At 67.7% G+C, this 40593-nt stretch carries 37 protein-coding genes, 2 tRNA genes and 1 pseudogene (1 of these 40 running past the window's edge); 22 read left to right on the top strand and 18 right to left on the bottom strand.

Annotated elements, in window-relative coordinates:
- Both ACYVKR_RS15205 and ACYVKR_RS15210 read right to left on the bottom strand, forming a co-directional pair.
- A protein-coding gene (locus ACYVKR_RS15205) for a sensor histidine kinase (RefSeq protein WP_460481774.1) crosses the window boundary here: on the bottom strand, positions 1 to 1384 show its 5' portion. Its footprint begins 488 nt before the window's first position; only the first 1384 of its 1872 coding nucleotides appear in the window; the start codon lies at positions 1382 to 1384; its stop codon lies off the left edge, out of view.
- A gap of 26 nt (positions 1385 to 1410) precedes the next feature.
- Complete coding sequence (locus tag ACYVKR_RS15210) at positions 1411 to 2100, bottom strand: response regulator transcription factor (protein WP_460481775.1); 690 nt, start codon at positions 2098 to 2100, stop codon at positions 1411 to 1413.
- A gap of 498 nt (positions 2101 to 2598) precedes the next feature.
- Between ACYVKR_RS15210 and ACYVKR_RS15215 the strand changes: the two genes are divergently transcribed.
- From ACYVKR_RS15215 to ACYVKR_RS15250, 8 genes are all read left to right on the top strand, one after another.
- Positions 2599 to 3078, top strand: a complete 480-nt coding sequence (locus tag ACYVKR_RS15215; protein ID WP_460481776.1) for a hypothetical protein — start codon at positions 2599 to 2601, stop codon at positions 3076 to 3078.
- Between the two features lie 42 nt (positions 3079 to 3120).
- Positions 3121 to 4212 (top strand): collagen-like domain-containing protein, encoded by a 1092-nt coding sequence (locus ACYVKR_RS15220; protein ID WP_460481777.1) that lies wholly within the window; start codon positions 3121 to 3123, stop codon positions 4210 to 4212.
- Positions 4213 to 4246: 34 nt separating this feature from the next.
- Positions 4247 to 4888 carry a phage tail protein gene (locus ACYVKR_RS15225; RefSeq protein ID WP_460481778.1) on the top strand — a complete coding sequence of 214 codons (642 nt, stop codon included), beginning with the start codon at positions 4247 to 4249 and terminating at the stop codon, positions 4886 to 4888.
- 86 nt (positions 4889 to 4974) lie between these two features.
- The gene (locus ACYVKR_RS15230; protein WP_460481779.1) at positions 4975 to 5634 is read left to right on the top strand and encodes an NUDIX hydrolase; all 660 of its coding nucleotides are present in this window, start codon (positions 4975 to 4977) and stop codon (positions 5632 to 5634) included.
- Between the two features lie 134 nt (positions 5635 to 5768).
- Positions 5769 to 6873, top strand: a protein-coding gene (prfB, locus tag ACYVKR_RS15235; RefSeq protein ID WP_460481780.1) for a peptide chain release factor 2 whose coding sequence is annotated in 2 segments (ribosomal slippage) — positions 5769 to 5849 and positions 5851 to 6873 — 1104 coding nt in all. Because the reading frame shifts where the segments join, the coding sequence is not laid out codon by codon here.
- 77 nt (positions 6874 to 6950) lie between these two features.
- Positions 6951 to 9665 carry an aminopeptidase N gene (gene pepN / locus ACYVKR_RS15240; RefSeq protein WP_460481817.1) on the top strand — a complete coding sequence of 905 codons (2715 nt, stop codon included), beginning with the start codon at positions 6951 to 6953 and terminating at the stop codon, positions 9663 to 9665.
- 29 nt (positions 9666 to 9694) lie between these two features.
- Positions 9695 to 10696, top strand: a complete 1002-nt coding sequence (locus ACYVKR_RS15245; protein WP_460481781.1) for a class 1 fructose-bisphosphatase — start codon at positions 9695 to 9697, stop codon at positions 10694 to 10696.
- Positions 10697 to 10714: 18 nt separating this feature from the next.
- A tRNA-Thr gene (locus ACYVKR_RS15250) sits at positions 10715 to 10790 on the top strand.
- A 301-nt stretch (positions 10791 to 11091) separates the two neighbouring features.
- On the opposite strand, the gene ACYVKR_RS15255 is transcribed toward ACYVKR_RS15250, so the two are convergent.
- From ACYVKR_RS15255 to fabF, 4 genes are all read right to left on the bottom strand, one after another.
- Positions 11092 to 12621 carry a hypothetical protein gene (locus ACYVKR_RS15255; RefSeq protein ID WP_460481782.1) on the bottom strand — a complete coding sequence of 510 codons (1530 nt, stop codon included), beginning with the start codon at positions 12619 to 12621 and terminating at the stop codon, positions 11092 to 11094.
- A 377-nt stretch (positions 12622 to 12998) separates the two neighbouring features.
- Positions 12999 to 13463, bottom strand: coding sequence for a carboxypeptidase-like regulatory domain-containing protein (locus ACYVKR_RS15260; RefSeq protein WP_460481783.1), 465 nt, complete (start codon positions 13461 to 13463; stop codon positions 12999 to 13001).
- Positions 13464 to 13487: 24 nt separating this feature from the next.
- Positions 13488 to 15023: a DegQ family serine endoprotease gene (locus ACYVKR_RS15265; protein WP_460481784.1), complete on the bottom strand. Its 1536-nt coding sequence runs from the start codon at positions 15021 to 15023 to the stop codon at positions 13488 to 13490.
- 88 nt (positions 15024 to 15111) lie between these two features.
- On the bottom strand, positions 15112 to 16383 hold the full coding sequence (gene fabF, locus ACYVKR_RS15270; protein ID WP_460481785.1) for a beta-ketoacyl-[acyl-carrier-protein] synthase II: 1272 nt from the start codon (positions 16381 to 16383) through the stop codon (positions 15112 to 15114).
- Between the two features lie 147 nt (positions 16384 to 16530).
- Here fabF and ACYVKR_RS15275 point away from each other — a divergent pair, with 147 nt between their 5' ends.
- Positions 16531 to 17199 carry a TetR/AcrR family transcriptional regulator gene (locus tag ACYVKR_RS15275; protein ID WP_460481786.1) on the top strand — a complete coding sequence of 223 codons (669 nt, stop codon included), beginning with the start codon at positions 16531 to 16533 and terminating at the stop codon, positions 17197 to 17199.
- A gap of 90 nt (positions 17200 to 17289) precedes the next feature.
- Here ACYVKR_RS15275 and ACYVKR_RS15280 read toward each other — a convergent pair whose 3' ends face one another.
- Both ACYVKR_RS15280 and ACYVKR_RS15285 read right to left on the bottom strand, forming a co-directional pair.
- Complete coding sequence (locus ACYVKR_RS15280) at positions 17290 to 18627, bottom strand: ATP-binding protein (RefSeq protein ID WP_460481787.1); 1338 nt, start codon at positions 18625 to 18627, stop codon at positions 17290 to 17292.
- Positions 18624 to 19322: a response regulator gene (locus ACYVKR_RS15285; RefSeq protein WP_460481788.1), complete on the bottom strand. Its 699-nt coding sequence runs from the start codon at positions 19320 to 19322 to the stop codon at positions 18624 to 18626. The genes ACYVKR_RS15280 and ACYVKR_RS15285 overlap by 4 nt, the downstream gene beginning before the upstream one ends.
- A 331-nt stretch (positions 19323 to 19653) precedes the next feature.
- On the opposite strand from ACYVKR_RS15285, the gene hpnD reads away from it, so the two are divergent.
- Both hpnD and hpnE read left to right on the top strand, forming a co-directional pair.
- Positions 19654 to 20496: a phytoene/squalene synthase family protein gene (gene hpnD, locus ACYVKR_RS15290; protein WP_460481789.1), complete on the top strand. Its 843-nt coding sequence runs from the start codon at positions 19654 to 19656 to the stop codon at positions 20494 to 20496.
- Between the two features lie 5 nt (positions 20497 to 20501).
- Positions 20502 to 21782: a hydroxysqualene dehydroxylase gene (gene hpnE, locus ACYVKR_RS15295; RefSeq protein ID WP_460481790.1), complete on the top strand. Its 1281-nt coding sequence runs from the start codon at positions 20502 to 20504 to the stop codon at positions 21780 to 21782.
- A 43-nt stretch (positions 21783 to 21825) separates the two neighbouring features.
- On the opposite strand, the gene ACYVKR_RS15300 is transcribed toward hpnE, so the two are convergent.
- Positions 21826 to 22566 carry an HAD family hydrolase gene (locus tag ACYVKR_RS15300; protein WP_460481791.1) on the bottom strand — a complete coding sequence of 247 codons (741 nt, stop codon included), beginning with the start codon at positions 22564 to 22566 and terminating at the stop codon, positions 21826 to 21828.
- 55 nt (positions 22567 to 22621) lie between these two features.
- Here ACYVKR_RS15300 and hemH point away from each other — a divergent pair, with 55 nt between their 5' ends.
- The 3 genes from hemH to ACYVKR_RS15315 all read left to right on the top strand — a co-directional run bounded on the left by hemH (position 22622) and on the right by ACYVKR_RS15315 (position 26866).
- Positions 22622 to 23656, top strand: a complete 1035-nt coding sequence (hemH, locus tag ACYVKR_RS15305; RefSeq protein ID WP_460481792.1) for a ferrochelatase — start codon at positions 22622 to 22624, stop codon at positions 23654 to 23656.
- A gap of 22 nt (positions 23657 to 23678) precedes the next feature.
- Positions 23679 to 26381 (top strand): AAA family ATPase, encoded by a 2703-nt coding sequence (locus tag ACYVKR_RS15310; RefSeq protein WP_460481793.1) that lies wholly within the window; start codon positions 23679 to 23681, stop codon positions 26379 to 26381.
- Between the two features lie 170 nt (positions 26382 to 26551).
- Positions 26552 to 26866 (top strand): hypothetical protein, encoded by a 315-nt coding sequence (locus ACYVKR_RS15315; RefSeq protein ID WP_460481794.1) that lies wholly within the window; start codon positions 26552 to 26554, stop codon positions 26864 to 26866.
- A 100-nt stretch (positions 26867 to 26966) separates the two neighbouring features.
- Here ACYVKR_RS15315 and ACYVKR_RS15320 read toward each other — a convergent pair whose 3' ends face one another.
- Positions 26967 to 27860: a plasmid replication/partition related protein gene (locus ACYVKR_RS15320; protein WP_460481795.1), complete on the bottom strand. Its 894-nt coding sequence runs from the start codon at positions 27858 to 27860 to the stop codon at positions 26967 to 26969.
- 121 nt (positions 27861 to 27981) lie between these two features.
- Between ACYVKR_RS15320 and ACYVKR_RS15325 the strand changes: the two genes are divergently transcribed.
- From ACYVKR_RS15325 to ACYVKR_RS15335, 3 genes are all read left to right on the top strand, one after another.
- A complete protein-coding gene (locus ACYVKR_RS15325) occupies positions 27982 to 28929 on the top strand; it encodes a sulfurtransferase (RefSeq protein WP_460481796.1) in 948 nt (315 codons plus the stop codon).
- Positions 28930 to 29010: 81 nt separating this feature from the next.
- Complete coding sequence (locus ACYVKR_RS15330) at positions 29011 to 30099, top strand: YeeE/YedE thiosulfate transporter family protein (RefSeq protein ID WP_460481797.1); 1089 nt, start codon at positions 29011 to 29013, stop codon at positions 30097 to 30099.
- 16 nt (positions 30100 to 30115) lie between these two features.
- A complete protein-coding gene (locus tag ACYVKR_RS15335; protein ID WP_460481798.1) occupies positions 30116 to 30283 on the top strand; it encodes a hypothetical protein in 168 nt (55 codons plus the stop codon).
- On the opposite strand, the gene ACYVKR_RS15340 is transcribed toward ACYVKR_RS15335, so the two are convergent.
- On the bottom strand, positions 30280 to 31236 hold the full coding sequence (locus tag ACYVKR_RS15340; protein WP_460481799.1) for a rhodanese-like domain-containing protein: 957 nt from the start codon (positions 31234 to 31236) through the stop codon (positions 30280 to 30282). The two genes, ACYVKR_RS15335 and ACYVKR_RS15340, sit on opposite strands and share 4 nt — an antisense overlap.
- Before the next feature lie 153 nt (positions 31237 to 31389).
- Here ACYVKR_RS15340 and ACYVKR_RS15345 point away from each other — a divergent pair, with 153 nt between their 5' ends.
- Positions 31390 to 32196 carry an ATP-dependent DNA ligase gene (locus ACYVKR_RS15345; RefSeq protein ID WP_460481800.1) on the top strand — a complete coding sequence of 269 codons (807 nt, stop codon included), beginning with the start codon at positions 31390 to 31392 and terminating at the stop codon, positions 32194 to 32196.
- 13 nt (positions 32197 to 32209) lie between these two features.
- Here the strand turns inward: ACYVKR_RS15345 and ACYVKR_RS15350 are convergent, their stop codons facing one another.
- On the bottom strand, positions 32210 to 34762 hold the full coding sequence (locus ACYVKR_RS15350) for an Orn/Lys/Arg family decarboxylase (protein WP_460481801.1): 2553 nt from the start codon (positions 34760 to 34762) through the stop codon (positions 32210 to 32212).
- 158 nt (positions 34763 to 34920) lie between these two features.
- Here ACYVKR_RS15350 and ACYVKR_RS15355 point away from each other — a divergent pair, with 158 nt between their 5' ends.
- The 3 genes from ACYVKR_RS15355 (at position 34921) to ACYVKR_RS15365 (ending at position 36459) form a co-directional block, all read left to right on the top strand.
- On the top strand, positions 34921 to 35364 hold the full coding sequence (locus tag ACYVKR_RS15355; protein WP_460481802.1) for an NfeD family protein: 444 nt from the start codon (positions 34921 to 34923) through the stop codon (positions 35362 to 35364).
- A gap of 26 nt (positions 35365 to 35390) precedes the next feature.
- The gene (locus ACYVKR_RS15360; protein ID WP_460481803.1) at positions 35391 to 36305 is read left to right on the top strand and encodes an SPFH domain-containing protein; all 915 of its coding nucleotides are present in this window, start codon (positions 35391 to 35393) and stop codon (positions 36303 to 36305) included.
- Positions 36306 to 36368: 63 nt separating this feature from the next.
- Positions 36369 to 36459, top strand: a tRNA-Ser gene (locus tag ACYVKR_RS15365).
- Positions 36460 to 36565: 106 nt separating this feature from the next.
- Here the strand turns inward: ACYVKR_RS15365 and ACYVKR_RS15370 are convergent.
- From ACYVKR_RS15370 to ACYVKR_RS15385, 4 genes are all read right to left on the bottom strand, one after another.
- Positions 36566 to 37030, bottom strand: a complete 465-nt coding sequence (locus ACYVKR_RS15370) for a hypothetical protein (protein ID WP_460481804.1) — start codon at positions 37028 to 37030, stop codon at positions 36566 to 36568.
- Between the two features lie 132 nt (positions 37031 to 37162).
- Entirely contained in the window at positions 37163 to 37486 is a 324-nt protein-coding gene (locus ACYVKR_RS15375) for a hypothetical protein (RefSeq protein WP_460481805.1), read from the bottom strand.
- Positions 37487 to 37584: 98 nt separating this feature from the next.
- Positions 37585 to 38229, bottom strand: a complete 645-nt coding sequence (locus tag ACYVKR_RS15380) for a hypothetical protein (RefSeq protein ID WP_460481806.1) — start codon at positions 38227 to 38229, stop codon at positions 37585 to 37587.
- 223 nt (positions 38230 to 38452) lie between these two features.
- On the bottom strand, positions 38453 to 39019 hold the full coding sequence (locus ACYVKR_RS15385) for a DUF4339 domain-containing protein (RefSeq protein ID WP_460481807.1): 567 nt from the start codon (positions 39017 to 39019) through the stop codon (positions 38453 to 38455).
- Between the two features lie 253 nt (positions 39020 to 39272).
- On the opposite strand from ACYVKR_RS15385, the gene ACYVKR_RS15390 reads away from it, so the two are divergent.
- The gene (locus ACYVKR_RS15390; protein ID WP_460481808.1) at positions 39273 to 39545 is read left to right on the top strand and encodes a helix-turn-helix domain-containing protein; all 273 of its coding nucleotides are present in this window, start codon (positions 39273 to 39275) and stop codon (positions 39543 to 39545) included.
- Here the strand turns inward: ACYVKR_RS15390 and ACYVKR_RS15395 are convergent.
- Both ACYVKR_RS15395 and ACYVKR_RS15400 read right to left on the bottom strand, forming a co-directional pair.
- Positions 39510 to 40223 carry a hypothetical protein gene (locus ACYVKR_RS15395; protein WP_460481809.1) on the bottom strand — a complete coding sequence of 238 codons (714 nt, stop codon included), beginning with the start codon at positions 40221 to 40223 and terminating at the stop codon, positions 39510 to 39512. The genes ACYVKR_RS15390 and ACYVKR_RS15395 overlap by 36 nt on opposite strands.
- A pseudogene (locus tag ACYVKR_RS15400) lies at positions 40201 to 40593 on the bottom strand (hypothetical protein); the annotation flags it as partial. The pseudogene ACYVKR_RS15400 and the gene ACYVKR_RS15395, both read right to left, overlap by 23 nt.

Here is a 40593-nt window from a genome sequence, read left to right on the forward strand (position 1 = left end):
TGAGCAGCGACAGCACCCGCTCGTTGGGCAGCGCCTCCCTGGCCTGCTCGACCAGCGCCATGCCGCGCACCAGGCTGCCGCCCAGGCCGTCGTGCAGGTCGTGGGCGATGCGCATGCGCTCCTGCAGCTTGGCGTGCTCCAGCGCCTGCGCATGCTCGCGCGCCTGCGCCTGGGCCAGCTGCTCCCGCGCATCGGCCACGCGCTCGGCCAGCGTGTGGTTGAAGCGCTCCATGTTGCGCATCTGCTGCACCAGCTGGCCGCCCAGCAGCAGCATCACCAGCACGATCACCAGCAGCCCGCTCATCGCCGCCCAGTCGCGCGCCACCTGCCAGCGGTCCAGCACCGAGAACAGGTTGTTCAGCGCCACCACCACGAACACCAGCCAGCACAGCGCCAGCAGCATGTGCCGCATCTTGCGGCCCCCGGGCCGGGGGCGCCAGGCGTGCCACTGGAACTGCAGGCCGTTCAGCAGGAACACCGCCATCGCCCCCTGCCACACCATGCCGAACCACGCGCCGGCCGCCTCGCGCGGCGCCAGCACCGCGGCCCCGGCGCCCAGGGCCGCCAGCCCCCACAGCACGCGCTCCACGCGCGGCAGCTGCTGCCCGCCAAAGCGCAGCGTGAACATGCACACGCACAGCACATAGCCCACCAGCGCCACCAGGCTGAAGCGGCTGCGGGCCAGCGAATCGGGCCAGGGCCACGGGGTTTCGGCCAGGTAGGTGGTGAGGTAGGCCAGCCAGGCCAGCGCCATCAGTCCAAACCAGCCGTAGGCGCGCTCCTGCCGGTGCAGCAGCCAGACCAGCAGGAACAGCGCCCCCGCCATGGCGCACAGTACGGCGTTGGCGAAATACACCGTGCGCTGGCGCCACAGGCTGTGGCCATACTGCTCGGCCACCGTGGCCGCATCGCCCAGCCGCAGCGCGCCCATGCCGGGCGACAGCGCCGGCATGCCCACGGCGCGCACCCAGATGCTGTTCGTGCCCGCGTGCAGGCTCGAAGCCGGCAGCAGCCACCAGCGCGGCACATTCCAGCTGCGCGACAGCGGCTCGACCAGCGAGGCGTCGCGCCACAGCAGGTCGCCGTTGCTGAACACCTCGCCCGCGATGCTGAGGCCGTCTATGCCCAATGCCACCGGCGCCGCCGGCTCCGCGCCGCCCGTGCAGCCCCGCTTCCAGTCGATGCGGTACCACACCGAGCCCTCATGCTGCGGCCAGCGGCGCGTCCAGACATCGGGCAGCTCCACCGGCGCCCAGCCCTGCGTAGGCCGGGCACTGCCGTCACCCTGCGCGCGCGCGGCCTGCACCGCCAGCACCTCGGGCGCGCAGGCGTCCGCCGGCTGGGCCCAGACCGGCAGCCACACCATGACCAGCAGCACGAGCATCAGCATGCTCCAGACCAGCCAGCGCTTCACCCGATCACCCCCCGCTCGCGCGCCGCGCGCACGGCCCCCGTGCGCGAGGACACGGCCAGCTTGCGGTAGATGCGCTTCACATGGCTTTCCACCGTGTAGCGCGACAGGAAGAGCTGCTCGGCGATCTCGCGGTTGGAGAGCCCGTCGGCCACCAGCCGCAGGATCTGGCCTTCGCGCTCGCTCAGCACCGCCTCGCCCGCGGGCGCCGCCGGGCCGGCCGGGGCCGGCGGGGGGAGCAGCTCCAGGATGCGCCGGGCGATGAACGGGTCGATGGGCGCACCGCCGCGCAGCACGCTGCGGATGGACAGCAGTACCTCGAAGTCGTCGCGCTCCTTGAGCACATAGCCCGTCGCGCCCGCGCGCAGCGCGCCCAGGATGGACTCCTCCGAACTCCAAGCCGACACCACCAGGATGCCCAGGCCCGGATCGTCGGCGCGCAGCTGCTCGATCAGCTCGCGCCCGTTGCCGTCGGGCAGGTGCAGGTCCACCAGCGCCAGCGCCACCGGCTGCGCCGCCAGGCAGGCCTGGGCCTCGGCCAGCGACGCGGCGAACAGCAGCGCATCCGCCGCATAGCCCAGCTGGCGCAGCACGCCGCGCAGGCGCTGCTGCAGCAAGGGTTCGTCCTCCACCACCAGCACGGGGACGGGCAGGGCCAGCTCGGCGGGAAAGATGGCGGGATCGGTCATGGTAGTTACAGCAAGAAACCAGCCCATGGTAGCCAGCGCCCCCGCCCTGGACATCACTGAAATTGGGTAATTTGCCCCCTGCGAACCCGTATGCCTACCGTTTTTCTGGATTTAATCCAATAAAAAACTATAAAAACATCTGGAAATCAAATAAAAAATCCATAAGCAACTGCATGCCGCATGCAATCCGCAGGCGGCGCCTCGGCGCGGGGTGCAGGGCTGTCAAAAAAGTAAGCTGCTCGCGCTCACTCTTCTTTGAGTTCACGCATAAAACACATCAAATCTCTTTTACATCAAGCGCTAAAAGCTATTAAAAATATAGCTACACACGACAGCTAAGGCGCACAGACGCGGCCGTTGCGGTGCAACCACAATGGTCTCCTCTGCACATCGCATCAGTACAATGGTTTGCAATTAAAACAAGTGGAAGCATCCGCCTGGCGGGCGCTGACCACCACAAAGACCGCGAATCAACCGCGTCAAACAGAGAGAGGGTCCATGCATCGCTTCAGATATCCCCTGGCCGCAGCTGCGCTGTGCCTGGCCGCCGCATCGGCGCGCGCCGACTGGGTGCTGCCCGCCGGCAGCACGGCCGACCTGGGCGGCGGCACGGCCAGCCTGGGCTGCGTCGATCTGCTCGACAGCGGCACGCTGGCCCTGAGTGGCGGCTCCGTGGTGACCGTGCAGGACGTAACCGTCTCTGCCGGCGCCCAGCTGCAGATTGACAGCGGCCAGATCGAGCTGGCCCAGCAATGGGACAACCAGGGCGGCGCCAGCGCCACCACCGGCCGGGTCACCCGCGTGGCCAGTGCCGGCTGCCCGCTGGTGGGCGCGGCCGGGCCGGTGTCGCTGCGCAGCGAACCATCGGCGCCGACACCCGTGCCGGCCACCGGCCCCGCCGCACTGGGCCTGCTGGCTCTGGCGCTGGCCCTGCTGGGCAGGCGCCGCCTGCTCCGCTGGCACCGCCGAGTGGCCTGAATCCCCTTCCCCCAAAAATTTCCGCCTCCACAGGAGCTTCTCATGCCCCGCCTTCTTCGCACCACGGCCGTGGCCGGCGCCGCCGCCCTGCTGGCCGGCCTGGCCAGCGCCGCTGACATGACCCTCACCCCCGCCAGTGGCAGCGGCGTGGTCATCTACTCGGCCCCCAACACCCCCGCCGTGCACGTGCAGCCCACGGGCGAAGTGCAGTTGCCCGGCCTGCCCGGCACCGCGGCCACCGGCACCAGCGCCGTCTGCCACGCGGCTGATGGCACCCTGCAGCGCTGCGACCCGGCAGCGCTCACCGGACCGCAAGGCCCCGTGGGACCGATCGGCCCGCAAGGGCCCCAGGGCGTGCAAGGCGTGCAGGGGCCGGCCGGCACGGGCCAGAACGGCACCGATGGCCACAACGCGCTCATCACCCTCAGCCTCGAGGCCGCCGGCGCCAACTGCGCCACCGGCGGGCAAAAGCTGGAAACCGGCGTGGACGCCAACGGCAACGGCACGCTCGACGCCAGCGAAATCGATGCGGCGCAGACCCGCTATGTGTGCAACGGTGCCCAGGGCGTCAAAGGCGATCCGGGCGCCAAGGGCGACACCGGCCTGACCGGGCCCACCGGAACGGCGGGCACGAACGGCACCAACGGTACGAATGGCACGAACGGAACCAATGGCAGCAGCGCAGTGCTGGCGCTGTCGGCGGAGCCGGCCGGCGCCAACTGCGCCAATGGCGGCCAGCGCGTGTCCTACGGCGTGGGCGTTGCCACGCAGACCAGCTACCTGTGCAACGGCGTGAATGGCATCAACGGCAGCCTGAGCCAGGTAGTACACGGCTGCTTTGTCGACGCCAACCCACTGGCCGCCGGCACGCCCGTCATCACCAGCGGTGCCGGGCTGTATGGAGTGAACAAGGCCGTCGGCGGCCCCGCGCCGCTCTACACCATCAACTTCGCCACCCCCTTCGCCGATGCCGCCTACACCGTGCTGCTCGACGGCCGCACCGCCACGGGCCGCGCACTGGCTCTGCCCGCCACGGGCAAGACGGTCTCCGGCCTGCAGTTGGCGCAAGGCTGGCTGGACCAGGGCAGCGAAGCCGGACAGTCGCTGTCCGTCTGCTTCATGCTCAACCGCTGAACCGCTTTTTCCCGCCCTTTCACTGGAGCCCACCATGCGCCCGTCCTCCAACCTCCTCGCCCGCTGGCGCCATTGCGCGCTGGCCGCCGCCTTGCTGGGCGCTGCAGCACCGGCTGCCCATGCGCAATCCGAGCCCTTTCTCGGCCAGTTGATGCTCTTCGGCGGCAATTTCTGCCCGCGGGGCTGGGCCAACGCGAGCGGCCAGATTCTGTCGATCGCCCAGAACACCGCCCTGTTCTCGCTGCTGGGCACCACCTATGGCGGCAATGGACAGACCACTTTTGCCCTGCCGGACCTCCGTGGGCGCGCCCCCATCAGCGACGGCCAAGGTCCGGGGCTCTCTTACTTCGATCTGGGACAGGTCGGCGGCACGGAGTCCACGACACTGACCATCAACAACATGCCTATGCATACGCACCAGGCAACCTATACCGCCACGCCCAATGCCAGCACCGCGCCGGCCACCAATGCCACCCCGGCAGCCGGCCAGGTGCTGGCCCAGACACAGAACGCCGGGGCCTATGCCAACGCCACCGCCGACACCACACTGGGCGGCAGTACCGGCACGGTGACAGTTGGGGTTACAGGCGGCAACCAACCGTTTTCGATACAGATGCCCTACCTGAGCCTGCGCTGGTGCATCGCGCTCGAAGGGGTCTTCCCCTCCCGCCCCTGAGGCGAAGCCCGTTGCGGGACATACCAGGCGGCCGGGCCTTCGCCTGCGCTGCCTAGAATGGGGCAGCCATACGCCCCTGTCCCGCCATGCGCCTCAACCCCGAACTCCAAGCCACCATCCAGTCCGCGCTGCGCAGCTTTGACGTGCACAGCCTGCACGACAACGCCCCGGCCCGCGCCGCCGTCGCTTTGGCGCTGGTCGAGGAAGGCCCCGGCGCCGCGCTGGACGGCATAGCTGATCCCACCGGCTGGAGCAACGAAGCCGCGCTGCTGCTGACCCGCCGCTCGAGCCAGCTGCGCCAGCACGCCGGCCAGTGGGCCCTGCCCGGCGGGCGCATGGACGCCGGCGAAACGCCCGAAGAGGCCGCGCTGCGCGAGCTGCACGAAGAGGTCGGCCTGCGCCTGCCGCCCGCGCAGGTACTGGGCCGGCTGGACGACTACGCCACCCGCTCGGGCTTTGTCATCACGCCGGTGGTGGTGTGGGCCGGCGCGGCGCGCGAGCTGGTGCCCAACCCCGGCGAGGTGGCCAGCATCCACCGCATCCCGCTCACCGAATTCCTGCGCGGGGACGCCCCCATCCTCGACCGCACCGAGCACTCGCCCCACCCGGTGCTGCGCATGCCGGTGGGCACGCGCTGGATCGCCGCGCCCACGGCGGCGTTCCTCTACCAGTTCCGCGAGGTCTGCCTGCGGGGCCGCGCCACGCGCGTGGCGCACTTCGACCAGCCGCAGTTTGCCTGGAAATAGCAAAAACCATAGCTGCTTGCGCTTATCGTATAAGCACCAGAGCCCGATTTCGCTTAAAAACCTGCCCCGCCGGCCTGCCCCCGGCGCCATGCGAAAATAGCCAGCTTGATTGAAAAAAGACAGGACACATGACCATGGACGCAGAACACATCAACCAGATCGGCAACACCCTCGAGGACCTGGGCGCACGCACCCAGGACCTACGGAGGTATCTTTGACTTCGATGCCAAGTACGAACGCCTGCGCACGGTAAACGCATCGCTGGAAGACCCGAACGTCTGGAACGACCCCAAGAAGGCCCAGGAGCTGGGCAAGGAAAAGAAGCTGCTCGACGGCGTGGTGCTGACGCTGGACAAGCTCACCCGCGAGCTGGCCGACAACACCGAGCTGTATGAGATGAGCAAGGAGGAAGGCGACGAGGCCGGCCTCATGACCATCGAGGCCGAGGCCGACAAGCTGCGTCCGCTGATCGAGGAGCTGGAGTTCCGCCGCATGTTCAGCCAGGAGGCCGATCCGCTGAACTGCTTCGTCGACATCCAAGCCGGCGCCGGCGGCACCGAGGCCTGCGACTGGGCCAGCATGCTGCTGCGCCAGTACCTGAAGTACGCCGAGCGCAAGGGCTTCAAGGCCACGGTCGAGGAAGAAACCCCCGGCGACGTGGCCGGCATCAAGAGCGCCACGATCAAGATCGAGGGCGAGTACGCCTACGGCCTGCTGCGCACCGAGACCGGCGTGCACCGCCTGGTGCGCAAGAGCCCGTTCGACTCGTCGGGCGGCCGCCACACCAGCTTCTCGTCGCTGTTCGTCTACCCCGAGATCGATGACTCCATCGAGATCAACATCAACCCGGCGGACGTGCGCACCGACACCTACCGCGCCAGCGGCGCGGGCGGCCAGCACATCAACAAGACGGACTCGGCCGTGCGCCTGACGCACATCCCCACCGGCATCGTGGTGCAGTGCCAGGACGGCCGCAGCCAGCACAGCAACCGCGACGTGGCGTGGCAGCGCCTGCGCTCGCGCCTGTACGACTTCGAGATGCGCAAGCGCATGGAAGAGCAGCAGAAGCTCGAGGACACCAAGACCGACGTGGGCTGGGGCCACCAGATCCGCTCCTACGTGCTGGACAACAGCCGCATCAAGGACCTGCGCACCAACGTCGAGGTCTCGGCCACGCAGAAGGTGCTGGACGGCGACCTGGACGTGTTCATCGAGGCCTCGCTCAAGCAGGGCGTGTAAGCTGAGCCCAGTGCCCAGCCGGGCCCGGCCTTCGTGCCGGGCGGCTGCCAACCAACCGATTTTGGAGAAACGCCATGATGCGTGAAGGACAAGCCCAGGCCGTCTACCGTGCCGACTACCAGGCTCCCGCATGGTGGATAGACACGGTCGACCTGACCTTCGACCTGGACCCCGCCAAGACCCGCGTGCTCAACAAGATGCGCGTGCGCCGCAACCCTGACGTGCCCGCGCAGCCGCTGCACCTCAACGGCGACGAGCTGAACCTGGCGCGCGTGCTGGTCAACGGCGCCGGCACCTCGTTCAAGATGGAAGGCAGCGACCTGGTGCTGGAGAACCTGCCCGAGGGTGGCGATCCGGTGGACCTGGAGATCTTCACCACCTGCGCGCCCGACAAGAACACCAAGCTGATGGGCCTGTACACCAGCAACGGCTCGTTCTTCACGCAGTGCGAGGCCGAGGGCTTTCGCCGCATCACCTACTTCCTCGACCGCCCGGACGTGATGGCCATGTACACGGTGACGCTGCGCGCGAACAAGGCGCAGTTCCCGGTGCTGCTGTCCAACGGCAACCTGGTCGAGCAAGGCGAATTGCCCGAGGGCCGCCACTTCGCCAAATGGGTCGATCCGCACAAGAAGCCCTGCTACCTGTTCGCGCTGGTCGCGGGCAAACTGGTGGCGCGCGAGCAAAAGATCAAGAGCCGCGCCGGCAACGAGCACCTGCTGCAGGTCTACGTGCGCCCCGGCGACCTGGAGAAGACCGAGCACGCGATGAACTCGCTGATGGCCTCCATCGCCTGGGACGAAGCCCGCTTCGGCCTGAGCCTGGACCTGGACCGCTTCATGATCGTCGCCACCAGCGACTTCAACATGGGCGCCATGGAGAACAAGGGCCTGAACATCTTCAACACCAAGTACGTGCTGGCGAGCCAGGCCACGGCCACCGACGCCGACTACGCCAACATCGAAAGCGTGGTGGGCCACGAATACTTCCACAACTGGACCGGTGACCGCGTCACCTGCCGCGACTGGTTCCAGCTCAGCCTGAAGGAAGGCCTCACCGTCTTCCGCGACCAGGAATTCTCGATGGACATGGCGGGCAGCGCGTCGGCGCGCGCCGTCAAGCGCATCGACGACGTGCGCGTGCTGCGCACCGTGCAGTTCCCCGAGGACGCCGGCCCCATGGCCCACCCGGTGCGGCCCGACAGCTACGTCGAGATCAACAACTTCTACACCGTCACCGTCTACGAAAAGGGCGCCGAGGTTGTGCGTATGCAGCACAACCTGGTGGGCCGCGAAGGCTTTGCCAAGGGCATGAAGCTGTACTTCGAGCGCCACGACGGCCAGGCCGTGACCTGCGACGACTTCGCCCAGGCCATGGCCGACGCCAACCCCGGCTCGCCACTGGCGCAGCACCTGGCGCAGTTCAAGCGCTGGTACAGCCAGTCGGGCACGCCGCGCGTGGCCGCCCGCGGCCAGTACGACGCCGAGGCCCAGACCTACACGCTCACGCTGTCGCAGTCCTGCCCGCCCACGGCCGGCCAGCCGGGCAAGCAGCCCTTCGTCATCCCCGTCACCATGGGCCTGCTCGGCGCCGACGGCCGCGCGCTGCCGCTGCACACCGACGGCGCCAACAGCGCCCAGGGTGGTGCCACCAGCCACACCATCGTGCTCACCGAGGCCGAGCAGACCGTGGTGTTCAGCCAGGTCGCGCAGGCGCCCACGCCGTCGCTGCTGCGCACCTTCAGCGCGCCGGTGGTGCTGGAGTGCGACTACAGCGACGACGACCTGCGCCACCTGCTCGCGCACGACGAAGACGCGTTCAACCGCTGGGAAGCCGGCCAGCGCCTGGGCTTGCGCATCGCTCTCAAAGCAATAGCTGCCAGCGCAGACCAGTCAAGCGCCGAAGGCCAATTTGACGCCAAACTTCTGCCGGACTCGTTCATCCAGGCCATGCGCGGCGTGCTGCGCGATCCACGGCTCGACGCCGCCTTCAAGGACCTGGTGCTGGCGCTGCCGTCCGAAAGCTACATCACCGACCAGCTCGACTCCGTCGACCCGCAGCGCATCCACGCGGTGCGCGAGGCCATGCGCCAGCAGCTCGCCACCGAGCTGGCCGAGGACTGGGCCTGGGTCTACGAGCAGCACCACGACACCGGCGCCTACACGCCCGACGCCACCAGCGCCGGCCGCCGCGCGCTGGCCGGCCATGCGCTGACCATGCTGTGCCTGGCCGCCCGCGCCTCGGGCGACACCGTCTGGCCCGGCAAGACGCTGCAGCGCTTCAAGGACGCCGGCAACATGACCGACCGCTACAACGCCCTGGCCGCCCTGGTGGCCAGCGGCAGCGAGCTGGCCGAGCCGGCGCTGGCGCGCTTCCACGCGCTGTTCCAGCACGACGACCTGGCGCTGGACAAGTGGTTCGCGCTGCAGGCCGCCGCGCCCGACGTGAACGGCAGCGCCCTGCCCGCCGTGCGCCGGTTGATGAAGCTGCCCGACTTCAACCTCAAGAACCCCAACCGCGCCCGCAGCGTGATCTTCAGCTACTGCAGCGGCAACCCGGGCGGTTTCCACCGCGCCGACGGCGAAGGCTATGCCTTCTGGGCCGAGAAGGTGATGGAGATCGACGGCTTCAACCCGCAGGTCGCCGCCCGCCTGGCGCGCGCGCTCGACCGCTGGAAAAAGCTGGCCGAGCCCTACCGCACCGCGGCCGGCAACGCCATCGCCAAGGTGGCGGCCAAGCCCAAGCTGAGCAACGACGTGCGCGAGATCGTCACGCAGGCGCTCAACCAGTGATTCCCGGATATTCCATTTAGAGGACAGCCATGAAACCCAAAATCTCCCTCTCGCGCTACCTGGTGGAGCAGCAGCGCGTGGACGGCCTGATCCCCGCGCAGCTGCGCCTGCTGCTCGAGGTGGTGGCCCGCGCCTGCAAGGGCATCAGCCAGTCCGTCAACAAGGGCGCGCTGGGCGGCGTGCTCGGCACGGCCGGCAGCGAGAACGTGCAGGGCGAAGTGCAGAAGAAGCTCGACATCATCGCCAACGAGGTGCTGATCGAGGCCAACGAATGGGGCGGCCACCTGGCCGCCATGGCCAGCGAGGAGATGGACAGCATCTACCTCGTGCCCAACCGCTACCCGCAGGGCGAATACCTGCTGCTGTTCGATCCGCTCGACGGCTCGTCCAACATCGACGTGAACGTCTCCATCGGCACCATCTTCAGCGTGCTGAAGAAGCCCGAAGGCCACCCCGGCGTGACCGAGGAGGACTTCCTGCAGCCCGGCAGCAAGCAGGTCGCCGCCGGCTACTGCGTCTACGGCCCGCAGACCACGCTGGTGCTCACTGTGGGCGACGGCGTCGCCATGTTCACGCTGGACCGCGAGGCCGGCTCCTTCGTGCTGGTGCAGGAGAACGTGCGCATCCCCGAGGACACCAAGGAATTCGCCATCAACATGAGCAACATGCGCCACTGGGACGCCCCGGTGAAGCGCTATGTGGACGAATGCCTGGCCGGCGTGGAAGGCCCGCGCGGCAAGGACTTCAACATGCGCTGGATCGCCTCGATGGTGGCCGACGTGCACCGCATCCTCACCCGCGGCGGCATCTTCATGTACCCCTGGGACAAGCGCGAGCCCAACAAGCCCGGCAAGCTGCGCCTGATGTACGAGGCCAACCCCATGGCCTGGCTGGTCGAACAGGCCGGCGGCGCCGCCACCAACGGCCGCCAGCGCATCCTCGACGTGCAGCCCACCAAGCTGCACGAGCGCGTCAGCGTCATCCTCGGCTCAAAAAATGAGGTCGAACGCGTAACCAGCTACCATTCCTGATATAATCGACAGTCTTACGCCGGTGTAGCTCAGTCGGTAGAGCAGCTCATTCGTAATGAGAAGGTCGCGTGTTCGATTCATGTCTCCGGCACCAAGGTAAATAAGGAAACCCCGCTATCTCAAAAGTAGCGGGGTTTTTCTTTTCATGGATCGTCAGCGTGGAGGCAACCATGAGACCTGAGCGATGCCGGCCGCGAGCGCTTCGGCGTGGCGCTAGTCGACATGCAGGCGCTGATGCGCAGCGGCTGGGAACTGCGGCTGGTGGTGCAAGGCGGTCTGACCAAGTGCAGGCACAGCGGGGCAGCAGCCTGCAGGCGCGCCGCCCGCTGGATCACCGGGCATCCCGCTGCGCGCGCTGCGGATGTAAAAGACGCGGATCAGCTTATTCTGGGTTTTCAGTCCAGAGGCACATTCCCCAGGCCCATCCAGTTGCCATGGCGGTCCCTCACCTGCAGCACAGAACCGCTGCGGTTGCCGGGCTCCTGGAAAAGATAGGCCTGCGACGTGAAGCCACCTCTATGCCAGACGCAGGTCGCGCGGCTGGGAAACACCGGGTCAGGACGCGAGCAGCGAATCGATCCGTCCTCGCTCCGTGCCTCATCTCCCACCACTTGGGTCAAGGTCACCAACTGGACATCATTGCCTTGGCCTTCTGTCCAAAACAGCAGCCACCACTGACCCAGCAAGCCCTGCGCCGTGGTCGCTCCCGGCTCGAGCGCCATACGCACTATTCGCTTGTCCGGCTCGCCGGGAAGCTGCGCACTGCCGCGCACCCTGCTGGGTAATTCCAGCTCCGCGTCTCCGGAGGAAAATTTCATCGCCAATTCGCCAGCGGTATCGACCAACTGCGCGCTGGATGCCGAACCACCCAGCGCTCGCCCGCCCTCGTAGCGATTGAGCGCAAACCGGGTCTCGATCCCTTTATAGGTTCCGCTGCCCATGTGAAAGGTTGGCGCTCCGCCTGGAAGGTAGTTGAACACCTGCGCCAATGCCATGCCGTTTTGCACATCGATGGCCAGGCCACGCCCGGGCTTGCCCAGCAATTCGTCCTCGACGACCCAAGTGCCGCTACTGGGCGTAACGGCCCGATTGCAATTGCGAACATCGCCCACATAGACATCTGCGTAGGCAACACAGCCAGTAATCGCTACACCACCACTCGCGGCAACCGCAACGCCCATCATCTGGTAGGCCTGCACTGCACCCCGGTCCTGTATTTCCACCACCCCGGCCACATCTATATTGAAGATATTCACATCAATCGAGCGTATATCGGGACCTTGGTAGTCGGATGGCTGCACCCCATCGCTGGTGCAGCGAAAGGCGTCTTTTCCCTCCACCTGTACACAGCTGAATTCCTTTCCCCCATAGCTATATCTGCTATGCAGGCCCCCAATGCTCAAACGCCATCCGGCCGGGTCTCCCGATTTCCATATGCCCATCGTCACCGCCCAGCGCGAGCGAAGATCGGCATCCATCACCGCCCCGATAAAATGCCTTGGCCTGCCCATCTCCCAATAGTTGGAGACAAAATCCGCGCTTCTCATCTCGAAGCGCTTGATCGCCATTTCCTCTTCTCCCGGAAACTGCACCGTTCCCTGCAGCCCATTGGCAAAGCTGACCGTCACGCTCCCCGGCGATCCATCCTCCACCGCATCGCGCGCATCGCTGCCAAAGCTGTGCCCGCCCTGGTAGCGCACCAACGGTGCGGTCACGGTATTGCCTTCCAATTGCCCCGTGGCGGTGTAGAAAGTCGCCGGACCCAACTTCTCATATCCAAACACCTGCATGAAAAAGGTGTTGCCTTGCACATCGATTGCCAGGCCACGGCCGGGTTTGCCGTCCACTTCGCTGCTGATAACCCAGGTCCCCGCTTGCGGGGTGAAATCGCGCGCCGCCCAACTAGCGGCGCATGAAAGCGCCATGGTAAATGCCACCACGCTGGACCGGAGCATTTGGATACGGAATCTATTCGGCACTTGGTGTCCCCTCAGGATTTTCGGAGGACAGTATAGAGGGCGGTTTTCAACGATTTGAATGGTCGCTCAAGTCCATGTATTTGCCAGCAATGGGAGACCGCACCTCAAAAAAAACCGGGCCCAGGGCCCGGTGTGAATAGAGGTCCGAGAACCTCTGAGGAGAGTGTGTGACGGTGCTGGTGTCCAGCCAGCTTGCGCGCCTGCCGTCAAGGCGCCTTCCCGGCTTGCGGGGTTGTCTGAAGGTGGGTGTTGGAAGCCTCCTGAAGCCCTGGGTTCCCGTCTTTACGCGGCAGACATGCAACGGCGCCGACTGTGGCCAGATGTCACTTCTGCATCGGGCTGTCCGTGCCCGTGGGCCATTCCAGCACCACGTGGGCGGACTGGCCGCTGCGCACCGTCGCTTGGCGCTGCAATGTCTTGCCGCCCAGTGTGGCGTCGATCTGGTAATTGCCAGGCGGCAGATCGGCCAGCAGGAACGGGCCCTGGCTGGTGGCCTGGAGCACCGTGGCGCCCTGGCTGTTGCGCACCAGCACCTTCACGTTCGATGCGTATTCCGCCCGCCCACCGGTCTGGATGGCGAACTCCAGGCTCAGCGGCCACTGGCTGGCCGCTGCCTTCATCGCCGTGGATTCGTCAAGGCCTATGCCGCCGCTGGTGTAGCGCACGCCCTGGTGGCTGTGCACCGCGGGCATCGCGCCGGTGCCCGCGCCCGGCTCGGCAGCGCCGGCCAGGCCGACACCCGCTATCGAAAAAGAAGCTACCAGCGCATACAGTGCAAGGCTTGTCATGGATTTTTTCATGATTCCATCCTTTCAACCCATGCGCACGGGCACAAAGATCTTCTGCCCGTCGCGCTCGATCAGCAGGGCCACCGATTTGCCGGACTGGCTGACCAGTTCGCGCACCTTGTCCACGCGGCTCACCGGCACGCCGTTGACCGACAGTACCAGATCGCCCGGCTGCACGCCGGCGATCGCCGCGGGGCCGGCAGTGTTTTCCACCACCAGGCCGGCGTCCACGCCCGAGGCCTTCTTCTCCTGCGGCGTCAGCTCGCGCAGCGCCAGGCCCAGCTTGCCTTTCTCGACCTTGGCATTGCTGGCCACCTGCGTGCCCTTGCCCTGGTCGCCGCCCAGCACGGCCGTCACCTCGGTGGGCTTGCCCTGGCGCCAGACCTTCATCTGGGCCGACGCGCCCGGCTTGGCCTGGGCGATGAACGCGGGCAGGTCGTTGGACGACACGATGGGTTGGCCGTTGTAGCTGGCGATCACGTCGCCCGGCTGCAGGCCGGCCTTGTCGGCGGGGCCGCCCTTCTCGACGCTGGCCACCAGCGCGCCTTCGGGCTTGTCGAGCTTGAACGAATCGGCAAACGCCTGGTTCACCTCCTGGATCACCACGCCCAGCCGCGCATGCTCGACCTTGCCGGTGGCCACGATCTGGTCCTTGATGTGCACGGCCAGGTCGATGGGGATGGCGAACGACAGGCCCTCGTAGCCGCCCGAGCGGGTGTAGATCTGCGAGTTGATGCCCACGACCTCGCCGCGCGCATTGAGCAGCGGGCCGCCGGAGTTGCCGGGGTTGACCGCCACGTCGGTCTGGATGAAGGGCACGGCGCTGTCGTCGGGCAGCGCGCGGCCCTTGGCGCTGACCACGCCGGCCGTCACCGAGTTCTCGAAGCCGAACGGCGAGCCGATGGCCAGCACCCATTCGCCCTGCTGCACGCCGGCCGAATCGCCCAGCCGGGCCACCGGCAGGTTCTTCGCGTCGATCTTGAGCACCGCGATGTCGGTCTTGGGGTCCGAGCCCAGCACCTTGGCGCTGAACTCGCGCCGGTCGGTGAGCTTGACGGTCACCGTCTTCGCGCCCTTGACCACGTGGGCATTGGTCAGGATGGTGCCGTCCGGGCTGATGATGAAGCCCGAGCCCTCGCCGGCGACCGGCACCTCCTGCGGGGCCTGGCGGCGCAGGCCCTGCTGCGGCACGCCGAAGCCGAACTGCTTGAAGAACTGCAGCATCGGGTCGTTGGGGTCGAACTGCGGCCCGCGCGACGACGGTGCGGCCGAGGGGCCGTCGTCATCGTCCTCATCGTCGGAGACCTTGCGCGTGCCGCGCACGCTGATGTTGACCACCGCCGGCCCAGCCTGCGCGGTGATGGCGGTGAAGTTGGGCAGCGCGGCCGGTGGCAGCGCGCTCACGGCCGCCGCCGGCGCCACCACGGCGGGTGCGGGCTGTGCATGCGCGGGGCTGTAGACATGCTCGAACGCCGTGGCGCCCACGCCGCCCAGTACGCCGGCGGCCAGCAGGGCCGCGATCAGTTGGCGGGACGAAGGTTGAAAAGCTGCTTGGCTCATGGCGGGTTCTCCGGTCACATTCATATCTCGATGGAGTGACTATGGCAGCCATGGCTTAGAAGAAACTTAGAGCCGCTCTCCGCTTCGGCTAGGCGCCGTAGCGCCCCAGCACCAGCGAGGCATTCACCCCGCCGAAGCCGAAGCCGTTGAGCAAGGCATGCTGCATCGGCATGCGGCGCACGCCGCCGCGCACCAGGTCCAGCCCCTGGGCCAGCGCATCGGGCTGCTCCAGGTTGAGCACCGGCGGCACCACCTGGTCGCGCAGCGCCAGCACGGTGAAGATGCTGGCCACGCCCCCGGCCGCACCCAGCAGGTGGCCAATGGCCGACTTGGTGGCCGTGATGGCCGGGCCGCCCCCGGCACCGAACAGCTCGCGGATGGCGGCCAGCTCCCCCCGGTCGCCCACCGGCGTGGAGGTGGCATGGGCATTCAGGTGCTGGATCTGCGCCGGCTCCAGCCCGGCCTGCGCCAGCGCGGCCTGCATGGCGCGGCGCGCGCCCTCGCCATCCTCGGGCCCGGCGGTGATGTGGTGGGCATCTGCCGAGGTGCCGTAGCCCAGCACTTCGGCCAGCGGCGTGGCGCCGCGCGCCAGCGCATGCTCCAGTTCCTCCAGCACCAACAGGCCCGCGCCCTCGCCCATCACGAAGCCGTCGCGCGCCGCGTCGAAGGGCCGGGAGGCTTTTTCAGGACTGTCGTTGAAGCCGCTGGACAGCGCCTTGGCCGCGGCAAATCCGCCCAGGCTGACGCGGTCGATGCAGGCCTCGCTGCCGCCGCAGACGGCCACGTCGGCCTCGCCGCCGCGGATCAACCGCGCCGCATCGCCCAGGGCCTGGATGCCGGCCGCGCAGGCCGTCACCGGCGCGCCAATCGGCCCCTTGAAGCCGTGGCGGATGGAGACATGCCCGGCCGCCAGGTTCACGAGAAAGGCCGGCACGGTGAACGGCGACAGGCGCTGCGGCCCGCGCGAATCGGTGGTGCGCACCGCCTCGGCAATGGCGCCGAAACCGCCGACACCGGAGGCAATCACCGTGGCCGTGCGCTCCTGCTGCCGCGCCGTCTCGGCCTGCCAGCGGGCCTGCGCCAGCGCCTGGCCGGCCGCGCCCAATGCAAAGGCGCTGAAGCGGTCCATGCGCCGCTGCTCCTTGGGCGAGACCACCGCGTCGGCATTCCAGCCGGCCTCGGCATCCTCGTCCAGCCCTGGCACGCGGCCCGCGATGCGGGTGCCTATGCCTTCGCAGGTCTGCGCATCCAGCATGCGGATGCCGGACTGCCCGGCCAGCAGGCGCTGCCAGGCCAGCTCCACCGAACAGCCCAGCGGCGACACCAGCCCCAGGCCCGTGATGACCACGCGCCGGCTCACAGGCGGGCTCCCGGCCGCCGCCCGCGGGCTGAAAGCGCATGCAGGGCTCGCACAATCTCTGGCAATTTCATGGTGGGACCTTTCGGGCAATTATGATGATGGCCGTCATCATAAACCTTTTAGATGACGATCATAATCTAAAAAATCATGAAAGTATCCAAGACCCAGGCGGCCGAGAACCGTGCCAGCATCGTCGACGCCGCCGCGCGCCTGTACCGTGAGCACGGGCTGGGCGGCGTCGGCGTGGCCGACATCACGCGGGATGCCGGCCTGACCCATGGCGGGCTGTACCGCCATTTCGAGTCCAAGGAAGCGCTGGCTCGGGAAGCCTGCCTGCGCGCCTTCGACTGGACCATCACGCCGCTGGAAGCACTGGACGGCGGCGACGCCGCAGCAGCGGATGCCAGCGCCGATCCGCAGGCCTTGCTGCGCCGCCTGGTGCACGGCTACCTGTCCGCCGCCCACCGCGACCACCCGGGCGAAGGCTGCCCCGCCGCGGCCCTGGCCGTGGACGCCGCGCGCGCCGGGCCGCAGATGTCGGAGGTCTTCGCCGAAGGGGTGGAGCGCAACATCCAGCGCTTTGCCCGCGCGCTGCTGCCGCCGCAGGACGCCGACCCGCGCCCGCCCACGCCAGCCGAGCGCGCGCGCACCATTGGCATGCTGTCCAGCATGGTTGGCGCCCTGGTGCTGGCGCGCGCCACGGCGGCGGGAGATGCCCGGCTGTCCGAGGAAATCCTGGCGACCGTGCGCGCCCAGCTGGCGCCCGAGGCTGGCGGCGAGCCTAGTGCGCGGAAACGATCAACTATAAAAAGATGAGCATTTAGCGCTTTCCATTCGCCATATTCAGAAATAAAACTATCTGAAACTGGCTATGGATAATCGCTAGAAGCTCACTTTTTGATAGTTTCAGAGCTGCACCGCAAAGCGCAGCCGCACCCGCAGCCCGCGCAGTTGCGGCGACTCATCCAGCAGCAGTTCGGCGCCGTGCTGGCGCGCCACCGCGTGCACGATGGCCAGGCCCAGGCCGCTGCCGTGGGCCTCGGTGCCGGGCACGCGGTAGAAGCGGTCGAGCACGCGCTCGCGCTGCTCGGGCGCAATGCCGGGGCCGCTGTCCTCCACCGCCAGCAGCGCATGGCCGGCGCCGTCGCCGTGCCAGCCGACCTGCACCTGGCCGGGCGCCGGCGTGTAGCGCAGCGCGTTCTCCAGCAGGTTGCGCAGCAGCAGCTCCAGCGCATCGGGCTGGCCGCTCACGCGCAGGCCGCGCGCGGCGTCGTCGCAGGTCCAGGTGAGCTGCAGGCCGCGCCGCCCGGCCTCGGCCTGCCACTCGGCCACCAGGCGCTCGCCCAGCGCGGCCATCGGCACCGGCACCGGGCTCTGCGCCTGGGCCTGCCCCGCCTCCTGCCGCGCCAGCGACAGCAGTTGCTCCACCATGCGCGTGGCGCGGTCGATGCCGCCGGTGACGCGCGCGCTGGCGATGCGGCGGGCCTCATCGTCGGGCGCGCGCGCCAGGCTCTGCACCTGCAGCCGCAGCGCGGCCAGCGGCGTGCGCAGCTCGTGCGCGGCGTCGCTCACGAAGTGCTGCAGCGCATCCCACGCGGCCCGCAGGCGCGTGAGCAGCAGGTTCATCTCCTGCACCAGCGGCAGCACCTCGGCCGGCAGGTCCTGCTCGGGCAGCGGCGACAGGTCGTGCGCCGCGCGCGCGGCCACGTTCTGGCGCGTGCGCTCCAGCGGCGCCAGCGCGCGCGAGACCACCCACCACACCACCAGCATGATGAGCGGCGCCAGCAGCGCCACCGGCACGATGGAGCGCAGCGCCAGGTCGCGCGCCATCTCGGCGCGCGAGGCCGCCATCTGCGCCACCTGGATCACCTGGGTCGGCGTCTGCAGCGCATACACGCGATAGGCCGTGCCGCGCACCTGCACGTCGCTGAAGCCCAGCACCGCCACCTGCGGCAGCAGCCGCGGGCTGGCCGAGCGGTAGAGCATGATGCCGTCGGCGCGCCAGATCTGCACGATGGTGTCGCGGCCCCGGGCCTCGGCGTTGTCCAGTTCGTCGGACAGCACCTCGGCCGCCAGCCCGCCCGACAGCGACAGCGCCACGCGCTGCAACTGCGCGTCGAACAGCGCCTCGGTCTCGGTGCGCGCGGTCTGGAAGATCACCAGCGCCTGGATGCACGCGGCCAGCAGCACCACCGCCAGCAATGCGGCGGTGAGCCGGGCCCGCAGCGAACGCGGCGCCTTCATGGCTTGCCACGCTCCCCATCCGGCTGCTGCGCCGGCACCAGGTAGCCCAGCCCGCGCACGTTCTGGATCAGCTCGGCGCCGAGCTTCTTGCGCACGCCGTGGATGTAGACCTCGACCGCGTTGCTGCTGACCTCGTCGCGCCACGAATAGAGTTTCTCCTCGAGCTGGGCGCGCGACAGCACCCGGCCCGGGCGCGCCAGCAGCGGCTCGAGCACCGCCCATTCGCGCGCCGACAGCGTCACCGGCTCGCCGCCCACGCTGGCCTCGTGCGTGGCCGGCACGATGCGCACCGCGCCCCAGGTGTACTCGGGCTCGGCGCGGCCGCTGGCCCGGCGCACCAGCGCGCGGACGCGGGCCAGCAGCTCGTCCAGGTCGTAGGGCTTGATGATGTAGTCATCCGCGCCCGCATCCAGCGCCGCCACGCGCTCGGCGATGGCGTCGCGGGCGGTGGCCACCAGCACCGGCACCCGGCGCAGCGCGGCCGACGATCCCGCCCGCATGCCGCCCAGCACCTGCAGGCCATCGCGTTTGGGCAGGCCCAGGTCGAGCAGCACCAGGTCGTAGTCGCCGGTGGCCAGCGCCGTCTCGGCCATGGCGCCGTCCTTCACCCAGTCCACCGCCCAGTTCGCGGCGCGCAGTGCGTCCAGCACCACCTCGCCGATCATCTGATCGTCTTCCACCAGCAAAATGCGCATGCCAACACCGCCCGATCGAATCTGCCAGACCGCATTATCAAATGCGCCCGCGGCGCCGGTGAAGATGCAAAAAAGCCAGCTGCGGATGGCGCTGTCCGCAACCATCCGTAGCTGGCTTCCAGGCAGCGGCCCTGCCGATGCAAGGCCGCACTGCGGCCGCGGCCCCACGGCCGGCGGCTCCGCCCTCCCCCTCTCTCTTATGGTCCGGATGATATTTAAAATTTAAATCGTATTTTTATTTTTCATAAGAAATAACAATTTATCAACATTCGCCCCGGCACGGTAGCGCCACCGCAAGGCGCCCGCCGGCCCATGGGACAATACGCGCCCTATGACCACGCCCCAGCAGTACGTACAGGACAAGGCCGCCGCCGCGGGCAGCAGCTTCTACTACGCCTTCCGCTTTCTTGCCGCGGACCGCCGCGCCGCGATCACGGCCTTCTATGCCTTTTGCCGCGAGGTGGACGATGTGGTCGACGAGGTCAGCGACGCCAGCGTGGCGCAGAGCAAGCTGGCCTGGTGGCGCACCGAGGTGTCCAACGCCTTTGGCGGCCGCCCGACGCACCCGGTGATGCTGGCGCTGATGCCCCATGTGGGCGCCTTCGGCATCGAGGAGCGCTCGCTGCAGGAGGTCATCCAGGGCTGCCAGATGGACCTGGAGCAGACGCGCTACCTCGACTTTCCCGGCCTGTCGCGCTACTGCCACCTGGTGGCCGGCGTGGTGGGCGAGGTGGCCGCGCGCATCTTCGGCCAGACGCAGGAGCAGACCACGGCCTACGCGCACAAGCTGGGCCTGGCCTTCCAGCTGACCAACATCATCCGCGACGTGGGCGAGGACGCGATGCGCGGCCGCATCTACCTGCCCGTCAACGAGCTGCAGCAGTTCGACGTGAAGGCGCACGAGATCCTGAACCGCCAGTACTCCGAGCGCTTTGCCGCGCTGATGCGCTTCCAGGCCGAGCGCGCGCAGCGCCTCTACGACGAGGCCCTGGCCCTGCTGCCCACCGAGGACTATCGCGCGCAGAAGCCCGGCCTGATGATGGCCAGCATCTACCGCACGCTGCTGTCCGAAATCGAGGCCGACAACTTCCAGGTGCTGCACCAGCGCGTCAGCCTCACGCCGCTGCGCAAGCTGTGGCTGGCCTGGAAGGTGCAGGCGCTGGGGCGCATGTAAGCCCGATGGCGGCTGCGCGCAGGATCGCCATCGTCGGCGGCGGCTGGGCCGGCATGGCCGCCGCCGTGGGGCTGGCGTCCACGTCCCACGTCACCGTATTCGAGGCCGCCCGGGTCTTTGGCGGCCGCGCCCGCGCCGTGCAGCTGCCGCAGCCCGATGGCAGCACGCTCACGCTCGACAACGGCCAGCACATCCTGATCGGCGCCTATGCCGAATGCCGCCGGCTGATGGCCTTGGTAGGGGTGGATGAAAACCGCGCCTTCGTGCGCTTGCCGCTGACGCTGGTCCACCCCGACGGCAGCGGCATCGCCCTGCCCGACCTGGCCCCGCCCTGGGATGCGCTGTGGGGCATCGCCCGCGCCCGCGGCTGGCCATGGCGCGAGCGCTTTGCCCTGCTGCGCCGGGCCGCGCGCTGGCAGCGCCAAGGCTTTGCCTGCGCGAGCACCGCCACCGTGGCCGGGCTATGCGCCGGCCTGCCGCCCAGATTGCAGGCCGAGTTCATCGAGCCGCTGTGCATCTCGGCGCTCAACACGCCCATGGAGCAGGCCAGCGGCGCCGTCTTTCTGCGCGTGCTGCGCGACAGCCTGTTCGCCGGCCGCGGCGGCTCGCACTTCTGGCTGCCCGCTGCCGACCTTGGCGCGCTGTTCCCCAGCACCGCCGCGGCCTGGCTGCAGGCCCGCGGCCACGACTGCCGCACTGGCACGCGCGTCGCCCAACTCACGGCGCGTCCGCAGGGCGGATGGCTGGTCGATGGCGAAGCCTTCGACGCCGTGGTGCTGGCCACGCCCGCGCCCGAGGCCGCCCGGCTGGCGCGCGAGGCCACGGCGCAGGCCGCGCCCTGGGCCGATGCCGCCGCCCGCTTGCAGCACACCGCCATCACCACCGTCTACGCCCAGGCCGACCGCGCCACGCGCCTGCCCCGCCCCGTGCTCGCGCTGCGCAGCCAGCGCGGCTGGCCGGCGCAGTTCGTCTTCGACCGCGGCCAGCTCGGCGGGCCGGCCGGGCTGCTGGCCTTCGTCATCAGCACCAGCGACGGCCCGCAGGCCGAGCTGCAGGCCCAGGTGCTGGCCCAGGCGCAGGCGCAGTTGGGGCTGCCACTGGAGCCGGTGCAGACCATCGTGGAAAAGCGCGCCACCTTCGCCTGCACGCCCGGCCTGCAGCGCCCTGGCATGGCGATTGCGCCCGGGCTGCTGGCCTGCGGCGACTATGTGGATGGGCCCTACCCGGCCACGCTCGAAGGCGCGGTGCTCAGCGGCAGCGCCGTGGCGCAGTTGGTATCAAAATAATAGCTGCTAGCGCTTGATACATAAGCGCTAAAGCCATATTTCCTTAAAAATCACGCCCCAGCAGCGCGCACAGGTCGTGCAAGGTGGCCACCACCGCCTGCGGCGCCGGGCTGGGCAGGTGCCAGGGCGGCGCGGCGCCTTCGGCCGGCTGCCGGTGGTAGTCCAACTCGCGGCGCTGCACCCAGGCGGCCTGCATGCCGGCGGCCAGCGCGCCTTCCACGTCGAGTGCGGCATCGTCGCCCACATGCAGGAAGGCGGACAGCGGCAGCTCCAGCTGCTGCGCCGCCATCTCGAAGATGCGCGCATCGGGCTTGGCCATGCCGGCCAGGTGGGCGCTGATGCCGGCCGAGAAATAGCCGTCCAGCCCCACGCGGTCCAGCCGCGCGTTGCCGTTGGAGATGGCCACCAGCGGGTAGCGCGCCTGCAGCCAGGCCAGGCAATCGTGCACCTCGTCGAACATGTCGACCTGGTTGCGGCCGGCATGGAAGGCCTCGAAGGCCGGCGGCATCAGCGCCGCGTCGCCGCCGGTCTGCTCCAGCGCCCGGGCGATGAACTGCTGGCGGAAGTGCGTCATGTCGTGCAGCCGGTGGGCCAGGTCCACCCGCAGCCGCTCGCGCAGGCGGCGGGCGTTGTCCGGGTCCTGCAGCCAGGCGGCAGTGGCCGGCGCATGCTGCTGCAAGAAGGCGTGCTGCGCGGCCTCGGCGCGGGCCAGCGTGGGCAGCACGGGCCACAGGGTGTCGTCCAGATCGAAACTGATGGCGCGTATGCGCGAGATATCAAGCATCCGGCGAGCATAAGGGATGTTCTGCAGGGAGGCTTTTCACTGAGACAATACCGCCATGCCCCCCCGCTTTGTGACCGAACCCGACCTGCCCGCCGCTGGCTCCGAACGCACCGCCGTCCTGCTCTGCAACCTGGGCACGCCCGACGAGCCCGAGGCTCCCGCGCTGCGCCGCTACCTGGCCGAGTTCCTGGGCGACCCGCGGGTGGTGGAGATTCCGCGCGCGGTGTGGTGGCCCATCCTGCACAGCATCATCCTGCGCGTGCGGCCCGCCAAGTCGGCCGCCAAGTACCGCAGCATCTGGACGCCCGAGGGCTCACCGCTGGCGGTGTGGACCGAGAAGCAGGCCAAGCTGCTGCTGGGCTGGCTGGGCGAGGCCGGCCACCGGGTAACGGTGCGCCACGCCATGCGCTACGGCAGCCCGTCCATCGCCAGCCAGCTCGACGCGCTGAAGGCCGAGGGCGTGCAGCGCATCCTGCTGGTGCCGCTGTACCCGCAGTACTCGGCCACCACCACGGCCAGCGTCTGGGACGCCGCCTACGCCTGGAGCGCCCGGCAGCGCCGCATTCCCGAGCTGCGCTTCGTGAACAGCTACGCCGAAGACGCCGGCTACATCGCCGCGCTGGCCGAGTCGGTGCGCCGCCACTGGAAAACCGAGGGCCGCGCCGACCAGCTGGTGATGAGCTTCCACGGCATCCCCGAGCGCAATGTGCGCCTGGGCGATCCGTACCAGCGCGAATCGCTGGCCACCGCCCAGGCGCTGGCCGAGGCGCTGCAGCTGGCGCCGGAGGATTTCACCGTCACCTTCCAGTCACGCTTCGGCAAGGCCAAGTGGCTGGAGCCCTATACCGAGCCCACGCTGGTGGCGCTGGCGCAGCAGGGCAAGCGCCATGTGCAGGTGATCTGCCCCGGCTTTGCCGCCGACTGCCTGGAGACGCTCGAGGAGATCAACCAGGAGGCGCGCCACGCCTTCCTGCAGGCCGGCGGCACGCGCTTCGACTACATCCCCTGCCTCAACGACCAGCCCGCCTGGATCGGCGCGCTGGGCCGGCTGTGCCAGCAACACCTGCAAGGCTGGCCCACGGCCCGCTGACGCTTTTTTGGATACCCCCGCATTGACCACACCCACCACATCTCCAGCGCCTTCCGCGGCGCCGTGCGCCGAGCTCCTGCACAGCGCGCAGCTGCGCCGCCGCATCGATCCGCAGAGCCTGGGCTTTGCCAGCACGGCCGAGCTGCTGCAGGAGCCCTTCTCGTGGATAGGCCAGGAGCGCGCCCAGGCGGCGGCCGAGTTCGGCCTGGCGCTGGACCAGCCCGACTACCACCTCTTCGTGCTGGGCGACGAAGGCAGCGGCCGCACCTCGCTGCTGCGCCGCGCCATGCAGGCCGAGGCGCTGCGCCGCCCTGCCGCGCCGGACATCTGCTTCGTGCACAACTTTGCCGTGCCCGAGCGGCCGCTGGCGCTGCGCCTGCCCGCGGGCCAGGGCCGCATCCTGCGCCGCCGCATGGAGGCACTGACCGACAAGCTGCCGCGCCAGCTGGAGGCCGCGCTGTCCGAGTCCCACCAGCGCAGCGGCATCGAGCAGATCTACCACCAGGCCCGCCAGCTTGAGGACACGGCCTTCGCCCAGCTGCAGGACTGGGCCCGCGCGCAGGACCTGGACATCGGCCGCGACAACGGCCAGCTCGTCATCCGTATGGACGGCCCTCGCATGAACGGCCCGGCGCGAGATAGTTCAGAGCCAAATCAGCCTCCAGCGCAGGATACACCTGCGCAAGCAGCTATCAATAGCGAAGCAGACCATAGCGAGACAGACCACGCCAGCAGCGATGCTGCCCCGGCCGACGAGCCGCTGCCCGCGCCCGAAGCCGCCGCCGATGCCGGAACGCCGCCGCTCGAATACCAGCTGCGCCTGGAGCTGGCGCAGTTCCGCGGCCAGGTGCGGCTGTGGGAGCAGCAGCGCGACGAGGCGCTGCAGGCCTTCTACCGCGACGCCGCGACGCCGCTGTGGACCGCGGCGCTGGCCCGGCTGGGCGAAGGCCTCACGCCGCAGGGCGAGCATGCCGCCACGCTGCAGCGCTGGCAGTCGCAGGTGCAGGCCGAATGGCTCAAGCAGATCGACCTGTGGGTGCCGCGCAGCATCGCGCAGGAGGCCGACGAGATCTTCGACGGCGGCGGCAGCGACGACGATGCCGAGCAGGACGACGAGCGCCACCGCCGCGAGGCCGGACTGCAGGCGCTGCGCGCGCTGAGCCAGGTCAACCTGGTGGTGGACCACCACGGCGAAAGCCATGCACCGGTGGTCATCGAGGACCAGCCCAGCCTGCGCAACCTGTTCGGCACCATCGACCCGCCCAGCCACGAGGACGAGCAGCGCAGCGACTTCTCGTGCATCCGCGCCGGCAGCGTGCTGCGCGCCGACGGCGGCTTCCTGCTGCTGCACCTGCGCGACCTGGCCGGCACCGGCCCGGACAACGAGGCCGCCTGGCAGTACCTGCGCCGCGTGCTGCGCACCCGCCAGCTTCGCATCGAGGACGTGCACGCCAGCCAGGGCCCGAGCAGCAGCAGCGCGCTGCTGCCCGAGCTGCTGCCGCTGTCGTTCAAGCTGGTGCTGATCGGCTCGGAAGACAGCTACTACCAGCTGCAGGAAGCCGACCCCGACATGGCCCGGCGCTTCCGCTGCAAGGTCGAGTTCTCGGCCCAGTTCAAGGCCAGCACCGCCACCTACCGCGCCACCGCGGCGCTGATGGCGCAGCGCTGCGCGCAGTACCGGCTGCCGCACTGCGACGCCGGCGCCACCGCGCGCCTGCTCGAGGAATCGCACCGCGAGGCCGACGACCAGCAGCGCCAGAGCGGCCGCCTGAACACGCTGGAGGCCCTGCTCGTCGAGAGCGCGCACCTGGCCCAGCTGGAAGGCGGGCACCTGGTGAGCGCCGCCAACGTGGAGGCCGCGGTCGGCGCCCGGCGCCTGCGCCACAACGCCATGGAGGAGGCCCTGCACGACGCCATCGCCGAGGGCGAGCACGTGATCGCCTTCAGCGGCCGGCTGGTGGGGCAGCTCAACGGCATGTCGCAGATCGACACCGGCGACCACCGCTTCGGCCTGCCGGTGCGCATCAGCGCCCGCACCTTCGCGGGGCAGGACGGCGTGCTCAACATCGAGCGCGAGGTCGCCATGTCCGGCCCCATCCACGACAAGGGCGTGCTCATCCTGCAGAGCTACCTGACCTCGCTGTTCGGCCACCTGGCGCCGCTGGCGCTGAATGCGTCGGTGGTGTTCGAGCAGGAGTACAGCGGCATCGAGGGCGACTCGGCCTCGTGCGCCGAGCTGCTGGCACTGCTGTCGTCGCTGTCGGGCCTGCCGCTGCTGCAGAACATCGCGGTGACCGGCGCGCTCAACCAGCACGGTGAGATCCTGCCCGTGGGCGGCCTCAACGAAAAGATCGAGGGCTGGTTCGACCTGTGCGCCAGCCAGGGCCTGCATGGCGCGCACGGCGTGCTCATCCCGGCGCGCAACCAGCGCCACCTGATGCTGGACCAGCGCGTAATCGCCGCGGTGCAGGCCGGGCGCTTCCACGTCTACACCGCCGAGCACGTCAGCCAGGCCGTGGCGCTGCTGATGGAGCAGACCGATTGCCAGCCCTGCGCCAACCCGTCCACCGTCGCCGGCCCGGCCCCACTGCCGGCGCTGGTGATGGAGCGGGCCGAGGCCCGGCTGCGCCAGTTCCGCCTGGCGCTGCAGAAGGCCGAGGCGGCGCCCAAGCGCAGCCAGCGCCAGCGGGGCAAACGGGTGGCTGACTCGCTGCACGGCGAATAGTTCACACCATCTATGGAACAATGAATTCCGCTAGAGCCGGTTTATCGAAAGCGTTTGTCGACCTACACTTTCCCCATCGTTGAACAAGAGCAAGACATCTCAACGCTACGACTCAACGAAGCGATCGGCCAGCGGGCCGGTCGCCACACACTGGAAAGGATCCAAAAATGATGAACGCACGTATTCTGGCCGTCGCCGCTTCCCTGGCCCTGGGCTCCGTGGCCGCACAGGCCGGCTCGCTGTTCGAAGGCGAAGGCTCTAATGCCCCTGCCGTGGCCGCTACCAGCCAGCTGAGCCGCGCCGACGTGGTCGCCCAGGTGGCCGAAGCCAACCGCAACGGCTCCATGGCCGTGATCGGCGACAGCATGAACTTTGCCGACAGCCGCCAAGGCGCCTCGTCGCTGAGCCGCGCCGAAGTGAGCCAGCAAGCCGCCCAGGCGCTGCACGCCGGCCGCATTGCCAACGGCGAAAGCTACGGCGAATAAGCCTGCGGTCCTGCACAGGGGCCGCTCCATAAAAAAAAGCTGCTGAATCCTCAGCAGCTTTTTTTTCGCCTGGGCGGTACCGACTGGCGTGGTCAGGTGCTCAGGGGGCCGTGGCCGCCTCCAGCGCCGCGGCCAGCTCGCTGCGCAGGCGCTCGTTTTCCGTCTCCAGCTCCTGCACGCGCGCGCGCAGCGTCGTCAGCTGCTGCTGCGCGGCGTCCAGCGCCGCATCCACGGCCTGCATGCCGTGGGCCTGGGCAGCCTGCTCGGCGGGCGAGGCATCTTCCGCGCCCTCGGGCTGCTCGGCCTTGGGCTTGCGCTTGGCGTCGCGCACGCGCTTGGCCGCCTGCTTCAGGTCTTCCTTGCCGCCCTGCGCCGCTGCCTGCTGCTCGGCTGCCGGCAGCGTGGCCACCACGGCGGCGGTGTTGATGGAGATGTCGCCGGCCTTGATGGCCTGCACCAGTTCGGGCGCCGCGTGCTTCTGGATCTTCTCGATCTGCGCCACCTGGGCGTTGGACAGGCGCGCGGCCTTGGCCACCGCCTCGCGCGTGGCGACCTTCTCCAGCTCGACGGCATCCTCGGCGCTGAAGACGGGCACGTCAGCGGCCGGTGCGTCGGCCTCGGCGGGCTCCGCGCCCTCGGCCTTGGGTACCGGGAAAGGCGCCTGCTGCTTGCGCGACGCCAGGATGGCGCGCTTGCGCAGCGCCAGCACGCCGCGCTGGTAGTCCGACACGCTGCGCCGGCCCAGGTGCTGGTCGATCATCCACAGGTGCACATCCTCCATGGTCTGGAAGCGCGTGTTCTGCACCGTGTTGAACGGCAGGCCGTGCTTGCTGCAGATGCTGTAGCGGTTGTGGCCGTCCACCAGCACGTCGCCCCATAGCACCAGCGCATCGCGGCAGCCCTCGGCCAGGATGCTGCGCTCCAGCGCCTCGTATTCGTCCGCGCTCAAGGGGTCGATATACGCCTTGAGCTCCTCATTGATCACTATGTCCATCGCTGCGCGGTTCTTCGTCTGCCAAAACCCTCGATTGTAGGGAAGACCCGCCCTGTCTCCTGAGTGGCTTCGGCAATCACCGCACAATGGCACCATCCCCAGCCACCGCAGGAATCTAGCCATGAAGCAATTATTCACATTCGTCCTGGCCGGCACGCTGGCCGGCGCTGCCCTGGCCGCGCAGCCGCTGCTGTCGCCGCAGGAGCTGCAGGCGCAGCTGGCCGCCGCGCCGGCTGGGCTGAAGGTCATCGACATCCGCGACCCCAAGCTGTATGCGCAGCAGCACATTCCCGGCGCGCTGAATGCGCCCTACGGCAAGTGGCGCGGCCCGGCCAGCAACCCGGGTGAGCTGCCCGACATCGCCAAACTCACCACGCTGGTGCAGTCGCTGGGGCTGACGCCAGCCACGCACGCCGTGGTGGTCTCGACCGGCGCGGACGCGACCGACTTTGGCGCCATGGCCCGTGTGTACTGGACGCTGAAGGTACTGGGCCTGAAGGAGCTGTCCATCGTCAACGGCGGCATGAAGGCCTGGCAGGCCGGCGGCGGCGCGGTCGATGCCAGCGCGCCGCAGGTGGCGGCCAGCGGCTGGCAGCCGCAGATCGACACGAACTACCTCGTCACCCGCGAGCAGGTGCGCCAGCATGTGGACCTGAGCAATGCCTCGCTGGTGGATTCGCGGCCCGACGCCTTCTACCAGGGCCAGACCCGCGCGCCCGCGGCCAAGCTCTCGGGCACGTTGCCGGGGGCGCAGCAGCTGGACTTCAACCAGTGGTTCGTGCCCGGCACGTCGCGCTTCGTCGACACGGCCACCGCCCGGCAGATCGCCGCCCAGGTGCAGCGCAAGGACGGCGAGGACACCGTGGCCTTCTGCAACACCGGCCACTGGGCCGCGACCGACTGGTTCGGCCTGAGCGAGGTGGCCGGCTACCCGAACGTGAAGCTCTACGCCGGCTCGATGGTGGACTGGACCCAGTCCGCCGACGCCCCGCCCATGCAGAACCAACCCGGCCGCATGGAATCGCTGGCCTACGACGCCAGGCAATGGTGGCAGCGCAAGTTCAAGTGATTTTGAATAAAATCGGCATCCAGCGCTTATGCAGCAAGCGCTGATAGCTATTATTTTTATAGAAACCAGCATCTTCCACCCATGAAACGACTCCCCCTGTCGGTCCTGATGGCCGTGTTCTTTGGCTGGCTGCTGTGGACGGTGTCCGCACGCCAGGCGGCCCTGTTCCTTGTCGGCATCGGCCTGGGCGCGGTGCTGGCGGGCAAGCGCTTCGGCTTCACCACCGGCTGGCGCCTGCTGGTCGAGAACAAGGACCCGCGCGGCGTCTTCGGCCAGTTGCTGCTGCTGGCGCTGGCGGCCGCGCTGGCCATGCCGCTGCTGGGGCACTTTCCGGAGCTGACGGCCGCGCTCGGCCCGCCCAGCGTGAGCCTGCTGGTCGGCGCCTTCGTCTTCGGCCTGTGCATGCAGATCGCGGACGGCTGCGGCAGCGGCACGCTGTACAAGGCCGGCATGGGCATCCCGATGAACACGGCCATCCTGCCGCTGTTCGCGCTGGGCAGCTTTCTCGGCTCGGCCCACCTGGGCTGGTGGCTGGAGCTGGGCCGCCTGCCGGCCGTGGGCCTGGTCGGCACCTGGGGCTGGCTGCCCGCGCTGGCCGCCACGCTGGCGGCGCTGGCGCTGATCGGCTTTGCCGTGCGCCGCTACACCGCCGGCGCGCGGCCCCAAAACCTGTCATCGCCGTGGGAGCGCCGCTGGGTGACGGGCGCGATCTGGCTGGCCATCCTGGCCACGCTGAACCTGGTGCTCGCCGGCCAGCCCTGGGGCGTGGTCTACGGCTTCGGCCTCTGGGCCGCGAAGATCGCCAACGCCACCGGCGCGGTCGACCTGGCGCACAACTGGTTCTGGAGCCAGCCGGGCAACGCCGCGCGGCTGCAGGAGACGATGCTGCTCGACGTGACCAGCATCACCAACATCGGCATCCTGGCCGGCGCGCTGTGGGTGGCGGCCGGCAAGCCCGCCGCGGCCAAGCCGCTGACCGGCACGCAATGGCTGGTGGCGCTGGCGGCCGGCCTGGTGCTGGGCTACAGCTCGCGCCTGGCCTTTGGCTGCAACGTGGGTGCGATGCTCTCGGGCATCAGCACCGGCAGCATCCATGGCTGGATCTGGGTGCCGCTGGCCTTTGCCGGCACCATCTTCGGGCTGCGCATCCGCCGCCATTTCGGCTTCTGATCCGGGGGACTCCGCCATGACCACAGCAAGCACCCTGCGCCTGGCATTCTGGGCCGCCCTTGTCGCCTTCGTGGCCTGGGACTACGGCCACTCGAAGCCGGTGGACCTGCGCTTCGAGGCACCCTTCATCGCGGCCGGCTCGGGCCAGCAGGCCTCGGGCGGGCACTGTTCGATGCCGGACTAGGCTGCGGCGGTAGCAGCGTCCTGTTCCGGCTCCAGCCGGTTCACGTCATAGCCAGCAGCCACCCAGGCATCGAGGCCGCCGAGCAGCGGGCGCACCTTGCGGTAGCCTGCCCGGTGCAGCATGCGCGCCACGACGGCGGCCGACACCTCGTTCGGGCAGGCGCAGTAGACCACCACCTCGTCGCCGGGCGTCACCGCCGGCAGCGTCTGGTGGCTGGCGCCGGGCACGAACACATGGGCGCCGGGGATGTGCGACTCGCCGTAGGCCGCGTGCGAGCGCACGTCCAACACCACCGGCGGCCGCTCGCTGGCCAGCATGTGGCGCAGCTCATCCACCGTGACCCGCGCCATGCGCAGCGAGCGGATCAGCTGCCGCCGCGCCCACCATTTGCGCGCCAGGAACACCCCCAGCGCCAGCGCCAGCAGCAGCACGCCCCACTGGCCCAGCGCCATGAGCACGGCCAGCAATTCCTCGACCGCCGAGCTAAAGACCTGCCCCAGCAGCACCGCCGAGCCCACCCAGATGCAGGCGCCCAGGCCGTCGAGCAGCAGGAAGCGGTGGCGCGGCGTACCCACCACGCCGGCCAGCGCGCTGGCCACCGACGCAAAGCCCGGAATGAACTTGGCCACCAGCAGCGACTTGGGGCCAAAGCGCGTGTACAGCCCCTCGGTCTGGCGCACGCAGCTGTCGGGCGACAGCGAGATGCGGCACAGCCGCGACATCACGCGGCGGCCGTAGCGCTGGCCCAGCAGGTACCACACGCCGTCGGCCAGCAGCGCCGCCAGCACCGCCACGGCCACCAGCAGCCAGCGCTCCGTGCCATTCGCCGCCACCGCGCCGGTCACCACCAGCACCGGGTAGGCAGGCAGCGGCGCGCCCAGTTGCTCGATGAGCACGTTCAGAAAAACAATCCCCAATCCGTACTCGCGGATCAGATCGACGATCAGCTGCATGGCAAGGCGGTGGTTCTATGCATATGCCGCCATGGTATAGAGCAGTATTCAACCGCGTGGAGGGAGGGACAAGGCATGGCGGCAACAACTACCAAATCAATAGCTACTCGCGCTCGCTGCATCTGGCTTGCAGCCATATTTCTCTTGATTCTCATGGGCCGCAGCGCTGCCGCCGCGCCGCCCGCGCTGTGGCTGGCGCAGAGCTACCCCGGCGGCCTGGATCTGCAGGCCTACTGGGTGAGCGAGAAATACGATGGCGTGCGCGGCTACTGGGACGGCCAGCGCCTGTGGACGCGCCAGGGCGAGCCGATCGCCGCGCCCGCCTGGTTCACCGCCGGCTGGCCCGCCACGGCGATGGAGGGCGAACTGTGGGCCGGGCGCGGCCAGTTCGGCCATGCCCAATCCACCACGCGCAAACTGGTGCCCGCGGATGCCGACTGGCGGCGCATGCGCTTCATGGTGTTCGACCTGCCCGGCCATGCCGGCAGCTTCGACAAACGACTGCAAGCCCTGCAAGCGCTGGCGGCCGGCCTGGAGCAATCGTGGGTGCAGGCCGCGCCGCAATGGAAGGAAGCCAGCGACGACAGCCTGCGCCAGCGCCTGGCGGCGCTGGTGAAGGATGGGGCCGAGGGCCTGGTGCTGCACAAGGCATCGGCGCCCTACCGCAGCGGGCGCGGCGACGACGTGCTCAAGCTCAAGGTCCACGACGATGCCGAGGCCCAGGTCATCGCCTACTTGCCGGGCAAGGGCAAGTACGAAGGCTTGACCGGTGCGCTGCTGGTGCGCACGCCGGACGGCCGCGAGTTCAAGCTGGGCTCGGGCCTGAGCGATGCCGACCGGCGGCAGCCGCCGGCCATCGGCACCTGGGTCAGCTACCGCTACCGCGGCCTGCATGGCAGCGGCCTGCCGCGCTTCGCCACCTTTTGGCGCGTGCGCGAAGGCTGGCAGCCGCCGCGCTGAAGGCCAGGGACGGTCAGGCCGCCTTCTTGGCCTTGCGGGCGCGGGGCGCCTTGGACTCCTGCGCCTCGGGGGTCTGGGCCACCGGTGACACCACGCCAGCCGCCGCATCGCCCAGGGGTTTTTCCGACTTGAGCGCCTTCTTCAGGCCCGCGCCCGACTTGGCCTTGCCCGCGGCGGCAGGTGCCTTGGACTTGAGCATGGGGCTCTTCCTGGTGGCCGCCACCGGGGCCGAGACCACGCGGGTCTGCATGGCCTGGTCGTGTGCGTCCAGCGCCACGCAGTCGGCATAGAAGCGCAGTACGCCATCCTGGTCCACCTGCTCCACCAGCCCGTGGATGTCGGTCTCGAAGCCCGGGCAGAGCTTGGAGAACTCGCGCGCGAAGATCAGGTAGTCCACGATCTTCTTGTTGAAGACCTCGCCGGGGATCAGCAGCGGAATGCCCGGCGGGTACGGCGTGACCAGGCCCACCGTGACGCGGCCTTCGAGGTTGTCGATCTCCACGCGCTCGGTCTTGCGACGGGCGATGTGGGCGTAGGCGTCGCTGGGCTTCATCGCCGGCGTCAGCTCCGACAGGTACATCTCCGTCGTCAGGCGGGCGATGTCGTACTTGGCGTACAGCTCGTGCACGTGCTGGCACAGGTCGCGCAGGCCCATGCGCTCGTAGACCTTGTGCTGCTGGCAGAACTCGGGAAGGATGCGCCACATGGGCTGGTTCTTCTCGTAGTCGTCCTTGAACTGCTGCAGCGCCGTCAGCATGGTGTTCCAGCGGCCCTTGGTGATGCCGATGGTGAACATGATGAAGAAGCTGTACAGGCCCGTCTTCTCGACCACCACGCCATGCTCGGCGAGGTACTTGGTGACGATGGACGCGGGGATACCGGTCTTGCCGAAGGTGCCGTCGAGGTTCAGGCCCGGCGTGACGATGGTGGACTTGATCGGGTCCAGCATGTTGAAGCCGTCGGCCAGCTCGCCGAAGCCGTGCCAGCTGTCCGACTTGTGGTCGGGCTTGGCGGCCTTGCCGCCCTTGCCCTTCTTGCTGCGAATGATCCAGTCGTCGGCGCGGCCGATGCCTTCGTCGGCGAAGTCCTGCGGGCCCCAGACCTGGAACCACCAGTCGTCCTTGCCGAAGTCTTCCTCCACCTTGCGCATGGCGCGGCGGAAGTTCAGCGCCTCGACGATGCTCTCCTCGACCAGCGCGGTGCCGCCGGGCGGCTCCATCATCGCGGCCGCGACGTCGCAGCTGGCGATGATGCTGTACTGCGGGCTGGTCGAGGTGTGCATCAGGTACGCCTCGTTGAACAGGTTGAAGTCCAGCTTGGTGGTCTGCGAGTCCTGCACCAGCACGTGCGAGGCCTGGCTGATGCCGGCCAGCAGCTTGTGGATGGACTGCGTGGCATAGACCACCGACTTCTGCGGCCGCGCGCGCTTCTTGCCCATGGCATGGTAGGCGCCATAGAACGGGTGGAAGGCCGCATGCGGCAGCCAGGCCTCATCGAAGTGCAGGTTGTCCACGTAGCCGTCGAGCTTGCCCTTGATGGTCTCGGTGTTGTAGAGCACGCCGTCGTAGGTGGACTGGGTGAGCGTGAGGATGCGCGGCTTGACGGCCTTCGCGTCCACGCCCTGCAGCAGCGGGTTGGTGGCGATCTTGGCCTGGATGGTCTCGGGCGCGAACTCGCTCTCGGGGATCGGGCCGATGATGCCGAAGTGGTTGCGCGTGGGCCGCAGGAACACCGGGATCGCCCCGGTCATGATGATGGAGTGCAGGATGGACTTGTGGCAGTTGCGGTCCACCACCACCACGTCGCCGGGCGCGACCGTGTGGTGCCACACCATCTTGTTCGACGTGGAGGTGCCGTTGGTCACGAAGAAGCAGTGGTCGGCATTGAAGATGCGCGCGGCGTTGCGCTCGCTCTCGCCGATGGCGCCGTTGTGGTCCAGCAGCTGGCCCAGCTCCTCCACCGCGTTGCAGACGTCGGCGCGCAGCATGTTCTCGCCATAGAACTGGTGGTACATCTGACCGATGGGGCTCTTGAGGAAGGCCACGCCGCCCGAGTGGCCCGGGCAGTGCCACGAGTACGAGCCGTCCTCGGCGTAATCGAGCAGCGCCTTGAAGAACGGCGGCTGGATGCCTTCCAGGTAGTTCTTGGCCTCGCGGATGATGTGCCGGGCCACGAACTCGGGCGTGTCCTCGAACATGTGGATAAAGCCGTGCAACTCGCGCAGAATGTCGTTGGGCAGGTGGCGGCTGGTCTTGGTCTCGCCGTAGATGTAGATCGGCACGTCGGGGTTCTTGCGGCGCACCTCGGAGATGAAGTCGCGCACATTGCGCACGATCAGGTCTTCGTCACCGCCCTGCGTGAACTCCTCATCGTCCACCGACAGGATGAACGCGCTGGCGCGGCTTTGCTGCTGCGCGAACTGCGACAGATCCCCATAGCTGGTCACGCCCAGCACCTCGAAACCCTCTTCCTCGATGGCATGCGCCAGGTCGCGGATGCTCAGGCCGGAGGTGTTCTCCGAACGGAAGTCCTCGTCGATGATGACGATGGGAAAGCGGAATTTCATGGGAACCCCTCGCCCCTCAGGGCCTCAAATGACAGGAAACAGGCGCGAAGTGTACGGAATTCAATGGCCTGGTTTGATGTATCTCCTATCATTTGCCGGAAATTTGATCGAGATATAAGTCAAGATCGCAACCATTGATTAACGAAAGGAGGGAATCCATGGCTGAATCCACGCTCTGGTGGATCGCAAGCGGCGTCGCCGTCGGCGCCGAGCTGCTGACGGGCACGCTGTACCTGCTGATGGTGGCCATCGGCCTGGCGGCCGCGGCCGTCGCCGCGCACCTGGGCTTGTCCGCGCCGGTGCAGATGCTGGTGGCCGCCGTGGTCGGCAGCGCCACCGTGGTGCTGTGCTACCTGCGGCAAAAACGCCAGGAAAGGCGTCGCGGCGGCCAGCGCAGCGCCCAGACCGATCCGGACCTGCACCTGGACATCGGCGAACAGCTGCACATCGCAGAATGGAACGCCGACGGCACGGCCCAGGTACGCTACCGCGGCGCGCAATGGACCGCCGTGCTGCGCCACGGCGCCGACCGCACCGGCACCACCTACCGCGTGGCCGAACTGGAAGGCAGCCGCCTGCTGGTCGAGCCCGTTTCCGAATAAATCAACCATCCTCAAGGAGAGCCTGCATGGAATTCGCCCTCGTGATCCTGGTGATCGCCATCATCTTCATCGCCATGTCCGTCAAGATCGTGCCGCAGCAGCACGCCTGGATCAAGGAGCGCCTGGGCCGCTACGCCGGTACGCTGGCGCCCGGCCCGCGCTTCATCATCCCCTTCGTCGACAAGATCGCCTACAAGCACAGCCTGAAGGAAATCCCGCTCGACGTGCCCAGCCAGGTCTGCATCACACGCGACAACACGCAGTTGCAGGTGGACGGCATCCTGTACTTCCAGGTGACCGACCCGATGCGCGCGAGCTACGGCTCGTCCAACTACATCATGGCCGTCACCCAGCTCGCCCAGACCTCGCTGCGCAGCGTGATCGGCAAGCTCGAGCTCGACAAGACCTTCGAGGAGCGCGACATGATCAATGCCCAGGTGGTTTCCGCCATCGACGAGGCGGCGCTGAACTGGGGCGTGAAAGTGCTGCGCTACGAGATCAAGGACCTGACGCCGCCCGCCGAGATCCTGCGCTCCATGCAGGCCCAGATCACCGCCGAGCGCGAGAAGCGCGCGCTGATCGCGGCCTCCGAAGGCCGCCGCCAGGAGCAGATCAACATCGCCACCGGCGAGCGCGAGGCCTTCATCGCCCGCTCCGAAGGTGAAAAGCAGGCCGTCATCAACAAGGCGCAGGGCGAGGCGGCATCGATCACCGCCGTGGCCAATGCCACCGCGCAGGCGCTGGAGCGCATTGCCGTGGCCATCCAGCAGCCCGGCGGCGAGAAAGCCGTGCAACTCAAGGTGGCCGAGCAGGCCGTCACCGCCTACGGCAAGCTCGCCACCGACGCCACCACCACCCTGGTGGTGCCCAGCAACATGAGCGAGGTCTCGACCCTGATCGCCTCGGCCATGAAGATGATCCAGACCACCCAGCGCCCCTGAGGCACAAATAAAATCGCCAAGACCTCTCTGAAGCTGCAAAGCGCTGCTACAATAGCCGGCTTCGGAGAGGTGGATGAGCGGTTTAAGTCGCACGCCTGGAAAGCGTGTGTGGGTTAATAGCCCACCGCGGGTTCGAATCCCGCCCTCTCCGCCATTTACCCATAAAAATCAACAACTTACAGAGATGTTTGATTTTTGTACCACATAAAAGCCCACAAAAAATAAAGGCTGCAAGCTTCGGTTTGCAGCCTTTTCTGCTTCTATTCGCCAAAGTCGGTCAGATCGCCCAAGGCTTTGAGCAGGTCAATCAGCCCGCAATTGGCCAGGACATACAGATGGTTGTAGTCATCGCCCGTAGGCACCTCCTCGGCAGCATTGATCTGGGCATCCAACTCGAGAATGCTGCGGCGCACCGACCGGGCGATCTCCAGGGGAGACTCCCCGGCTTCGCTCTCGACGGCTTCGCCGAGTGCCGCCAGGACGGCCTTGGGCGATAGCGCATTGGGCAGCGATTCATACCGCGTGGGCGTTTCGGCCCGGCAGACCGCTTCTTCCTCGGTAGCTCCGATCGCAAAGCGGGTGATCTCGTCGGCAGCAGCATCTTCGGTGTCGTAGTCCACGATCGCGATCCGCGGCAGTGCACTGCAGGACGGCCAGTCCTGTACCAGGGTGGATTGCACCAGACCGCCTTCGAGTACGACGGCAAAACTGGGAGTGGAAGGCATAGGTCGCTCCAGTAGGAAGGATGGAGGGACACGCCCCGGAGAGGCATGCCCTCGGTTGGGATGGAAAGGAATGGCAGCGCGAGGCGGTTCAGCCAGAACGCCACCGGCCATTAGGGGCTGAAGCTGCCCTCCTCAGGCCTGGAACGACTGCCCACAGTCCTGGCATGCAAAGTTGTCGAGGTAGGTCTGATCGATCTGCTCGCCGATGCAGCCACCGATCTCTCGCCCTACCGCGCCACCGGCCACGATGCCGATCACACCGCCGACGATGGAGCCGAACAGGCTGCCTGTGGGCCCAGCCAACAGCCCTGCCCTGGCGCCCCAGGAGGCACCTTGCACGGCGTTGGCAATGCCCGCCGCGGTACCGGCGATCGTGCCGATGTTCTGGCCAACCTGTTTGGCGGTGTCCTTGGTGCGGATACGCGGAGATTTGCAATGGGGACATTGGATGGGCATAAGAAACTCCTGACGTAAAAAAAGCGCCCCGGGCATCAAGCCAGGGGCGCTGGGTGGGAAGGTGGAAGGGGAAGCGCGGAAGCGGGATATGGGTTCAGTCAAAGGCCGCGCCAGCCGTTGTCGGTCTTGCGCAGCCTGGCCTTGCCTGTCATGTCGGTATTCTGGATGCCGAACCACGCGGAAGCATCGGCCTCCGGATTGCCGAGATCCAGCACGCGACCTCCGTACCCCGCCCGGCGCTGAATCGGGACGACATCCTGGATGGCGTCACCGCAGCCTTCCAGGTAGTACCTGCTCACCTTGAGCGGGATGTTGCCTGCCACCTTGGCGTTTTGAAGAAACTCTTCCCGTTTTTTCACAATATCGCGGCCTTGCATCTGTATCTGGGCAAAGTCGCTGTTGCGCCCCTCTTCCAGGGCCCGGTTCGACTCCTTCCAGATTTCTTCCTGGGTGGGTCCCAAGGTCTGCAGCGTCTTTTTCTCCTGCTCGTAGATGCCTTTGAGGGACTGGTACTCCGAGGGATTCTTGAGCGCGATGGTGTACGAATACTCCACCACATGGACATTGGCCACCTCGGGATGCGGGTAGCCATTGGTCTTCTTGATGTTGGTGGCGTGGATGTTCTTGCAGCCCTGGAACTTGGATTCCAGAAAGGCTTTCACATCGGAGGTTTCCGGCTTGTTGCTGCTGCCGCAGGCTGCCAGGCTGATGGCGGACAAGGACAGCGCGAGGAGTTTTTTCATGATGGGGACTTCCTGGTAAAGGGACGGGGGGTTATTGGGGTAATGAGGATGAAGGGAGTGGCTTGGGGCTGGGGCGGCATGACCATGCCAGTGCCCAGGCACGTGCATTTGGGATGCGATACGGATGGATGTGGAAGGGCACGCCTGTCAGGCACCAGCAAGAGCGCCGGCTGGCGCAGCGCTCCCAGGCTGAGGGTGAGGCCCATCCCGTTGCAGAGGGGCTTCAGACGAACGAGGCGAGATTGGCCGCAAAGCAGAGGATCCAGACGATGAAGTACGCCAGGTTCTGCCGCGTGGCCTTGGCCCGCTGGTAGAGGTAGACCGGCACGATCCAGACCCAGCCTTTGAACTTGCTGGTGTTGTGGCCGGCCTTGGTCAGGAGCTTCTCATCGGCGAGCGACAGTGCGATATTGAGGCCCAGGGTGAGGAACCAGTACTTGCCGTTGTTCACGGCATTCTTGATGGCGAACTCGTTGCCCTTGTGAATGAGCTCGGCCAGCCCCCATTCCAGAAAGCCGCCAATCAAAGGCGCAAAGGCCAGGATCCAGACCAGCGTGTTGTTGATGTGCGCGCCAGACAGTGGCGGCGGGCCCGCGGTGTCCAGATGCGGGCGCAGGTCGGTGTTTTCGACAGGGAGCCACTCCGGGAAGCCCTGCTTCCACACCGGAGTGCCGTGGGAGATGGTGGAGGCCCGGATCAGTTGGGTGATGGCCTCTTCCGAGACGGGACCTTTTTTCTGGCCCTTGTCTTCGTAGAACCACTGGGTGGCCGTGGGCTGCGATGTGCTCATGTTTTTCCTCCTGTATTGATTGAGATGAAGTGGCTGCCGAGCGGCATTGGTAGACACCTCAGCAGTTGTCTGCCCCTTCATCTACGGGTATCGAATTTGCCTGATATGTGAAGCAAACTCATCATATGTAAACGAACGAAAGCTGAATGCGGTTGACCGGTCGAGAGACAGACCGGGCGATGGCGTCTTTACTGACGCCATATGAGAAGCAAACTCCGTAGATACAAATGTATCAGAAACGGATGCTCGGGAGGTGTCTGCCAAACCTACCCCGCCCTCCCGTCTGCCCGATCCGAACAACCTGCGTGAAGTGCTGGCTTACTGGATCCGGCTTCGCCGTGTAGATAAGGGCTGGTCGCAGGAGCGACTGGCGATGGAGTGCGAGTTGGACCGGACCTATGTGTCGGCCGTGGAGCGATCGCGCTGGAATGTGTCGCTGTCCAATATCGAGCGCCTGGCCCAGGCCTTGGATGTGGAGCCGTGGATGCTGTTAAAGCCGCCTGCGGATTCCTTGAAAGGGAATTGAGGCTCGGTGCACGAGTGGCTTTACGGCAATCACGGCGGTCACCCGTCCCTGCATGACCTCCCCGTCCACGCTGCAGAGCTTCCAGCGTCCGCCCTTCCATGGACGCAGCTTTGCCCCGAACCCGCTGCCCCAGGGCGCGGGCCAGCGTGGACCGACCACCAGCAAGGCGGATACCTTGCCTTCGGCACCGCACTGCATCTCTATCCCGATCATCCAGACCCAGCGCGTGGAAGAGGTATGGCCGGTGCTGGCTTCTCCCTCGAGTCGCAGCAACGCACACCCTCGCCCTTCCAGCACGGTGGCCAGATCAGTGATGGAATGAATGGTGACGGGCTGTTCAGCCTGCACCTCACAGCCTGGGAGCAGTGCCTGCAGGACATGCTCGACCTCCAAAGGATCAGGGCGTGAAGCCCTTTCCTTTGGTAGCTTGGCTGCCAGCCGAGCCTGCGCCATGATGGTTGCACACTGGCTCACACACCACCAGGCACCTTGCGGATCCCGGTGCGTGGCCGAGCTGGACGGAGCGTCCAATAGCGGCAGCGCTTTCCAATGCCACGGCCCGGCCGCAGTCTGCACAGCGTATTCCCAGATCCCATCGAACCGCAGTCCATCCATATAGCGATGCGCCAGATGGAAGGTGGGTGGAGCGTTGGGCTCATGCTGGGTTCGCTGGGCCATGGCTAGCTCCTTCCGGCTGACCGCCCTCTCCTGGGGGATAGAACTCCCGCAGCACCTCCACAGCCTCTTCCCCCGTTTCCTCGAACAGCCCCTGCCCATATCCCTCGCGGGCCGCGGCATCCAGAGCTGCTTGGTCCAGCCCACTGCTTCTGGCCTGCTCTGCCGCCTCTCGAGCCAGGAGCACAGCGGCCTCCAGATTCAGGCTCGGGCGCACACACAGGTCCACGTAGTAGATAGGTGCCCGGTGGGACTGGGTGGTGGACTTGCCCCTGAGCCGAAGCTCGAGCGGCAGATAGGCCAGCAACCTGTTGATTTCCACGCAAACCTGACCCACTATTTCCATCGAATCTTGACCCACCCTTGTTCGTGA

Source organism: Comamonas humi (genome assembly GCF_054782535.1).

Bases quoted from the DNA above. Each gene is read 5' to 3' on its own strand.
- ACYVKR_RS15210 (WP_460481775.1), bottom strand. From the start codon at position 2,100: ATGACCGATCCCGCCATCTTTCCCGCCGAGCTGGCCCTGCCCGTCCCC.
- ACYVKR_RS15215 (WP_460481776.1), top strand. From the start codon at position 2,599: ATGCATCGCTTCAGATATCCCCTGGCCGCAGCTGCGCTGTGCCTGGCC.
- ACYVKR_RS15220 (WP_460481777.1), top strand. From the start codon at position 3,121: ATGCCCCGCCTTCTTCGCACCACGGCCGTGGCCGGCGCCGCCGCCCTG.
- ACYVKR_RS15225 (WP_460481778.1), top strand. From the start codon at position 4,247: ATGCGCCCGTCCTCCAACCTCCTCGCCCGCTGGCGCCATTGCGCGCTG.
- ACYVKR_RS15230 (WP_460481779.1), top strand. From the start codon at position 4,975: ATGCGCCTCAACCCCGAACTCCAAGCCACCATCCAGTCCGCGCTGCGC.
- pepN (WP_460481817.1), top strand. From the start codon at position 6,951: ATGCGTGAAGGACAAGCCCAGGCCGTCTACCGTGCCGACTACCAGGCT.
- ACYVKR_RS15245 (WP_460481781.1), top strand. From the start codon at position 9,695: ATGAAACCCAAAATCTCCCTCTCGCGCTACCTGGTGGAGCAGCAGCGC.
- ACYVKR_RS15255 (WP_460481782.1), bottom strand. From the start codon at position 12,621: ATGGCGCTTTCATGCGCCGCTAGTTGGGCGGCGCGCGATTTCACCCCG.
- ACYVKR_RS15260 (WP_460481783.1), bottom strand. From the start codon at position 13,463: ATGACAAGCCTTGCACTGTATGCGCTGGTAGCTTCTTTTTCGATAGCG.
- ACYVKR_RS15265 (WP_460481784.1), bottom strand. From the start codon at position 15,023: ATGAGCCAAGCAGCTTTTCAACCTTCGTCCCGCCAACTGATCGCGGCC.
- ACYVKR_RS15275 (WP_460481786.1), top strand. From the start codon at position 16,531: ATGAAAGTATCCAAGACCCAGGCGGCCGAGAACCGTGCCAGCATCGTC.
- ACYVKR_RS15280 (WP_460481787.1), bottom strand. From the start codon at position 18,627: ATGAAGGCGCCGCGTTCGCTGCGGGCCCGGCTCACCGCCGCATTGCTG.
- ACYVKR_RS15285 (WP_460481788.1), bottom strand. From the start codon at position 19,322: ATGCGCATTTTGCTGGTGGAAGACGATCAGATGATCGGCGAGGTGGTG.
- hpnD (WP_460481789.1), top strand. From the start codon at position 19,654: ATGACCACGCCCCAGCAGTACGTACAGGACAAGGCCGCCGCCGCGGGC.
- hpnE (WP_460481790.1), top strand. From the start codon at position 20,502: ATGGCGGCTGCGCGCAGGATCGCCATCGTCGGCGGCGGCTGGGCCGGC.
- ACYVKR_RS15300 (WP_460481791.1), bottom strand. From the start codon at position 22,566: ATGCTTGATATCTCGCGCATACGCGCCATCAGTTTCGATCTGGACGAC.
- hemH (WP_460481792.1), top strand. From the start codon at position 22,622: ATGCCCCCCCGCTTTGTGACCGAACCCGACCTGCCCGCCGCTGGCTCC.
- ACYVKR_RS15315 (WP_460481794.1), top strand. From the start codon at position 26,552: ATGAACGCACGTATTCTGGCCGTCGCCGCTTCCCTGGCCCTGGGCTCC.
- ACYVKR_RS15320 (WP_460481795.1), bottom strand. From the start codon at position 27,860: ATGGACATAGTGATCAATGAGGAGCTCAAGGCGTATATCGACCCCTTG.
- ACYVKR_RS15325 (WP_460481796.1), top strand. From the start codon at position 27,982: ATGAAGCAATTATTCACATTCGTCCTGGCCGGCACGCTGGCCGGCGCT.
- ACYVKR_RS15330 (WP_460481797.1), top strand. From the start codon at position 29,011: ATGAAACGACTCCCCCTGTCGGTCCTGATGGCCGTGTTCTTTGGCTGG.
- ACYVKR_RS15335 (WP_460481798.1), top strand. From the start codon at position 30,116: ATGACCACAGCAAGCACCCTGCGCCTGGCATTCTGGGCCGCCCTTGTC.
- ACYVKR_RS15340 (WP_460481799.1), bottom strand. From the start codon at position 31,236: ATGCAGCTGATCGTCGATCTGATCCGCGAGTACGGATTGGGGATTGTT.
- ACYVKR_RS15345 (WP_460481800.1), top strand. From the start codon at position 31,390: ATGGGCCGCAGCGCTGCCGCCGCGCCGCCCGCGCTGTGGCTGGCGCAG.
- ACYVKR_RS15350 (WP_460481801.1), bottom strand. From the start codon at position 34,762: ATGAAATTCCGCTTTCCCATCGTCATCATCGACGAGGACTTCCGTTCG.
- ACYVKR_RS15355 (WP_460481802.1), top strand. From the start codon at position 34,921: ATGGCTGAATCCACGCTCTGGTGGATCGCAAGCGGCGTCGCCGTCGGC.
- ACYVKR_RS15360 (WP_460481803.1), top strand. From the start codon at position 35,391: ATGGAATTCGCCCTCGTGATCCTGGTGATCGCCATCATCTTCATCGCC.
- ACYVKR_RS15370 (WP_460481804.1), bottom strand. From the start codon at position 37,030: ATGCCTTCCACTCCCAGTTTTGCCGTCGTACTCGAAGGCGGTCTGGTG.
- ACYVKR_RS15375 (WP_460481805.1), bottom strand. From the start codon at position 37,486: ATGCCCATCCAATGTCCCCATTGCAAATCTCCGCGTATCCGCACCAAG.
- ACYVKR_RS15380 (WP_460481806.1), bottom strand. From the start codon at position 38,229: ATGAAAAAACTCCTCGCGCTGTCCTTGTCCGCCATCAGCCTGGCAGCC.
- ACYVKR_RS15385 (WP_460481807.1), bottom strand. From the start codon at position 39,019: ATGAGCACATCGCAGCCCACGGCCACCCAGTGGTTCTACGAAGACAAG.
- ACYVKR_RS15395 (WP_460481809.1), bottom strand. From the start codon at position 40,223: ATGGCCCAGCGAACCCAGCATGAGCCCAACGCTCCACCCACCTTCCAT.